Here is a 54,728-nt window from a genome sequence, read left to right as displayed (position 1 = left end):
CGTCGACGCCCCGATCGGGATCTTCGACTCCGGTTTCGGCGGTCTCACGGTGGCGCGGGCGGTCATCGACCAGCTCCCGCACGAGTCGGTGCACTACCTCGGCGACACCGCCCGCCAGCCGTACGGCGCCAAGCCGATCGCCGAGGTCCGCGAGTACGCCCTGGAGTGCCTCGACCACCTCTACGACCAGGGGGTCAAGGCGCTCGTCATCGCCTGCAACTCCGCGAGCGCGGCGATGCTGCGCGACGCCCGCGAGCGCTACGCCGTGCCCGTCGTAGAGGTGATCCTGCCCGCCACCCGCCGCGCGGTCGCGGCGAGCCGGAGCGGCCGGATCGGCGTCATCTGCACCCGCGCGACCAAGGAGTCGATGGCCTACGAGGACGCCTTCGCGGCCGCCCCGCACCTCGAGCTGACCACGCAGGCGTGCCCCCGCTTCGTCGACTTCGTCGAGTCGGGGGTGACCGGCGGCGACGAGCTGCTCGCGGTCGCGCACGAGTACCTCGACCCCCTGACCACCGCGGGCATCGACACGCTGATCCTCGGGTGCACGCACTACCCGCTGCTGACCGGCGTCATCTCCTACGTGATGGGCGACGACGTCACGCTGGTCAGCAGCGCCGAGGAGTGCGCCAAGGATGTCTACAAGATGCTCACCGGCACCGGGCTGATGCGTGAGTCGGGCGACCCGACGTACACCTTCGCCACGACGGGCGCCCCGGAGGAGTTCGAGACCATCGGGCGCCGGTTCCTCGGCGCCGAGATGATGGCGGCGAGCCAGTTCGCGGGCGGGCTCCAGTGACACCGGTGGCGCTCCGGTGAGGCTGACGGTCATCGGGTGTTCGGGCTCCTTCCCCGGCCCCGACTCGCCGGCATCGTGCTACCTGCTCGAGCAGGAGCACGAGGGCCGCGTGTGGCGGGTGCTGGTCGACCTCGGCAGCGGCGCCCTCGGCGCGCTCCAGCAGTACGTCGACCCGCTGACCGTCGACGCGGTGCTGCTCAGCCACCTGCACGCCGACCACTGCCTCGACCTGTGCGGGTTCTACGTCATGCGCAAGTACCACCCCGACGGCCCGCGCCCGATCCTGCCGGTCTGGGGGCCGAGCGGCACCGCCGGGCGGATGGCTCGCGCCTACGACCTCGACGAGGACCCGGGGATGACTGCCGAGTTCGACTTCCGGACCTGGACGCCGGGCGCCGAGGTGAGCATCGGGCCGTTCGCCGTGGAGGCCGTGCGGGTCGAGCACCCGGTCGAGGCCTACGGGCTGCGGGTGGCGGCGGGCGGCGCGCTGCTCGCCTACACCGGCGACTCCGCACGCTGCCCCGAGCTGGTCCGGGTGGCCACCGGCGCCGACCTGCTGCTCGCCGAGGCGTCGTTCCACCATGAGGCCGACAACCCGCCCGGCATCCACCTCACCGGCGCCGACTGCGGCGAGCTCGCCGGCGCCGCGGGAGTCGACCGGCTGGTGATCACGCACGTGCCGCCGTGGTTCGACCCCACCGACATGCTGACCGCGGCGCAGGGCGCTTGGGGCGGGCCGGCCGAGCTGGCGCGCGCGGGCGCGACCTACGAGCTCTAGGCAGTACGTCGGGTCAGACCAGCCCGGCGTCGTGGACGCAGATCGCGATCTGCACCCGGTTGGTCACCTGGAGCTTGTCGAAGAGCCGGGACACGTGCGCCTTCACCGTCGGCACCGAGAGGTGCAGGGTCCGGGCGATCTCGGCGTTGGTGAGACCGCGACCGACGGCGAGGGCGACCTCCTGCTCGCGCCCGGTGAGCACGGACAGCCGCAGCCGGGCGCTCTCGCCGCGGTCGTCCTCGGAGTCGTCACGGATGCGGGCGATGAGCGTCCGGGTCACCGACGGCGACAGCATCGGGTCGCCGTCGGCCACCGCCCGGATCGCCTCGAGGATCTGCGCCGGCGGGGTGTCCTTGAGGAGGAAGCCGTCGGCGCCCGCGGCCAGCGCGCCGACCACGTGCTCGTCGGCGTCGAAGGTGGTCAGCACGATCACGTGCGGCGGGTCGGGACGCTCGTGCAGGGCGCGGGTCGCCTCCAGGCCGCTCATCCGCGGCATCCGGATGTCCATGAGCACGACCGTCGGGTCCAGCTCGTCGACCAGCCGCAGCGCCGCGCGCCCGTCGGCCGCCTCGCCGACCACCTCGACGTCCGGCTGCCCGCCGAGCATCAGCGCGAGCGCGGAGCGCACGAGCGGGTCGTCGTCGACCACGAGCAGCCGGACCTTGGGGCTCATGCCGCCCACGGGATCCAGCCGTGCACGACGAACGTCGCGCCCTCGCGGCGCGCCTCGAGCCGGCCGCCGCGCAGCTCGGCCCGCTCGGCGAGGCCGACGAGTCCCAGCCCCGACCCCGGCGTCGCGCTGCCGAAGCCGAGCGGGTTGCGCATCACGACGTCGAGACCGGCGTCCGGCGAGCCGGTCAGCTCGACGGTGAGCAGCGACCCGGGTGCGTGCTTGCGGGCGTTGGTGATGCCCTCCTGGACGATCCGGTAGACGGTGCGCCCGACCGCCTCGGGCACCTGGTCGGGCGCCGCGACCCGGTCGTCGACCGTGACGCTGAGCCCGCCCTGGCGCGCCTCGGCGATCAGCAGGCCCAGGTCGGCGTACGTCGGCTGCGGGGCGAGGGCGGGCTCGCCGTCCGGCCCGCGCAGCACGCCGAGCACGCCGCGCAGGTCGGTGAGCGCCTCGTGCGCCTTCTCGCGGATCACGCTGGCGCTCGCGTGCACCTGCTCGGGCGTGAGGTCCTCGCGGAACGCGAGCGCCCCGGCGTGCATCGAGACCTGCGAGATCCGGTGGGCGAGCACGTCGTGCATCTCGCGGGCGATCCGGGCGCGCTCGTTGGCGCGGGCCTGGGCGACGCGCTGCTCCTGCTCCGACTCGGCGCGCTCGGCGCGGTTCTTGAGGGTCCAGATCAGCTCGCGTCGCGAGCCGATGTACATGCCCCAGCCGAGGATCGCCGCGGTGGCGATGACGGTGACGGACAGGTCGAGCCACCACGGGTCGTCGGTCTCCCCGGGCTGGGAGACGGCGAAGAACATCGCGCCAACGAACGCCGCCGAGCCGGACAGCGCGATCTCGCGCCAGCGCCGGCGGGTGGCGACCGAGGCGAGGGCCAGCACGGCCGGGCCGCTGGAGGTGCCGGAGACGGCGGCGCACAGGTTGGTGATGACGGCGATCGTGACCGGCCACCGGCGCCGGAAGAAGACCAGCACGTAGGAGAGCACGCCGAGGCTGACGTCGACCACCCAGAGCCACTCGGCCTGGTCGTCGACGATCGGGAGCCAGCCGGCACAGCTGATCAGCAGCATCGCCACGAGGCGCCAGCCGTGGCCCCACGTGCTGACCCGAGGCTGGTAGGCCTCGGCCGCAGGGCGCTCGCAGTCCTCTCGCACGGTCTCAGGCTAGGCCGACCACAGCCGACGGGCAGCGGCCCCGGGTCGTGGACAGCCCCTACTTTCGTCGGGTCGACGCCATGACATTTTGCCGATGCACGGCCCGGGGCGGTTACGGCAGGCTGCACGCATGATCAAAGTCGAAGGACTCACTCGGAAGTACGGCGCCTTCACCGCCGTCGACGACGTCAGCTTCGTCTGCCAGCCCGGTCGGGTGACCGGGTTCCTGGGCCCCAACGGTGCCGGCAAGACGACCACGATGCGCGTCATGGTCGGCCTCACCCCGCCCACGCAGGGCCGGGTCACGATCGGAGGCCACCTCTACAAGGACATCCCCAACCCGGGCCGGCACGTCGGCGTCCTGCTCGACGCCTCGGCCCAGCACGCCGGCCGCACCGGCCGCGAGATCCTCACCATCGGCGCCCAGACCATGGGCCTCCCGCTCTCCCGCGTCGACGAGATGCTCGACCTCGTCTCCCTCGACCGGACCGAGGCCACGCGCCGGCTGCGCAACTACTCCCTCGGCATGAAGCAGCGGCTCGGTATCGCCCACGCCCTGCTCGGCGACCCGTCGGTGCTCATCCTCGACGAGCCGGCCAACGGCCTCGACCCGGCCGGCATCCGCTGGATGCGCGGCCTGCTGAAGTCCTACGCCGACCGCGGCGGCACGGTGCTGCTCTCGAGCCACCTGCTCAACGAGGTCGAGCAGATCGCCGACGAGATGATCCTCATCGGCCGCGGCAGGATCGTCGCCGAGGGCACCAAGGACCAGCTGCTGGCGGGTGCCGAGCACAAGACCTCGCTCGTGACCGCCCTCGACAACGAGCTGCTCAGCAAGGCGCTGCAGGAGAAGGGCATCACCGCCACGCCGGCCGGCAGCGGCCTGCGGGTCGACGCGCCGCCGGTCGAGGTCGGGCGCACCTCGGTCGAGCACGGCATCGTGCTCACCGACCTACGCGCCGCCGACGGCGGCCTCGAGGAGCTGTTCCTGACCCTCACCGAAGACAGCCAGCGGGACGAGCTCCCCGGCCAGCCCACCACCGCTCCCGAAGGGACCGCCGCATGAGCGCCACCGCCGCCCCCACCGCCATCGACTTCTCCTCGACCCAGCACGTCCCGATGTCCCGGCTCGCCCGCGTCGAGATCCGCAAGGCCCTCGACACCCGGGCCGGCCGCTGGCTGATCATCGGGATCCTCGGTCTCGTCGTCCTCATCGAGGTGATCTACTCCTTCGCTGCCGACAACAGCGACAAGAACCTCCAGGACTACATCCAGATCCCGGGCTTCACGCTCGGCTACTTCCTCCCGATCGTGATCATCATGCTGGTCACCAGCGAGGCCAGCCAGCGCAACGGCCTGGTGACCTTCACGCTCGAACCGAGACGGTCGCGGATCGTGCTCGCGAAGTTCATCGCCGGGGTGACGCTGGCCCTCAGCGTGATGGTTCTGGCCGTGATCCTGGCCGTGCTCGGCACCCTGCTGGGCATCGCCACCGGCGGCGACGTGTCGTGGCACCTCGACGGCGGGCTCGTGTTCTACGCCCTGTTCCTGTCCAACATGATCGGCATCTTCATCGGCTTCGCGCTGTCGATGCTGATCATGAACACGGCAGGCGCGATCGTCGCCTACTTCGCCTACACGCTGATCCTGCCCAGCGCCGTCGGCATCCTGAGCGCGATCAGCGACACGTTCGAGAAGATCGGTCCCTGGATCGAGTTCAACACCGCCCAGTCGCCGCTGGTGTCGAGTCCCTACTCGCCGACGGGTGAGGAGTGGGCGCAGATCGTCGTCGCGGGCGCGATCTGGCTGGTCCTGCCCCTGGTGCTCGGCATCGGGAGGCTGCTGCGCATCGAGTTCAAGTAGGTCGGTCGCGGGCGCGCGGTACCTGACCTCTGAGGCTCGGGTTCAGCCGATGCCCTTCTCGGCGTCCGGGCCCACGTGCACGCCGGACAGGAACTGCAGCATGGTCTCGCGGGTCCACCCGGCGTCGGTGGGGTACTGGATGAGCACCATGCCGCGCGGCTCGTCGCGCCGCGTGCGGGTCATGATCGTGGCGACATTGTCCTCGCCGTTCGAGACCCAGAAGGTCCGGCCGTCGTGGTCGATCTTCTCGCCGAAGGGCGGGTTGCCGTCGAACATGATCACGAGCTTCCCGACGAACGACGCCGGCTCCTGGTCGGGGAAGCCGACGGGCGCGATCGTCACCCCCTGCGGGTAGGCGCCCTGCACCTCCCAGCCCACGGGGGTCTGGTCGAAGGTGTAGGGGCCGGCCTCGAACGGCTGGGCGAGGAACGAGATGCCGGTGACCTTCTGGAGGGTCGGACTGCTGTCCGCGGCAAGACTGCTGCCGGGCTCGAGGGCGCGCGTGACTCCGATCCCCATCGCGCCGGCGGCGGCGACGCCGACGAGGCCGACGGCACCGCGGCGTCGCCGCGTGCGTGACAGCGCCCGGTGGCCGCGGGCGAGGTCGGCCCGGGCGTCGACGGGCGCGGTGGCCGGACCGGCGGCCCGGTCGAGGAGGACGTTGAGGTCGTTCATGCGGGCTCCCTGTTCGAGGCGGTGACGGTGATGGCGGGTTCGAGGACGGCGCGGAGGTTGGCGAGCGCCTTGGCGTTCTGCGACTTCACGGTGCCGGTCGTGCAGCCGAGCATCCGGGCGGTCTCGGCGACGTCGAGGTCGAGGAAGTGGCGGAGCACGACGACCGCCCGCTGTCGGGGGGCGAGCGTGGCGAGCGCGGCCAGCACGGTGTGGGCGAGGTCGTGGTCACCGTCGAGGGTGGCGGAGTCGAAGACCTGCTCGGTCGGCGTCTCGCGGCGCGAGTAGGCGCGGCGCTGCTCGTCGACGAAGGCGTGGGTGAGGCTGGTCCGCGCGTAGCCCACCGGGTTGCCGGCGCGGCGGACGCGCGGCCAGTGGACGTAGAGGCGGGTCAGGGTGGTCTGCACGAGGTCCTCGGCCGAGGCGTCGTCGCCGGCGGTCAGCAGCCGCGCCATCCGCAGCAGCGCGGTGCGCTGCGCGGTGACGAAGTCGACGAACTCCGCGTCTCGCTCGCTCGATCGGTTGCTCGGCATCGGTCTCCTCTCACCCATCCTGACGGGTGCGAGCCGCTCCGGGGTTGCCTGTCACTACTGTCTCTCGCATGACGCGCGCAGACGGACGGGCCGACGACCAGCTCCGACAGGTCACGATCACCCGCAACTGGCTCGACCACGCCGCGGGGTCGGTGCTGGTGGAGTTCGGCCGCACCCGCGTGCTGTGCGCCGCCTCGGCCGCCGAGGGCGTGCCGCGCTGGCGCAAGGGCTCGGGGCTGGGCTGGGTGACCGCGGAGTACGCCATGCTGCCCGCGTCGACCAACACCCGCTCGGACCGCGAGTCGGTCAAGGGCCGGATCGGCGGCCGCACCCACGAGATCAGCCGGCTGATCGGCCGCTCGCTGCGCGCGGTCATCGACTACCAGGCGCTCGGCGAGAACACCATCCAGCTCGACTGCGACGTCCTGCAGGCCGACGGCGGCACCCGGACCGCGTCGATCACCGGGGCCTACGTCGCCCTGGCCGACGCCGTCGCCCACCTGCGCGGCGAGGGCCTGCTCGCGGGGGAGCCGCTGACCGGGTCGGTGGCGGCCGTCTCGGTCGGCATCATCGACGGCACCCCGCGGCTCGACCTCCCCTACGAGGAGGACGTGCGGGCGGAGACCGACATGAACATCGTGATGACCGGCAGCGGCTCGTTCGTCGAGGTGCAGGGCACCGCCGAGGGGGCGGCGTTCTCGCGCGCCGAGCTGGACGCGCTCCTGGCGCTGGGCGAGAAGGGCTGCGCCGACCTGACGAGGCTGCAGCAGGAGGCGCTGGCCTCGTGACGCCGCGCGTCTTCCTGGCCTCTCGCAACGCCAAGAAGTTGGCGGAGATGGAGCGGATCCTGCGCGAGCACCTGACGTCGGTGGACGTGCTTGGCCTCGACGACGTGCCGGCGTACGACGAGCCGGTCGAGGACCAGCCGACGTTCGAGGGCAACGCCCTGCTCAAGGCGCGCGCCGGGCTCGCAGCGACCGGGCTGCCCTCGATCGCCGACGACTCCGGGCTCTGCGTCGACGCGCTCAACGGCATGCCGGGCGTGCTGTCTGCGCGCTGGTCGGGTCCTCCCAAGTCTGACGACCGCAACAACGAGCTCCTGCTGGCCCAGCTGGCCGACGTGCCCGACGAGCGGCGCGGCGCGCACTTCACCTGCGCGGTCGCGTTCTGCGCGCCCGGGCTCGACGAGGTCGTGGTGGAGGGCCGGATGGACGGGCGGATCATCCACGAGACCCGCGGCAGCGGCGGGTTCGGCTACGACGTGGTGTTCGTCGCCGACGAGCACCCCGGCCCCACGACGGCCGAGCTGTCGGTCGAGGAGAAGGACGCGATCAGCCACCGTGGCAAGGCGCTGCGCGAGCTCGCGCCGCAGGTGGCGCGGCTGCTCCGGTCGGGCTGAGCGGCCTGCGCCGGTGCCGAAGGCGGGAGTCGAACCCGCACGCCCGAAGGCACACGGACCTAAACCGTGCGTGTCTGCCAGTTCCACCACTCCGGCGAGTGCGCCTCGCAGGCTAGACGATCGAGAGGCCACCCGGCTCGCGGCCGGTGAGCAGCCGGAGCAGGATCGCGCCCTCGCCGCGCCGCGCGGCGACCTCGGTGGCGATCGACAGCGCCTCGGAGAGCGCGGCGGCCGGGGGAGTCCACCGGACCGGCAGCGCGGCGGCGATGTCGAGGCAGTGGACGACCAGCTCGAAGCTGCGGGTGGGGAGGTAGTCGTGCAGCCGCATGCCGCCGGCGTACGTCGTGACCAGCTGGTCGGGGTCGGCGCCGGCGAGGTCGTCGATGGCCGCGTCGCGCAGGCGGCGGACGGTGCCCGCCGGGTCGTCGCCGAGGAGCGCCCCCGCCTCGACGCCCCGCTGCGTGACGCCGGGGTCGGCCGCGGCCTCGGCGAGGCCGGCGACGTAGTCGGCAGCGGTCTCGACGTCGACCGCGGAGGCGGGCTTGCGGAGGTACTCCGACACGGTCACCAGCGAGCGGGCGGTGTGACCGACCAGCGCGCGCAGGTCCCACTCCCCGAGGCCGGGGCCGGGCAGGTCGGCGGGGAGGCCGGCGACCAGGTCGACGAACGACGCGGCCGCCTCGCGATAGGTGGCCGTCCAGTCCTCAGGCGGCAAGTCCGAGGTCCCTGCGCAGCTTGGCGACGTGGCCGGTGGCCTTCACGGCGTACTGGGCGAGCTCGATCCTGCCCTCCTCGTCGACCACGAACGTCGACCGGATCACGCCCTCGACCTCCTTGCCGTAGAGCTTCTTCAGGCCGTAGGCGCCGTAGGACCTCATCACCGACTTGTCGGGGTCGGACAGCAGCGTGATCGTCAGCGAGTCGCGCTCGCGGAACTTCGCGAGCTTCTCCAGCTTGTCGGGAGAGATGCCGAGCACGGCGTAGCCGGCCGCCTTGAGCGAGTCGAGGGAGTCGGTGAAGTCGCACGCCTGCTTGGTGCAGCCCGGGGTCATCGCCGCCGGGTAGAAGTAGACGATCACCTTCTGGCCGCGCAGGTCCTTCAGCGACACCGAGGCACCGGTGTCGTCGGTGAGGGTGAAGTCGGGGGCAGCGTCGCCGGCGGTCAGTCGATCAGCGGTGGGGCGGTCGGTCACGAGATCAGGTCCTGTCCACGTCCGATGGGGCGCTGTTGCGAATCACTTGCAACAACGTAGGGTAAGCGTCACTCGGGATTGATGCTCCCAACCTAGACCAGCGCGAGGAGACAGCGGATGCACGTGCCGGACGGCTTCCTGGACGCGCCGACGTCGGTCGCGACGGGTGTCGTCGCCGCCGCCGCGGTGGGGGTGGCGCTCAGGGGGGCGCGGCGTGAGCTCGACGACCGCACGGCGCCGCTCGCGGGCCTGGTGGCGGCGTTCGTCTTCGCGACCCAGATGCTCAACTTCCCAGTCGCGTCCGGCACCAGCGGTCACCTCCTCGGCGGTGCGCTGGCGGCGGTGCTGGTCGGCCCGTTCACCGGGCTGCTCTGCATGGCGACGGTGTTCCTCGTGCAGTGCCTGCTCTTCGCCGACGGCGGCATCACGGCGCTCGGCACCAACATCGACCTGATGGGGGTGCTCACCGTGGCGGTCGGCTGGTCGGTCTTCAAGGCGCTCCAGCTGGTGCTGCCCAAGCGGCTCTCGATGGTCGCTCCCGCCGCGGGCGTCGCGGCCCTGGTCTCGGTGCCGGCCGCGGCCCTCGGCTTCGTCGGGCTCTACGCCGTCGGCGGCACGGCCGACCTCTCCCTCGACCACCTCGCCACCGCGATGGTGGGCGTGCACCTCCTGATCGGGATCGGGGAGGCGGCGATCACGACCCTGGCGGTCGGCAGCATCGTCGCCGTGCGACCCGACCTCGTGCACGGCGCGCGGCGGGTGCTGGAGACCCGTGAGCTCGTCGTGCGGGCGCCCGCGCAGGCCCAGGCATGAGGACCAGGACGCTCGCGGTCGTCGTCCTCCTCGTCGCGCTCGTGCTGGCCGGCGTCGTGAGCCGGTTCGCCAGCAGCGACCCCGACGGTCTGACCAAGGTCTCGGAAAACCACGGCTTCGCCGGCACCGGGACCACCCACCACAGCGTGCTCGGGGGCTACGACAGCCTGAGCGGTGTGATCGGGGTGCTGCTCGTGCTGGCCCTCGCAGGCGGACTCACCTACGCGCTGCGCCGGCGCCGGCGCGACGACGAGCGGGTCTGAGGTGGGCAGCCCGCACGGGCACAAGCTGCACTTCCACGGCCACTCACCGATCCACCGGGCGCCTGCCCACCTGAAGATCCTGGCGCTGCTCGCCTTCGTGCTCGTCGTGGTCGCGACGCCCAAGCACTGGTTCGCGGCGTACGCCGTGCACCTGGCCGTCGTCGTGGCGGTCGTCGCGATCTCCCGGGTGCCGCCGACCTACCTCCTCAAGCGGATGGTCGTCGAGGTGCCCTTCGTGGTCTTCGCCGTCCTGCTGCCGTTCGTGGCCCACGGCCCGCAGACCGAGGTGCTCGGCGTCAGCGTCAGCGAGTCGGGCCTGCTCAGCGCCTGGGCACTGCTCGCCAAGGGCACCCTCGGTGTCCTCGCGAGCCTGACCCTCGCCGCGACCACCGAGCCGCAGCAGCTGCTGCTCGGTCTCGAGCGGCTGCGGCTGCCGAACCTGCTCGTGCAGATCATGGGCTTCATGGTCCGCTACCTCGACGTGGTGACCACCGAGATGCACCGGATGAGGATCGCGCGTGAGTCGCGCGGGTTCACCGCCCGCAACCCGCGGCACTGGCCGGTGCTCGCCAAGAGCGCCGGCGCCCTCTTCATCCGGTCCTACGAGCGGGGCGAGCGCGTCCACCTCGCGATGCTCAGCCGCGGCTACACCGGCAGGATGCCGCGCTCGTGACCACGCCGGTTCTCGACGTCCGCGGGCTCGCGTTCGCCTACCCCGACGGCCACCAGGCGCTCTACGGCGTCGACCTGCACGTCCACCGGGGCGAGCGGGTCGCGCTGCTCGGCCCCAACGGCGCCGGCAAGACCACCCTGGTGCTGCACCTCAACGGCATCCTCACCGCCGGCGCCGGCAGCGTGGCCGTCAGCGGGCTGCCGGTGACCAAGGAGAACGTGCCGGAGATCCGGCGCCGGGTCGGCATCGTGTTCCAGGACCCCGACGACCAGCTCTTCATGGGCACCGTCCGTCAGGACGTCGGCTTCGGCCCGGCGAACCTCGGGCTCCGGGGCGACGAGCTGGAGGCCCGCGTGCAGTCGGCGTTGGAGCTGGTCGGCATGGCGGAGTACGCCGACCGCCCGCCACACCACCTCTCCTTCGGCCAGCGCCGCCGGGTCGCTGTCGCGACCGTGCTGGCCATGGAGCCGGAGATCCTCGTCCTCGACGAGCCGTCCAGCAACCTCGACCCCGCCTCGCGCCGCGAGCTCGCCGACATCCTGCGTTCCCTCGACGTGACCGTGCTGATGGTGACCCACGACCTGCCCTACGCCCTCGAGCTGTGCCCGCGGGCCGTGGTGCTCAGCGACGGGCAGGTGGTGGCCGACGGTGCGACGTACGACGTGCTCACCGACGACGCGCTGATGCGGGCCCACCGCCTCGAGCTGCCCTTCGGGTTCGACCCCCGCACCGTCGGCGTCCCGCCGGTCACCGGTTGATAGCCTCGCCGTCGTGGCCAAAGGCAAGGCGGAGCAAGGACCCTCGGGGCTCGAGCGCGAGATCGAGGAGACCCGGGAGCGCCTCGCCGGCACCATCGACGAGCTCCTCTACCGCTCGCACCCCCGGACGATCGTCAGCCGGGAGGTCTCCCAGGTGAAGGCGTTCTTCGTCGACCCGGTCACCGGCGAGCCGCGCACGGAGAACGTCCTCAAGGTGGCCGCAGGAGTCGTGGGCACGATCGTCGTGTTCGCCCTCATCCGAAGGGTCACCCGCTGAGCAGGAAGACGCCCGACAAGGCCCCGATCCGGATGCTCCACGACCGGATCCTTGTCGAGGTCGACCACGAGGCCGGCGAGCGGCGTTCGTCGGGCGGCATCGTGATCCCGGCGACCGCCGCGATGGGAGCGCGCCGGCTCGCCTGGTCGCGGGTCGTCGCCGTCGGCCCCCACGCACGCAGCGTCGAGACGGGTGACCGGGTGCTGTTCGACCCCGAGGACAAGGCCGAGGTCGAGGTGAACGCCGAGACCTACGTGCTGATGCGCGAGCGCGACGTGCACGCGATCGCCGCCGAGCGGCTCGAGGGCGACGGCGAGTCCACCGGGCTCTACCTGTAACCACGCCCCGGCGTGCGCCGGGTCAGGACGAGCGTCGTAGCCCGCAGACCGCAGGACCTTCGAGCACCTCACCGCCCTCGTCGAAGCGAGACCCGTGCAGCGGGCAGTCCCAGCTGCGCTCCGCGTCGTTCCAGCGGACGATCCCGCCCAGGTGGGTGCAGACCCGGCTGAGCCCGTCCTGGCGCACCGAGCCCGTCGCGGCCGCCTCGACCCATCCGCGCGTCATCTCCAGGCCGACCTCGCCGTTGAGGAGGGCGGCCGTGCCGAGGCCGGTCACCTCGTGGCGGCTCCAGGTGCGGAACGCCTCCGCCCAGGGCATGTGCCCGCCGAGCAGCTCACCGCTGAGCACCAGGCTCGCGGCGACGGCGTTGGTCATGCCCCACTTCGAGTAGCCGCCGGCGACCAGGACGTCGGACCGACCGGGCAGGACCGGGCCGGCGAAGGGCAGCTCGTGGTGCGGCTCGTAGTCCTGCGCGGACCAGGCGTGCGTCTCGACCGCCTCGGGCCAGTGCTCGAGCGTCCACTGCCGCAGCTCCTCGAGCCGCTGGGAGGTGTCGACCCGCGCCCCGACCTTGTGCCCGTTGCCGCCGACCAGCAGGAGCGACCCGTCGCCGTCGGGGGTGTCGCGCAGCGAGCGGGAGGGCTGGTCGACGGAGAGGTACATGGCGTCCACGGCCTGGGTCGGCGTGCGGTAGGCCAGGCCGTAGGACCGCTGCGGCTTCATCCGCGCGAAGAACCCGCCCCGGTCGACCATCGGCATGTTCGTGGCGACCACGACCTTGTCGGCCTGCACCACGCCGGCCGCCGTGGTCAGCCGCACGGGGTCGGAGCCGCGGACCTTGGTGACCCGGGTGTGCTCGACGAGGCGCACACCGTGCGCGGCGGCCTCGAGCGTCAGCGCGTCGAGGAGCTCCAGCGGGTCGACCTGCAGCTGGTCCGGCAGGCGTACGCCGCCACGCGTCGCGAAGGGGAGCGGGAGCTCCTCGTCCCAGACGGCCGGCAGACCGGCCTTCCGGGCGACCTCCAGCTCGCGGCGGACGGTCTGCTCGCCCTGCTCGCCGTGGGCGTAGCTGACGGCGTCGCGGCGCTGGATCGGGACCTCGTGCTCGACGCAGAAGCGACCGAGCCACGCCAGCCCCTCACGCTGCGCCTCGACGTAGTGCTCCACCACCGACGACGCGTGCTTGTGGGAGATCGTCGACAGCCTGCTGCCCTGGAGGCAGCTGATCTTGGCGGTGGACCGGCCGGTGGTGCCGAACCCGACGGTCCCGGCCTCCAGGACCACGACCGAGCGCCCGGCGCGCGCGAGCAGGAGGGCCGTGGTGAGCCCGGTCAGCCCGGCACCGACCACCGCCACGTCGTAGTGCCCGCCGAGGTCGGCGTCCGTCGTCGCCGGGCGGGTGCGGGGGTGCCGGTCCTGCCACAGAGAGGTGAGGGTCATGGCCCGCCGGTGCCCGACTAGCGGTCCGGCAAGCACACCCGCATCGACTGCGCCGCGAGCCTCCACCCGCGAGGGGGTCAGGGGACGGTCGGCTGGCCCAACGGCGTGGCGACCGCCACGACGGACCGCTGGTAGGTCGCGCCGTCCCAGGCCTCCGCGGAGAGCATCACCAGGCGGCCGGCTCCGCCGTCCTGCTTGAACAGCTGCACACCGACGCGCTCCAGCCTGGCCGGGTCGAAGGTGCGCACCGAGCTCACCTCGTAGCGCATCGTGCCCTCCTTGGTCAGGAGCTCGACGAAGTCGCCCTTGCCGAGGTCGGCGATCTGCGTCAGCCCGCCGCCGTCGGCACCCGCGTGCGCGACCAGGATCGTCTGGCCGTGCGGGGCGCCGGCCTTGGCGCTGCCGTCCCACCAGCCGACCAGGGGGGCGTCGTCCGGCGGCGTCTCGAGCAGCTGCCGCGGCTCCACGGCCGTGCTGACCAGCGGGGCGACGAGCTCGACCCCCGAGAGACCCGCGACCGCGAGGCGCACCGGCTCGGCCGGCGTGAGGTCGGTGTACGTCGACTGCCCGGCCGCGTCGCGACCGCGGTCGCCGAGCTCGAACCACGAGCCGGGCACGCTCAGCGCGACAGCCACCAGGAGCCCGAAGGCGCTGAGCACCGCCGAGAAGCGGCCGAAGCCGGTGGCGAACCGCTGGAACGGCGCCGGGCCGGCCGACGTGGCGATGCTGGACACGACGGCACAACGCCGGCGCGGCGCCGGGAGTTACGCCGCTGGGGTGCTCGCTAGCCCCTGGGCGGCACTGCTCCCGCGGCGGGGACCAGGCCGAGCTCGCCGTCCGCGGCGTCGGCGAGGTGCCCGCTCGTCGGCTGCTCGAAGGTCCTCGGGATCCGCAGCGCTGCGAGGGAGGCCAGCGCCATCACCGCGCCGAGGACCACGAACCCGATCTCGTAGCCGCGCTCGGCCGGGAAGCCGGAGGCGCCCACGTGCGCGGTGAGGATGCCGGCCATCACCGCGGAGCCGATCGAGCCGCCGATGGTGCGGATGTTGGCGTTCATCCCGCTGGCCACGCCGGTCTGCTCGGGCGGCACCGACGCCACCACCACGCCGGCGAGGCTGGAGAAGACCAGGCCGGACCCGATCCCCTGGACCGTCGTCGCGGCGTACAGCTGCCAGGTGTGGTCGTGGAAGAGCCCGACGGAGACGAACGCCGCGCCGGTGACGACCAGCCCGACGGTGATCACCAGCCGGGCGCCCACCGCGCGGATCAGGGTCGAGGTGGTGAACCCGACGAGGAAGCTGGCGACCGCCGAGGGCAGCAGCAGGTGCCCCGACTCCGAGATCGACGCGTCGAAGCCGTAGCCGGCCTCGCGAGGCGTCTGGAGCAGCTGCGGGAGGAAGCCGAACGACGCGAACATCCCGAAGCCCACGCAGCCGGCGACGACGTTGGACGTCCACACCCCGCGGCGCCTCATCATGTGCATGTCGATCAGCGGCACCGGCACCCGCACCTCCACCGCGACCCACGCCGCGGCCAGCACCGCTGCGACCGCGAACAGGCCGAGCACCGTGGCCGACGTCCAGCCCCAGTGGTTGCCCTCGCTCAGGCCGAGCAGCAGCGTCACCAGCCAGCCGGTCAGCAGCACCGCCGGCAGGACCGGCAGCCGGGCGGGCGTGCGCACCGGTGACTCGGGGACGAAGAGCAGGGCCGCCTCCGCGGCGACCAGCGTGACCGCCATCGGCAGCCAGAAGAGCCCGCGGTAGCCGAGCGAGTCCACGATCGGCCCGGCCACCACGATGCCGACACCGAAGCCGACCGCGGTGAGCGACGCGATGACGCTGAGCGCCATCGTCATCCGCTCGCGGAACTCGTCGCGGATGATCCCGAACGACAGCGGCAGCACGCCGCCGCCGACGCCCTGCAGGGCCCGCGCCGCGATCAGCCAGCCGATGCTGGGGGCCAGCGCGGCGGCCAGCGAGCCCAGCGAGAGGACGACGAGCGCGATCACCAGCATCCGGACCTTGCCGACCACGTCGCCGAGCCGTCCGAGGAGCGGGGTGCAGATGGAGGCCGAGAGCAGGTAGGCGGTGAGCACCCACGTCACCGTCGTCTGAGAGGTCTCGAACTCGACCTGGATCGTGGCCAGCACCGGCACGATCAGCGACTGCAGGAGCGCGAACGACGACGCGGCGACCGCGAGCACGGCGAAGGTGATCTCGCGGCGGCCACGCAGCCGGCTCAGCAGTGATGGTTGCATCGGGCAACCAGCATCGCAGACCACCGCCACCCGGTTCTCCGCGCGACGGAGGCCGAGACGAGACCTAGGTATTGCCTAGGTGTTTGTGCTTCGATGGGGCCATGCCCTCGCGTCGCCGAGCCGCCTCGTCGGGCGTCGCCCTGCTCCTCTCGCTGGCGTCGGTCGCCGCGTGCGGCGACTCCGGCGGCGACGGGGGTCGCACGGTCACGGTCTACGCCGCCGCCTCGCTGACCGCGACGTTCACCGATCTCGCGAGGGAGTTCGAGGAGCAGCACGAGGGCGTCGAGGTCGAGCTCAGCTTCGGCGGGTCGTCCGACCTCGTCGCGCAGCTGCAGGAGGGCGCGCCGGCCGACGTGTTCGCGTCCGCCGACCAGGCCACCATGGACAAGCTGACCGCTGCCGGGCTGCAGGCGGGCGACCCGCAGGTGTTCGCGACCAACACCCTCGAGATCGTCACGCCGCCGGACAATCCGGCCGCGATCACGTCGTTCGCCGACCTGGCGGGTGACGGCGTCAACGTCGTGGTCTGCGCGCCCGAGGTGCCGTGCGGAGCGGCGACGGTCAAGGCCGAGGAGGCGGCCGGGGTGACGCTGAGCCCGGTGAGCGAGGAGCAGTCGGTCACCGACGTGCTCGCGAAGGTGACCTCCGGCGAGGCGGACGCCGGTCTCGTCTACGTCACCGACGTGACCGCGGCGGGCGGCGCGGTGCACGGCGTGCCGTTCCCCGAGTCCGGTGAGGTGGTCAACACCTACCCGATCGTGGTGCTCGAGGAGGCGGAGGACGGGGAGCTCGCCCAGGAGTTCGTGGACCTCGTGCTGAGCGACACCGGCCAGGGCGCGCTGGGGAGGGCGGGCTTTGGCCGCCCGTGAGCGCACCCGCGCGGAGCGGCCCGTCGGCCTGCCCCGGTGGCTCTACGTCCCGGCGGTGGTCGGGGCGGCGTTCGTGCTGCTCCCGCTCGTGGCGATCGTGGCGAAGGTCGATTGGAGCCACTTCGGCGACCTGATCACGTCCGAGGGGTCTCGCGCGGCGTTCTGGCTGAGCCTGAAGACGTCGGCCGCGAGCACCAGCCTCTGCATCGCCTTCGGGGTCCCGATGGCGGTGGTGCTGGCCCGCCGGCAGTTCCGTGGCGCCGCCGTGCTGCGGTCGCTGGTGCTGCTGCCCCTCGTGCTGCCGCCGGTGGTCGGGGGGCTCGCGCTCCTATACACGTTCGGGCGTCGAGGTCTGCTCGGGTCGGAACTCGACGCGCTCGGGGTGCAGGTGGCCTTCTCGACGGTGGCGGTCGTCCTGGCGCAGACGTTCGTGGCGCTGCCGTTCCTGGTCGTGTCGATGGAGGGCGCGCTGCGTACCGCGGGCCAGCGCTACGAGGTCGTCGCCGCCTCGCTGGGGGCCGGCCCGACGACGGTCTTCCGCCGGATCACGCTGCCGCTCGTGCTGCCCGGGCTGCTGTCGGGCGCGGTGCTCGCCTTCGCGCGGTCGCTGGGCGAGTTCGGCGCGACGATCACGTTCGCGGGCAGCCTGCAGGGGCGGACCCGGACGCTGCCGCTGGAGATCTACCTGCAGCGCGAGACCGACCCCGACGCCGCGGTCGCGCTCGCGCTGGTGCTGGTCGTCGTCGCGGTGCTGGTCATCGGGCTGGCCCGGCAGAGCAGGGGAGTGCTGTGAGCCTCGAGCTGTCCTGCGTCGTGGGCGAGCGGGGAGTCGACCTCGCGCTCGAGGTGCACAGCGGCGAGACGCTGGCCGTGCTCGGCCCGAACGGCTCGGGCAAGTCGACCGCGCTGGGCGTCGTGGCCGGCCTCGTGACGCCGGACGCCGGCCGCGTCGTGCTCGACGGCAGGGTGCTCACCGACGTCGGCCCCGGGCGGTCCGGCGTCCGGGTCGCGCCGCACGCGCGGCGTACCGCCCTCCTCGGGCAGGAGCCGCTGCTCTTCCCCCACCTCGACGCGCTGGAGAACGTCGCGTTCGGCCCGCGCAGCGCTGGTGCGCCGCGCGCGACCGCTCGGCGCGACGCCCGGCGCTGGCTCGACGAGGTCGGGGTCAGCGAGCTCTCCGCGCGGCGGCCGGGGCAGCTCTCCGGCGGGCAGGCGCAGCGGGTCGCCGTGGCGCGGGCGCTGGCGGCGGAGCCCGCGCTGCTCATGCTCGACGAGCCGCTCGCTGCCCTCGACGTCGCCGTCCTGCCGGCCCTGCGGCAGACGCTGCGGCGGGTCCTCGCCGAGCGCACCGCGATCGTGGTGACGCACGACCCGCTCGACGCCCTCCTGCTCGCCGACCGCGTCGTGGTGCTCGCCGACGGGCGGGTGGTCGAGCAGGGCCCGAGTGCCGACGTGCTCTCGCGGCCCCGCAGCCCGTTCGCCGCGCGGCTCGCCGGGCTCAACCTCGTGGCGGGCACCTGGCGCGACGGCAGCGTCGAGACCGCCGAGGGGCTGCGGGTGCACGGCTTGGTGGTCGGGGACCCGCCGGCGGCGGGGGAGCGCGCCATCGCGACGTTCCGGCCCGCGGCCGTGGCGGTCTACCGGGAGGCCGTCGAGGGCAGCCCCCGCAACGCGTTCGAGGTGACGATCACCGAGATCGAGCCGCTGGCCGACCTGGTGCGCGTGCACGCCGGCCCGCTGCACGCCGACGTCACCGTCCAGGCCGCTGCCGAGCTCGACCTGGTGACCGGGCTGGTGGCGACGTTCTCCGTCAAGGCGACCGAGGTCGCCGTCTACCGGGCCGCTTAGGCTGCGGCACGTGGCGGAGTACCTGCGGATCGGCGAGGTGGCCCAGGCGGTCGGGGTCAGCGTCGACACCCTGCGCCGCTGGGAGGCCGAGGGGCGCGTCACCTTCCAACGCCAGCACAACCAGCGCGTGCTGCCCGCCGACGAGCTCGCCCCGCTGATCGCGTCGCTGGCCGGCTCGTCATCGACCTCGAGCGCCCGCAACCGGATGACCGGCATCGTGGTCGCGGTCAAGCGCGACGGTGTGATGGCCCAGGTCGAGCTCGCCTGTGGCGACTACCGCATCGTCTCGCTCATGAGCCGCGACGCCGCCGACGAGCTGGGGCTCGAGGTCGGCCGCCCCGCGACGGCGGTGGTCAAGGCGACCAACGTGATCGTCGAGGTCGGTCAGGCCACGACGAGGTAGCGCTCGTCGGTGATCGGCCCGCCCCACAGGACCGGGTCGTCGAGGCGGTACGTCGCGGGCGCGCGCCCCGCGGATCGGAGGAGCTCCTCCGTCTCCGCGGCGGTGAGCCCGGCGCCGGTGTGCCACGACCCCTCGACGAGGACGAGCCGACCGTCGTCGTGGAGCAGGTCGACCCAGCGCGCGAGCGCGGCCGCCTTGTCGGGCAGCGCCCACAGGACGTGCCGGCAGAGCACCGCGGCGTACCGCCCGGGCTCGAGCGGCGGCCTGCCGGCGTCGGCCACCGCGAACGTGACCCCGGACCGGTCGGCGCCCTTCTCGCGGGCCCGCGCGACCATCTCCGGCGAGAAGTCGACGCCGTCGACGACGTGCCCGGCGTCCGCCATCAGCACGCTCAGCGTGCCGGTGCCGCACCCGAGGTCGGCCACCCGCGCGGGCGCTGCCGGCAGGTGCGCGGTGAGCAGCTCCAGCCACGCCGCACGTGTCGCCGGGTCACGCAGGCCGTGGTCGGGCTCGTCGTCGAACCTCGCGGCCTCGGCGTCCCACAGCTCACTCACCCGTTCGACCCTACGGTGGGGCCCAGGCACCCGGCAGGATGACCGTCGTACCGCCCGCCCCGGCGCCGGGCCGTCCGAGCGCCGCGAGCCGGTCGCCCGCGTCGGCAAGCCCGATCCGGTCGCGGAGGAGCAGGCCCGGGTCGAGGGTCCCCGCCGCGACCTGCGAGAGCAGCTCGGGGTAGTCGGAGACCGGCATGCCGTGGCTGCCGAGCAGCTGGAGCTCCAGTGCGAGCACCCTGCCGAGGTCGACCGGCGGAGCGGCGTCGTCGCCACCGAGCAGCCCGACCTGCACGTGCCGGCCGCGCGGCCGCAGGCACGCGATGGACGCCGCGAGCGACGTACGGCTGCCGAACGCGTCGAGCGACGCATCGGCGCTGCCGTCCAGGTCGCCGACGGCCACCGGTGTCGCGCCCAGCCGCTCTGCCAGCGCCAGCGAGGCCGGGTCCGGGTCGACCGCGAGGACCCGGGCGCCGAGCGCGACCGCGACCATCACCGCAGACAGCCCGACGCCTCCGCAGCCGTGGACGACCAGCGTCTCGCCGGCCCGCACCCGGCCGACGTGCACGACCGCGCGGTAGGCCGTGGCGAAGCGGCAGCCGAGGCTCGCGGCGACGTCGGACGGCACCGACTCAGGGAGCCGGACGAGGTTGAGGTCGGCCCGGGGGAGTGCGACGAGCTCGGCGAAGGAGCCCCACTGGGTGAACCCGGGCTGGCGCTGGTCCTCGCAGACGTGGCCGTCGCCGCGCGCACACGAGCCGCAGCGACCGCAGGCGAGCACGAACGGCGTCGTCACCCGGTCGCCCACCGCCCACCGGCGCACGCCGGGACCGGTCTCGACGACGGTTCCGGCCAGCTCGTGGCCGGGCACGTGCGGCAGCGCGATGCCGGGGTCGTGGCCCATCCAGCCGTGCCAGTCGCTGCGGCACAGCCCCGTCGCCTCGACGGCGATGACCACCCCGTCGGGCGGGCAGGCCGGGTCGGGCGTCTCGGTCAGCTCCGGCGTCTCGCCGAAAGCCTCGAAGACCACTGCGCGCACGACGTCACCCTAGGGGGCCGCTCGGCGGGGGGCTTGCGTGCGTGACGTCCTCCGCCAAGAGCGGATCCTCAGCCGGACGGAACCTTTCGGTGGGTTCAGGGGATCCTCTGAGTGTGGCCACCACCGACGACGAGGACTTCTCGGCGTTCGTGGCCGCTCGATGGAGCTCGTTGGTGCGCACGGCCATCTACCTCGGCAGCCCGCAACCCGAGGCCGAGGACTTCGTGCAGACGGCCCTGCTCCGCTGCTACCGCTCCTGGTCGCGGGTGCAGGCGGCTGATCGCGCCGACGCCTACGTCTACCGAGTGCTGGTCAACACGAGGAACAAGGCGCTGGGGCGACGTTGGCACCGGGAGCAGTCCACCGACCAGCTGCCCGAGGAGGAGACCGACGACTTCACGCTGGCAGTCGGCGCCCGCGCCGATCTGAGCCGCGTCCTGCGCGGGCTCAGCCCGGACCACCGAGCAGTCCTCGTGCTGAGGTTCGTCGCCGACCTGACCGAGCAGCAGACGGCAGACGCCCTGGGGGTGGCGGTCGGCACGGTCAAGAGCCGGGTGTCACGAGCGCTGGCCAGCATCGATCCGGCGCACGTCCGAGAGGAGTCCAGATGAACGTCTTCGAGCTCCAAGTGCTGGCAGAACGCGCGCGGTCGGAGGACGACCTTTCGACGCGGCCGCCGACCGACCTGCTCGAGCGTGCGCGACGCGCACGTCGCGGCCGTCGCCGGGTAGTGGGTGCAGCGCTGGCTGGCTCTGTCGCGGTGGCCGTGATCGGCGTCGCGGCAACAGCCTTCACCGGCGGCGATCCCGACGCGACGCCACCATCGACGATTGGTCAGCGAGATGCACCTGCTGGCGACCCCGCGACATGGGTCGTCGAGGACCCGCGGGAGCTCGGCGCGACGACCACGTCGTTCAGCGTGCTCGTCTCCCGCTACTCGTGCGGCGAGAACGGCCCAATCGACCCGCCCGTGATCACCTACGAGGCATCCCGGATCGTGGTGAGGCTGTCGGTTGCTCGACTCGAACCCGGCGTCGTCTACGACTGCGTCGGGCACCCCGGGGCACCGTACGACGTGGTGCTCGAGCAGCCGATCAACGGCCGCAACCTCGTCGACGGCGCGTGCGAACCCGGGCAACCCGCCGCCACCTCAGGGGCCTGCACGTTCGTCGATCCGGTCCGCTGGAGCCCGACCGACAACGCGTCGACCAACCCCTGCTACGGGACGGCGGCGCTGCTCTTCCAGGACGGGCGCAACTACAGGGTCTTCCCCGAAGGGGGTCACGTCACCTTGTCCGCAACCGGCCCGGTCGCGTGGACGACACTCGGGCCGTGCGCCGACGAGCTCCGCTACCGACTCGACTCGGAGGACGTCGCGACCTCACCCATCCCTCGCGCGGGCCTGGTGCTGAGGCCCGGATCTCACCGCCTCACGGTCGAGATCCCGATGTGCGCCGGCCGGGGCGGCGACTGTCGAGGAGGACTCATCAGCGTCACGTCCCACATCGAGGTCCGCTGACGTCGCTCGGCGGAGGACCTAGCCGACCGGCTTGCTTCGCACCATCCGGCCGAGCTTCTTGAGCTGGCCACCGAGGTTGCTCCGGCTGGTCTCCTCGAGCCAGCCGTTGGGGAACGACAGGCGCAGCACGCGGTGCCAGGCGGAGCCCACCTGTCGCACCAGCGGCCGGGTGTTGTAACTGAGCCCGTAGCGCTGGAAGAGGTCCTCGACCTCGGGAGCGATCTCGCGGTAGCGGTTGCTCGGCAGGTCGGGGAAGCAGTGGTGCTCGATCTGGTGGGAGAGGTTGCCGGTCATCAGGTGCATGAACGGGCTGCCCGAGATGTCGGCGGAGCCGAGCATCTGGCGGACGTACCACTCGCCCCTGGTCTCGTTCTCGTCGAGCGACTCGAGCTCGAAGGTCTCCACACCCTCGGGGAAGTGCCCGCACATGATCACCGAGTGGCTCCACACGTTGCGGGTCAGGTTCGCGACGGCGTTGGCGGCGAGCGTACGGCGGAAACCGCGGCCGGAGAGGGCCGGGTGGACGACGTAGTCCTTCGCTGCCTGCTTGCCGGCCTTGCGCAGCGCCTGCCGCAGCCGGACCTTCGTCTCGTCGGGCATGCCGCGCTTGCCGCGGATCGCCTCGCCGAGGTCGGCGTCGTACATCGTGATGCCCCACTCGAAGATGCAGGCCGTCACGAAGTTCCAGAACGGCTGGGCGAGGTGGCGGGGCTGCCACTCCTGCTCCTCGGCGACCCGCATGATGCCGTAGCCGAGGTCGTTGTCCTTGCCGACGATGTTGGTGTACTTGTGATGGGTCTCGTTGTGGGCGCGCTTCCATTGCTCGGGCGGGGAGGAGTGGTCCCAGTCCCAGGTGGAGGAGTGGATCTTCGGGTCGCGCATCCAGTCCCACTGGCCGTGGAGCACGTTGTGCCCGATCTCCATGTTCTCGAGGATCTTGGCCAGCGAGAGGCTGACCGTGCCGACCCACCACGCCGAGCGGCGCTTGCCGGCCAGCAGGACCACGCGGCCGCCGAGCTCCAGGGCGCGCTGGGCGGCGATCACGCGCCGGATGTACGCCGCGTCGCGCTCGCCGCGGCTCGCGATGACCCGCTGGCGGATCGCGTCGAGCTCGGCGCCGATCGCCTCGAAGTCCTCGCGGCTCAGGTGGGCCGTCGGGCCCTCGGGCCGGGACTGGGCCTTGCTCGGGGCCTCGGCCTCGGTCTGGGTGTGGGTGTCTACGACGGTCACGCGTCCTCCGTGGTGGGGGGCGTTTGGGGATCGCCATCCTCGGGGGAGCGCGATGACTGGACCCGAGCATGGCAGAGACGGACAACGGGGGCCATTCAGCACGCTCGGTGGGCTGGTACCCGTTCGCACCCCGGTCTCACGCCGGTCCGACCCTGAAACAGAGGCCGAAGTACCCGAACCTCGGAGTCGAGGGCCCTGTCGCTCCATTTGCCCATGTGCGTACCATCGCGGAGATCGCGGTCAGGGAGTGGTACCGCGACGCTCAACCTCGTCATTCACCGAAAGGCATGTCCAAATGAACTTTGCCCGTATCGCATCGCGCGTGGCCGTGGGAGGCGTCAGCGCTGCGCTGGCGACCGCAGGCCTCGTCGGTGTCACGACCACGTCGGCCTCGGCGGCCACTGCCACGACCAACTACACCTGCTCGGTGCCCGGTGTCTTCACCGACACCTTCCCGGTCTCGGTCACCGTCCCGCTGATCCCGGCCACGGCACCCGCGGGCTACCCGGTCCCGGCCGGTCTGCTGTCGTTCACCTCGACGCTGACCGCACCGGCGACCATCGCTCCGACGCTCACCGGCCTCGGCATCAACGGCGCCAAGTCGACCGACTTCGGCACCGCCTTCGGCGACAAGGTCGCGCCGGCTCCGGTCACCTGGGGCACCGCCACGACCAACCCCGACACCTCGGTCACGCTGAGCGGCTCCGGCTCCAACGCGGCGTTCACCCTGCCCGAGGCCGGGACCTACGCGGTCAACATGCCCAAGCAGTTCACGCTGATCCCGACGGTCAACGGCAACCCCTTCCCGGCGAGCGCCACCTGCACCTCGGCCGCGCCGTCCACGATCGCCTCGATCACGCTGAGCAAGCAGCCGGTGCAGATCAAGGCCAAGGCCCCGAAGTCGGCCAAGGTCGGCAAGGTCGTCACCGTCAAGGGCAAGGTGTCCAACGACTACTCCAAGACCGGCGGCGAGGCCGTCACCGGCAAGGTCATCGTCAAGGACGGCAAGAAGAAGGTCGGCACGGCCAAGATCAAGAACGGCAAGTTCACCGTGAAGGTCAAGGGCCTCAAGGTGGGCACCCACTCGCTGACCGTCTCCTACAAGGGCGACGGCTTCACCGACAAGGGCGTGAGCAAGGCCATCAAGGTCAAGGTCACCAAGTGACGCTGTAGCACCCGACGCTGCAGCACCCGACGCTGCAGCACCCACGCAGCACCGCACGACGGCCACGGGCTGTCGGTCCCTCACCGGACCGGCAGCCCGTGGGCCGTTTGCGACGATGGCCGGGTGAAGCGACAGCTGCCGAAGGCCCAGGACCTGGCTCCGCTGCTCAGGTTCAAGAAGCCGGTGCTCTCACCGCGCGAGCGCCGGCTGGCGGCGGCGCTGACGATCGAGGACCTGCGGCGGATCGCGCGGCGGCGTACGCCGAGGGCCGCGTTCGACTACACCGACGGCGCGGCCGACGGCGAGGTCTCGCTGGCGCGCGCCCGGCAGGCGTTCGCCGACGTGGAGTTCCACCCCGCCATCCTCCGCGACGTCTCGGAGGTGGACACCGGCCGCGAGGTGCTGGGGCAGCGCTCGGCGCTGCCGTTCGGGATCGCGCCGACCGGCTTCACCCGGATGATGCAGACCGAGGGCGAGGTCGCGGGCGTGACGGCGGCCGAGGCGGCCGGCATCCCCTTCAGCCTCTCCACGATGGGCACGACGTCCATCGAGGACGTCGCGGCCGCCGCGCCAGGGGCGCGGAAGTGGTTCCAGCTCTACATGTGGAAGGACCGCGACCGCTCCATGGCGCTGGTCGAGCGGGCCGCGAGGGCGGGGTTCGACACGCTGCTCGTCACCGTCGACGTGCCAGTCGCCGGGGCGCGACTGCGCGACGTGCGCAACGGGATGACGATCCCGCCCACGCTCACCCCGCGCACCATCGCCAACGCGATCCCGAGGCCGGCGTGGTGGTTCAACTTCCTCACCACCGAGCCGCTGGCGTTCGCGTCGCTCGACGCGTGGTCGGGCACGGTGGCCGAGCTGCTGGACACGATGTTCGACCCGACGGTCACCTTCGAGGACCTCGCCTGGATCAAGGAGCAGTGGCCGGGCAAGGTCTCGGTCAAGGGCGTGCAGACCGTCGACGACGCCGTACGCCTCGCCGAGCTCGGCGTCGACGCGATCATCCTGAGCAACCACGGCGGCCGCCAGCTCGACCGCGCGCCGGTGCCCCTCCACCTGCTGCCGTCGGTGGTGAAGGAGGTTGGCGCGGACCTCGAGGTGCACCTCGACACGGGCATCATGTCGGGCCAGGACGTCGTCGCGGCGATCGCGCACGGCGCGCGGTTCACGCTGGTCGGCCGGGCCTACCTCTACGGCCTGATGGCCGGCGGCCGCCCCGGTGTCGACCGTGCCATCGAGATCCTGCGCGGCCAGGTCGAGCGCACGATGCGGCTGCTGGGCGTCCGCTCGCTCGACGAGCTGGAGCCCGGTCACGTCAGCGCCCTGCGCCGCCTCGGCTGACGTCGAGCTCGTACCACGAGCCCTGCTTCCTGCCGATCTCCGACGGGTCGGCCGGTCCGGTCTCGACGAAGCCCGCCCTGAGCAGCACCCGCTGCGACGCGACGTTGTCGTGCGACGTGGCCGCGCGCAGGGTCGTCAGCCCGTGCCGGCCGGCGGCGTACGCGCACACCTCGAGCACCGCCGCCGTCGCCAGCCCCCGGCCCGTGGCGCGCTCGGCGAGGCGGTAGCCCAGCTCCGCCACGCCCTGGTCGTGGATGATCAGGTTGAACCGCCCCACGACCGACCCGTCGTCCTCGACGAGCACGTAGTAGGCGCCGGTGCCCTCCACCTGCTCGGCCAGCCGCTCGCGGTGCCGCTCGTCGAAGTGCTCGAAGAACTCCTCGCCGCGGTCCGTGATCGACCGCGCGAAGAACGCCCGGTTCTCGCCCTCGAACGCCAGGATCGCCGTCGCGTGATCTGCGCGCAGGGGCTGCAGCTCGGGCATGGGGCCATTCTTGCCGCTGAGGAGCGACGCCGGCCGTTCGGGCGAGTACGCCGAACGAGGGAGACGGGCCGTGCCTCGATCAGGATCATGCCGCGTCTTTCGCGGCGGAAGGCCACAAATGTCCGGCTCGCCGGATCTCGGCGAAGTCCAGGCGGCTAGACCGCCAACCAGGACTGCGGCGCGTGGCGCGGAAGACCTGCTCGGGACCCGACCACGGCCATCCACAGCTGCTTCACGGCGGCGGGCAGCACTGTCGGCGGTCACTGCTTGACTGGTTTCGTGCTCGGGACACAGGGGTTGGAGTCGATGAGCGAGGCGGAGCTCCTCGCTGCGGCTGACCTGTGCGCCGAGACCGCGCGGCAGGCCGAGGTGGGGCTGCTGCGGATCGCCTACCAGTGGGCCGTCGTGCACGCGCCCGGGCGGCTCGACCCGACGGAGTCGGCCAAACCGGGCCGCGAGAAGGCTCGACAGCTGGGCGGCCCGGGCACGCCGGAGGTGTGCGAGTTCGCGGCCGCGGAACTGGGCTTGCGGATCGGGCGGACGACGTACGCCGCCGCGCAGCTGATGGCCGACGCGCTCGACCTGCGCCACCGGCATCCGGAGCTGTGGCGGCGCGTCGAGACGGGCGAGGTCCGTGCCTCCTACGCGCGACACGTCTGTGCCAAGACCCGCGAGCTGACCGTGGAGCAGGCCGCCTACGTCGACCGCGCCGTCGCGCAATCGGCGGACGGCCGGATCCCGTGGTCGCGGTTCGAGGTGCTGGTCGAGGCCAAGGTCGCGCAGGCCGACCCCGAGGCCGCCCGGTCGAGGGAGGAGGCCGCGAGCGAGGCGACGTTCGCGAGGAAGCTCCGCCAGCAGGGCAACGGCATGGGCACGTTCATGGTCCGTGCCGACCTGCCGACCATCGACCAGGTGGAGGCCGCGGTCAGCGCGCTCGCCGCCACCCTCGTCGAGGAGATCGACGACGAGGACCAACGGCGCGTCCAGGCCGTCCGGATGCTCGTCACCCCGACCGACGAGCCCGCGGCCTCCGTCGACGACCTGGCGCCCCAGGTCCACCTCTACCTCCACGCCTACGCCGGGCCCGACGCCACCGGTGTCGCGCGCCTGGAGGGCCACGGCCCGGTCACCGAAGCCTGGGTCACCCGCGTCCTCGGGCCGCGAGGGCGGTTCAAGGTCATGCCGGTGATCGACCTGGCGGGCCAGGCGCCGGTCGACTCCTACGAGATCCCCGACCGACATAGGCAGGCCGTGCATCTGATGACGCCGGCCGACACCTTCCCCTTCGCCTCCAGCCTGTCGCGCAAGCAGCAGGTCGACCACACCGTCCCGTTCGACGAGGGTGGTGAGTCGGGCGTGGGCAACTACGGGCCGATGACCCAGACCCACCACCGCATCAAGACCCATGGCCCCATGGAGGTCCGGCAGCCCTTCCCGGGCATCTACGTCTGGCGCGACCGGCACGGTGCCTTCTACCTCGTCGACCACACGGGCACCCGTCGGGTGCGCCGCCCCGATCTCTCGTGCGAGCTCTACCGCGGCCCGGTCATCGAGCTCGCGCTGGCGTCCTGACCGGGGCATTCGCTCCGGTGGAGGGTCTGCCGTACTGTCGAGCGCACGCCGTCGATCGGCGTGTCCTCGTCCTCCAGGCCGCTCGAGCGGGCCAGATCGGGTACCCACCTCCTCGTGCAGCCGCTGCCCACGCATGACGCCCTCCCGGCGACGCGACCGCGCCTGCGGACCGTGCTGCGCCGGCTCAGCGTCAGCCTGACGGTCGCCTGCGTGGTGCCGGCGGTGCTGTTCCTGGCCGCCTACGAGCTGGCCGGCGTGTGGCCGGCGATGCTGGTGGCGATGGCGTGGTCCTACGGCGCGATCGCCTGGCGCGCCGCGACCGGACGGCGTACGTCGGGGCTGCTCGTGCTGACCTCGGCGGTGCTCACCGGGCGGACCGTGATCGCGCTGGTCGCGCACAGCACGTTCTTCTACTTCCTCCAGCCGATCATCACCGACAGCGTGGTGGCCGCGGCGTTCCTGCTCTCCCTCGCGACCGCGCGCCCGCTGGTCGCCCGGCTGGCCGGCGACTTCTACCCGATGGACGCCGAGCTGTCGCTGCGGCCGCGGCTGCGCAGGCTGTTCTGGCACCTCACGGCGATGTGGGCTGTCGTCTGCCTGGCCAAGGCCGCCGCGATGTTCTGGGCGCTGAGCTCGCTCTCGCTCGACACGTTCGTGCTCGTCAAGAGCATCTCCATGCCCGCGGCCAACCTGCTGGCCGTCGCGGTCACGATCGGCGCGGCCGTCCTCGTCGCGCGCAAGGAGGGCCTGGTCGGCGCTCCCCAGCCGGCGCTCGCCGTCGCTGCCTGACCCGCGCGCGCTGCGGGTACCGCCCCGCCATGACCGACACCACCCAGCCCGACACCGACGACCGCGCCAAGCTCGTCGAGCTCATGCGCGACATGTACGTCGCCATGTTCACCACGACCTCCGAGGACGGCACGCTCGAGGCCGTGCCGATGGCCCGGCAGGAGGTGGAGCCGTCGGCGGAGCTGTGGTTCATCACCGCGCGCGACACCCGTCACGTCGCCAACCTCTCCGCGCGGCCGCACGTCGGTCTGACGTTCTCCAGCCGCGACGCGTGGGTGTCGATCCACGGGACAGCCACCGTCGTCGACGACCGCGCCAAGCTCGAGGAGCTCTGGAACACCTTCGCCGAGGCCTGGCTCCCCGGCGGCCCGGAGGACGACAACGCCACGCTGATCCGCGTCGACGCCGAGGGCGGGGAGTACTGGGACTCGCCCGGCGGCAAGGTGGCCTCCCTGCTGAGCTTCGCCAAGACCAAGCTCACCGGGGCGACGTACGACGCAGAGCACGGGACGGCCGACCTCTGAGGTGACCGGTCCCAGCGACTGGCTGCTCACGCAGTCCGAGCGCGGCAACCCGGCGACCCGGCTCGACGATCGGCACCCGGGCGATGAGGCCTGGTCGGAGGGCAACCTGGTCCGGCCGCTGATCCACGGCGCGACGTACTTCGCCGAGCTGTACCAGCGGATCGAGGCGACCCGCGAGGGCGACCTGATCTTCTTCACCGACTGGCAGGGCGACGCGGACGAGCGCCTCACCGGCGAGCCCGGCAGCGAGGTCGCCGAGGTGCTGTGCCGCGCCGACGAGCGGGGCGTCGACGTGCGCGGGCTGGTCTGGCGCTCGCACAGCAGCGCGATCGGGTTCACCTCCGACGAGAACCTGCGCCTGGGCCGGACCCTGCAGAAGCGCGGCGCCGAGGCGATCCTCGACATGCGCGTGCGCACCGGAGGCTCGCACCACCAGAAGCTCGTCGTCATCCGCCACCGCGACGACCCGTCGCGCGACATCGCGTACGTCGGGGGCATCGACCTGTGCCACTCGCGCCGCGACGACGCCGACCACGGCGGCGACCCTCAGGCGCAGGACGACCTCGCCGAGGAGTACGGCCCGACCCCGCCGTGGCACGACGTGCAGGCAGCCATCACGGGACCGGCCGTGCACGACGTCGAGACGGTGTTCCGCGAGCGCTGGGAGGACCCGACGACTCTGTCGCGCAGCCCGGTCATCCTGCTGCGCGACCGCCTCCGCGGCCTCGACACGAGCCCGGACCCGCTGCCCGAGCAGGCGCCGCCGCCCCCGCCCGTCGACTCGCCGGGCCACGTCGTGCAGCTGCTGCGCACCTACCCCAACCTCCGGCGCGGGCGCGACTACGCGTTCGCCCGCGGAGGCGAGCGCAGCGTCGCGCGCGGCTACACCAAGGCCGTCGCGCGGGCGCGCCACCTGATCTACGTCGAGGACCAGTACCTCTGGGGCGACCACGTGGGCGGCGTCTTCACCCAGGCGCTCCAGGACCACCCCGACCTGCACGTGATCGCCGTCGTGCCGATGCACCCCGACGTCGAGGGGTTCAACCGCACCGCCCAGCTCCTCGGGCGCCAGCGGGCGATGCTCGAGATGGCGAGGGTCGCCCCGGACCGGGTGGCGATCTACGGGGTCGAGAACCACGCCGGCACGCCGGTCTACGTCCACGCCAAGGCCTGCGTCATCGACGACACCTGGGCCACGATCGGGTCCGACAACTTCAACCGGCGCTCCTGGACCCACGACTCCGAGCTGTCCGCCGTCGTCTTCGACCCGGCGGGCGCCTACGCGCGCGACCTGCGCCTGGCCCTCGCCGCCGAGCACCTCGACCGCTCCCAGGACGACCTGGACGACTGCGCCGACGCGGCCGGCATGTTCGCGGCGTACGCCGACTGCGCCGCCGCGCTCGACCAGTGGCACGCCGACGGGCGGGTCGGCCCGCGCCCACCGGGCCGGCTGCGTCGCCTGAAGCCGCCCGAGCTGGGGCGGGTGAAGCGGGCGCTGGTGCTGGGCCACTACCTCCTCGTGCACGACCCCGACGGGCGCCCCAAGCCGCTGCGCAAGCGCGACGAGTTCTAGCCCCCGACGACGATCGCGACCTTGCCGCGCACCCGGCCGGCGACGAGGTCACGCATCGCCTGCGCGGCGTCGGCCAGCGGGTAGGTGTCGCCGACGCTCGGGGTGAGGTCGCCCGCGTCGATGAGGGCGGTCAGCCGCTCGAGGTCGGCGGCGCCCTCCTTCGGCAGCCGCAGGGTCAGCCGCTGCCGGGAGAACAGCGACACGACGAGCCCGCGCAGCTGGCGGCCCATCCCGAGGAGCTTGCCGGCGTCCTCGCCGCCCACCAGCACGGCCGTGCCGGTCGGCGTCAGCGCCCTGCGCAGCCGGGACAGCGTCGTGTTGCCTGCGATGTCGATGATCGCGTCGTAGTGGTCGGCGACGGCGGCCAGGTCGTCGACGGCGTAGTCGAGGACGTGCGTGGCGCCGAGTGACCGCACCAGGTCGGCCTTCGCCGCGCTGCACACGCCGGTGACCTCGGCGCCTGCGGCGACCGCGATCTGCACGGCGTAGCTGCCGACGCCGCCCGAGGCGCCGGTGACGAGCACGCGCTGGCCGGCTCGCACGCGGGCGAGGTCCGACACCGCCTGCACTGCGGTGATCGCCGAGATCGGCACCGTCGCCGCCTGCTGGTGGGTGAGTCCCGTCGGCTTGGCTGACAGCTTGCCCGCCTTCGCGACGGCGTACTCCGCGAACGTGCCCGAGCCGATGCCGTAGACCTCGTCGCCGGGCGCGAACGCCGTCACCGCGGCGCCGACCGCGACGACGGTGCCGGACACGTCGAGGCCGGGCACCGGCTGCCGGGGCCGGCGAAGGCCCATCGCCAGGCGCACGGCGTAGGGCGTCCCGGTCATCAGGTGCCAGGTGCCGCGGTCGAGGCCGGCGGCGTGCACGCGCACCAGGACCTCCTCGGCACGCAACGCGCGGGGGGCCGGTCGCTCGGCGGGCCGGAGGACCTCGGCGTCGCCGTAGCCGTCCTGCACGATCGCGCGCATCGTCGGGGGGATCGTCGCGGGGATCGTCGAAGCCGGGTGGGTGGAGGTCGGAAGGGCGGTGGTGGTCATGGCGTCTCCTGGAGGTTTTCGTACTTAGTACGAAAACGGTATCGTACAATGTACGACGTGTCCAGGGAGCCGCTCAGCCGCGATCGCGTCCTGCGGGCCGCCCTCGCCGTCGCGGACGAAGGCGGCCTCGACCGGCTGACCATCAGGTCGCTGGCGGAGCGGGTCGGCGCGAAGCCGATGTCGCTGTACCACTACGTCGCCAACAAGGACGACATCCTCGACGGGCTCGTCGACCTGGTGTTCGCCGAGATCGAGCTGCCCGAGCCCACGGGCGACTGGCGCGCGGAGATGACGAGACGAGCCCGCTCCGCCCGGGAGGTGCTGCGCCGGCACCCGTGGTCGATCGGCCTGCTGGAGTCGCGGACCAGCCCGGGGCCGGCCACCCTCCGCCACCACGACGCCACCATCGGTGCCCTGCGCGCGGGCGGGTTCACCGTCGCCCAGACCGCGCACGCCTACGCGGTCCTCGACGCGTTCGTCTACGGTTTCGCGATCCAGGAGGCGTCGCTGCCGTTCGAGGGCCCGGACGGCGCCGCCGAGGTGGCGGGACCGATCATCGAGCTCATGCAGGCGGGGGAGTACCCACACATGGTCGAGTTCGCGACGGAGCACGCCCTGCTGCCCGGCTACGACTTCGGCGCGGAGTTCGGCTTCGGGCTCGACCTGGTCCTCGACGGCCTCGGCCGGATGCTGGCGAACGTCGACGCCTCGTGACCCGCGGCTCGGGGAGTGGTGCGCCGCCCGAAGGGCTTGCGCCCTCAGGGCGGCGCCCCTACCCCCCAAGCACCCGCAGGCTAGCCGCGCCGGTCGGCCCGCGCGAGTCGGTCTAGGGCACCGCCGCGGCTCAGGCCAGTGCGGTGCAGAGCAGCTGGGGCTCCCCGATCGCCGGGTAGACGGAGACGGGCGGCGTGGACGTGTTCTGAGCCAGCACCGCGAGGCGGAAGGGCAGCGCCAGCGCGATCTGGAACGGCTGCGCCGTGCCCGGCGACAGCGACGGTGACGCGTAGACCTCCACGTCGTCGGCCAGCAGGCGCAGCTGCGCGCTCGAGCCGTCCGCCGACTCGTCCCTGACGCCGACGACGCCCCGCATCGCCTGGCAGCGCCGGCCCAGGGTGTAGCGCGACTCCCAGGTCTTCGGCGAGCCCGTGGTGAACCACCCGCGCACCGACTGACCGTTGAGGTTGAACGGCGAGATGCCGTTGTCGTTGACGCCGGTGGTGCGCACGTAGGGGTCGAACGACCCGAGCGTGAACCAGTGCCAGACGGTGCTGAGGACCGGGTCGGAGGTCACCGGCCTGCCCTTGGCCCGCACGAGCTTGGCGCGGTAGGTCAGCACGGCGTCGTCCTCGCCCGCGGTCAGCCGGAAGGAGTACGTCTTCTTGCGCTTGGCCTTCGCGGTGCCCACCGTGCGCCAGCTGTGGCCGCTGCCCGAGGCGACCTGCTGGAGCAGCTGCACCCGGGTGGCGTCGTTCGCGCGGCCCAGCTTGACCACGACCGTGAACTGCTCGCCCTCGACCACGTTCGGGGGCACCGTCAGGGTGACCTTGGGCTTCTTCGCCCGGGCGGCGTGGTCCGCGGTCGCCGACACTGTCGACACTGTCGACACCGTCGACACCGTCGACAGCGCCGGCACCGCGGCAAGGACGAGCGCGGTCGTCACGACCGCGCCGAAGGTGCGCGTCATCAAAGGTCTCCCTCTCCCGCCGGAGACCGTAGCGGCGCGCGCGTGCGTCGCGGGCCGGAATCGGGCTGGTCAGCCCGAGTGGTCCACAGCGGGGGACGGGAGGATCAACAGGCGATCTGGGTCCGCAGGTCGCCCAGGATCCGCTGCAGCAGCCGCGACACCTGCATCTGGGTCACCCCGAGCAGCTCGCCGATGTCCTTCTGGCTGCGCTCCTCGAAGAAGCGGAGGAACAGGATGTCGCGGTCGCGCTCCGACAGGCTCTGGAGCACCGGCCCGAGCGTGGCCCGGGCCTCGGCCGCGGACTGCTCGGCGTCCTCGGACTGGAGCAGCTCGCCCAGGGTGAGCCCGCTGCCGTCACCCACCGGCTTGTCGAGCGACGACGGCTGGAAGCACCCGTAGGCCTGCAGGGTCTGGTCGAGCTCCTTGCGTGAGCAGCCGACGTCCTTGCTGAGCTCGACGTCGGTGGGCTCACGGCCGAGGTCCTGCGAGAGCGACTCCACGCTGCGGTTCACCCGCCACTGGAGCTCCTGGACCCGCCGCGGCGGCCGGACCATCCAGCTCTGGTCGCGGAACCAGCGCTGCACCTCGCCGCGGATCGTCGGGACGGCGTAGGTGAGCAGGTCGGGGCGCACGCTCGGGTCGAACTTCTGCACTGCCTTGACCAGGCCCTCGAACGCCGCCTGGTGCAGGTCCTCGGTCGCGACGCCGCGTCCGCGGTAGCGGTTGGCGATCGCCTCGGCCACGCACCGGTTGATGAGGATGACCTCGTCGAGGAGGGCGGTACGTCGTTCGTCGTCGTCGGTCGCCTGCGCCTCGCGCAGGAGCTCGTCGGTGCGGATGCTGCGCTCGGCCCGCGAGAGCTGGGCAGGTCGGTGCGCAAGAGAGATGGTGGCTGTGTCGGCCATGTGGGTGGGTCTCGTTCCCGGAGATGCGGCCCACGCCGGCTGTTTCAGCGGAGGAAGAGAGGCACCAGAGAAATGCCTTCGGGGTGTCTGTACCCAGTAGGCGCGTGTCGTGAACCTCGCGGGCTCACCTCTAGGGGTGGCCGGACTCACAGCCGGTCCGCGGTCGCAGCTGCCGCGGCGGGGTACAGGCGAGGCGGTGCCCCTCCCGAATCTTGCGGGAGGGGCACCTTCCGGCGTCCGCATGCGAGTGATCCTTGGTCACCCGCATTGAGGTGTCGTCCGGTCGCCCGAGGGATGTCGGCGGTGACCACGCTACGAACTCGGTGCCCGAGCCGTCCATGACCCGAAAGGACGGCTGGCAGGTAGTCCTTGATCATCCCGGTCTCTTGGACTTCCATTGACCGTCACAGGACTGGACGGCTCGGGAGAAGGGATTCGGCCGATGACCAGCCAACCCCTCAGCGTCGGGGTCTACAGCCCGCAGGAGATCGTCCACGAAGGCGTGGTCGCCATCCTCTCCCGGCACCCCGACAAGGTGACCGTCGTCCGCCTGCCGTCCGTGCCGGGTGACCCCGACCCCGACGTCGTCCTCTACGACGTGATCGCGCTCCTCCGGGGCGACACCGCGACGCTCTCCTACCTGGTCGAGATGTCGACGTCGAAGGTGCTCGCCGTGGGGCGCGACCTCAGGCCGGACCTCGTGTGCCGGGCGCTGGCGAGCGGCGTCGACGGGTTCTTCGACCTCGGGGTGGACGAGAAGCAGCTGCTGACCGCGGTCGAGGCCGCCGCCTCCGGGTGGGAGGAGGGCGCGGAGGAGGCGAAGGCGTCCCGGCTGGGGGCCGACGTCGGGCTGAGCGAGCGCGAGGTCGAGGTGCTGACCCTCATCGCGCGCGGCCTGCCCAACCAGCAGGTCGCCGCGCGGTTGTTCTTGAGCATCAACTCGGTCAAGACCTACGTACGGACGGCGTACCGCAAGATCGGCGTCGAGAGCCGCTCGGAAGCGGTCGGCTGGGCGATCCGGCACGGCTTCGGCTCCGAGGAGCCGGGAACATCAGAGGTGGTACGCCATCAGGGACTCGAACCCCGAACCCGCTGATTAAGAGTCAGCTGCTCTGCCAATTGAGCTAATGGCGCTCGCGCTTCCGCGACCACCAACGTTACCAGCGCCGATGGCTCGGTCGAAATCGGTGACCGTCACCCGGGAGCGGCTCTCGCGTTAGCCTGCACACGCGTCTCGTCCCTGCCGTGAGGACCCCATGAAGCCCTTCGTACGCCGCTCGCTCGTCGCCCTCGTGGTGGCGCTCGCCCTCGTGCTGCCGACCTCGGCGCCCAGCCAGGCGGCGATCCCGCGGCCGCACGACGACCCGTTCTACGCGTTCGACAGCGCGGCGCTCACGAACGTGCCCCGCGGGACCGTGCTGCGCAGCCGCACCGTCAGCGTCGGCGTGCCCGGCACCGGCGCGGGCGTCGTGCCCGCCACGCAGCTGCTCTACCGCACCCAGGACGAGCAGGGCCGGCCGACCGCGACCGTCACGACGGTGGTCAACCCGACCGGGCCGGTCAACCTCGGGCTCGTCGCCTACCTCAGCTTCTACGACGCGCTGGGCGACATCTGCTCGCCGAGCTACACCCTCCAGGGCGGCGACCCGGGGGCGGCCAACGCGACGACGGCGTACGCCGAGACCGGCCTGGTGCTCGCGCTGGCGGCGCAGGGCTACGCCGTGACCGTGCCCGACTTCGAGGGCCCCGACCTGCACTGGGTCGCGGGCCACGAGTCGGGGTGGAACACCCTCGACGGCATCCGGGCGACCGAGTCGTTCCTGGGCATGCCCAGCAGTCAGAAGGTCGGCCTGTTCGGCTACTCGGGCGGCTCGATCGGCGGCGAGTGGGCCGCCGAGCTCGCGCCGTCGTACGCCCCGGAGCTGAACATCGTCGGCACCGCCATCGGCGGCATCCCCGTGCACCTCGCCCACAACACGCGCTACGTCAACGGCAGCGACACCTGGTCGGGCGTCATCCCGGCGGTGCTGGTCTCCCTGGGCCGTGCGTTCGGCATCAAGACCCACAAGTTCGCGTCGAAGTACGGCAAGCAGGTGATGGCCGAGGTCGAGGACCAGTGCATCGGGTCGTTCAACGGCAACTACCCCGGCCTGCGGGTCCAGCAGCTGCTGAAGAAGAAGTACCGCGCCTTCCTCAAGGTGCGGCCCTTCGCCCGGACCATCAACAAGCTGATCATGGGCAGCGTGCCCGGTCACCCGCAGATGCCGATGTTCATGGGCGTCGGAAACGCCGACGGCACCGGCGACCACGTCATGGTCGTCAAGGACGTGCAGGGCCTCGCGCACCAGTACTGCAGCGAGGGCGTGCCGGTCCAGCTCAAGGTCTACGACGGCGCCGAGCACACCCAGGCCGGACTGCAGTTCTTCCCCGAGGCCCTGACGTTCCTCGCCGGCCGGTTCGCCGGGCTGCCGTTCGCCGGCAACTGCGCCGAGATCCCGGTCGGCAACTCCCTGGCGCCGTTGAAGATCCGCAAGAAGCGCAAACACCACCACGGCCACCACCACGGCCACCACCACGGCCACCACCACGGCCACCACCACGGCCACCACGGCCACCACTAGCGCGAGGCCAGCACCGCCTGCGCGGCGTTGTGCCCGGCGACGCCGGACACGGCGCCCCCGCGGCGCGCACCAGCGCCGGCGAGGAACACCCGCGGCAGCCCGGTCGGCACGCCCCACTGCTGGTCAGGCGTGTCGAGCCGGGCCCGGTTGTTGGCCCACGGCCAGTCCAGCGGCCCGTGGTGTCCCTGCCCGCCGGGCATGGCGAGCTCCTGCTCGACGTCCTGCGGGCTGCGCGCCTCGAGGCACGGGTCGCCGTGCGCGTCGCGCGCCACGACCGAGTCGACGGGGTCGACGAGGTGCTCGTCGAGCGCCGCGATCGCCCGCCGCACCGCCTCCTCACGACGCCCGAGCGGGTCGTCGGCGAAGGCCGGCTCCGGCGTCAGCAGCGTGGTGATCGAGAGCGTCTGCGTGCCGGGAGCCACCTCGCCGAGCAGGGTCGGGTCGGCCAGCGACGGCGAGCTCACCTCGGACGGGACGACCGTCGGCAGCCGTCCCTGCAGCGCCTCGTCGTACGCCGCCTGTAGCTGGGCGTACGCCGACCCGACGTGCAGGGTGCCCGCGAATGCCACCTCCGGGTCGATGCCCGACTTCAACCGGGGGAGGCGGTCGAGCAGGAGGTTGATCTTGAGCGTGGTGCCGACCGGCTTGGACTCGGGGTCGTCGGGCTCGCCGAGCAGGATGTGCAGCACCCACGGCGCGACGTTGGCGAGCACGAACCTCGCCTCGACGGTGGCCGGACCGCCGGCGGTGTCGAAGTCGATCTCGCTGAGCTCGTCGCCGGCCCGGATCGCCGAGACGCCGGCACCGACGCGGATCTCGGCGCCGGCCCCGGCGGCGGCTCGCGCCAGGGCGTCGGAGAGGGCGCCCATCCCGCCCACCGTCACCAGCTGCTCGCCGGTGCCGTGCCCGATCAGCCGGTAGAGGAAGGTGCGGTTCTGCTCCAGTGACGGATCGTGCAGCCCGGCGAGCGACCCGACCAGCGCGTCGGTCGCGACGATGCCGCGCACGGTGTCGGTGGCGAACCGCTTCTCGATCACCTCGCCGAGCGGCGTGGTGACGAAGTCGCGCCAGGTCGCCGGGTCCACGTGTGCGGCGAGGTCCTTCTCCCACGGCAGTGGCTGCAACAGGGTCGGCTCCACGGCGCGGGCCATCGCGGCCACCTCGGAGTAGAAGCTGCACCACGCGTCGTACTCACGGCTGCTGTCGGTCAGCTCGAGGAACGACGTGCGGGTGCGCTTGCCCTCGGGGTTCTCGACCAGCAGCCCGCGGTGCCGTCCGTCGGCCAGGTAGGGGGTGTACGACGCGACCGGCCGGGAGGCGAGCCCGACGTCGAGCTCGAGTTCGGCCATCAGCCGCACGGGCATCAGCGAGACCAGCTCGGCGTAGCGGGAGACGCGTGTCGGCCGGCCCGCGAAGGGCTGGGCGGTGGTGGTGGCGCCGCCGACGCGGTCGAGGCGCTCGAGGACGAGCACCGAGAGGCCTGCGCGGGCGAGGTAGGCCGCGGCCACGAGCCCGTTGTGGCCGGCTCCGACGATCGCGACGTCGTACCGCCCGAAGGCGGTGTGGGGGGTCGTCACGACCTCAACCTAGTCGGCCGGGGTGCGGCCGGCGCACGGGCGGAATATGCAAGGTTCAACTACCGTTGACCGGGTCACACGACCACCGAGGAGATGGGTGCCATGCCCGCGATCACCGTCGACGACCTCACCGTCCTGCCCCGCCTGCGCGAGCCCGGGCTCGGCGACCAGGTGCGGTCCGTGTGGCAGGTCGCGACCGCGCCCACGGGCTACGAGGGCGAGGGCTTCCCGGTGCGCCGGGCGTTCGCCGGCATCGACCTCCAGCAGCTGGACCCGTTCATCATGATGGACCAGATGGGCGAGGTGGAGTACGCACCCGGCGAGCCCAAGGGCACCCCGTGGCACCCGCACCGCGGCTTCGAGACCGTCACCTACATCATCGACGGCGTCTTCGACCACCAGGACAGCCAGGGCGGCGGCGGCACGATCACCAACGGCGACACCCAGTGGATGACCGCCGGCTCCGGCCTGCTGCACATCGAGGCGCCGCCGGAGTGGCTGGTCGAGAAGGGCGGTCTCTTCCACGGCATCCAGCTCTGGGTCAACCTGCCGCGCGACGCCAAGATGAACGCCCCGAGGTACCAGGACATCCGCTCCGGCGAGGTCCAGCTGCTCACCTCGGCCGACGCGGGCGCGCTCGTGCGCGTCATCGCCGGCTCGGTCGACGGGCACGCCGGCCCCGGCTCGACGTACACCCCCATGACGCTGGTGCACGCGAGCGTCGAGCCCGGCGCGCGGCTCGACCTGCCGTGGAACGCCGAGTTCAACGCGCTGGTCTACGTGCTCAATGGCAGCGGCACGGTCGGCACCGAGGCGCGCCCGATCCACACCGGCCAGTCGGCCGTGCTCGGCGCGGGCGACTTCGTCACGCTCACCGCCGACCGGGCGCAGGAGACCCGTTCGCCGAAGCTCGACGTGATCGTCGTCGGCGGCCGGCCGATCCGCGAGCCCCTCGCCTGGGCCGGCCCGTTCGTCATGAACACCAAGGACGAGGTGCTCAAGGCGTACGAGGACTTTCAGAAGGGTCGGTTCGGCGCTCCGACCGAGGTACGAGGTCGGTAGCGCCGGGACGGCCCTTCATCGGTGGTTGAGCAGCGACCACGAGCGAGCTTGCGAGGTCGTGACGGAGCGTGTCGAAACCTCCGCAGGGAAGGCTGGAACTGAACTACGGGGCGAGGGCGTCAGGTTGCGGAGATCTCGACAAGCTCGATCGGCGGTGGCTCCGTCTAGTGTCTCCGCGTGGCCCGGATCTTCCGCGACGCGTACGGCGTCCCGCACGTGCGGGCCGACGACGAGCTCGACCTGGCCCGCGGCCAGGGGTGGGTCACCGCGCGTGACCGGGCCTGGCAGCTCGAGTACCAGCGACGCCGGGCGACCGGCACGGCCGCGGAGGTGCTCGGCCCGGCCCAGCTGCCGTGGGACACGTGGGCACGGCAGACCCGCATCGTCGACACCGCCAGGCGCGCCCTCGTGGCGCTGTCCGACGAGTCGCGCGCGTTCGTGTCGGCGTACGTCGAGGGGGTCAACGCCGGCCTCCACGCCGACGCCCCGGAGCTGACCCGGCTCGGTATCGCGCCGCAGCCGTGGGAGCCGTGGACGCCGCTGGCGGTCTTCCACGCCCAGCACCTGCTCTTCGCGAACGTCGGCGGCACGCTCTGGCACCACCGCGCCCGGGCCGTGCTCGGCCCGGACGAGGCGCTGCTCTCGCGCGACCCGGCGTACTCCTCCGGCAGCAACGCGTGGGCGGTCGGCGGCGCCCGCACGGCGTCGGGCCGGCCACTGATCGGCGGCGACCCGCACCGCGTCTTCGAGTCGCCCGGTGTCTACGCCCAGGTGCGGCTCGCGACGCCCGACCTCGACGTCCTCGGCTTCACGTTCCCGGGCGTGCCGGGGGTGCAGCACTTCGCGCACGCCGGCGAGGTGGCGTGGGCGATCACCAACGCGTGCGCCGACTACCAGGACGTCTACGACGAGTCGCTCGACGACGTGCTCGACGGGCGCGAGGAGACCATCGCGGTGCGAGGCGCCGATCCGGTGACCGTGGAGGTGCTCGCGACGGAGCGGGGTCTCCTCTTCCAGGTCGACCGCGCGCGCGGCCGCGGGCTGGCGCTCCGCGACGCACCGACCGTGCTGGGCGACCTGGGCTTCGACGCGCTCCTGCCGCTGCTGCGGGCGCGCTCGGTCGACGACGTCGACCGCGCCCTCGATGCGTGGGTGGCGCCGGTCAACAACGTCGTGATCGTCGACCGCAGCGGCGCCGTGCGGTTCAGGAACGCCGGCCGCGTGCCGGTGCGCGCCGAGGCCAACCGGCGCGGCATCGTGCCCGGCCGCGAGGCGGGCACCTGGTCGGGCTGGGTCGACCTGCCGCGGCACGACGTGCCGCCCGACGGCCAGGTCGTTACCGCCAACGAGCGACGGGGGAGCGAGAGCGAGGCGATCGGCACCGAGTTCGCCGCGCCGCACCGTGCGGCGCGGATCCACGCGCTGCTCCGCGACCGCGCCGACCTGACCGTGGCGGACTTCGAGGCGATCCTCGGCGACGCGTTCACGATCACCGCCCTGCCGATGTGCGCGCTGGTCCGGGGCCTGACGCCCGATCCGGCCGGCGAGCCGGTCCGCGAGGCGATCCTCGGGTGGGACGGCGTCATGGCGGCCGGCTCGCACGGCGCCGCGGCGTTCGCGGCGTGGCGCGACGCGCTCACCCGCAGGCTGTGCGCCGAGCCCGTGTTCGACGAACTGCGCGACGCCTCGGTGTTCGGGCCGCTGTTCGCGGCGTACCTCTCGCTCGACGCCAGCGTCGGGTGGGCGCTCGAGCCGCTCGCGAACGCACCGGCGCCGTTCGGCATCGACGTGCACCGCCTCGCCACCGAGGCGCTGAGCGACGCCGCCGGTCACGCGGCGGTCTGGGGCGAGACCCACACGTTCGCCCCCACCCATGCCTTCGACCTCGCCGACCCCGACCTGGAGCCGCCGCCCGTGCCGGAGACACCGGTGTCGGGCGACATCGACACCGTGCGCTGCACGGGCTGGCTGCCGGGAGTCACCGACGAGGCCTACCGGGGCTCCGTGGCCCGCTACATCTGGGACCTCGACGACCGCACCCGCAGCGGCTGGGTGGTGCCGCTGGGTGCCTCGGGCGACCCCAGGTCGCCCCACCACCACGACCAGCTCGAGGCGTGGGCCGACGCGCGCCTGCTGCCCGTCGAGGTCGACTGGACGCGCCTCATCCTCGAGGGTGAATCACCTCACCCGACCACATGACCAGCGCCGTGGTGGGTAGAGGACAGACATGAGCAGCAGACATCGGAGCACCCGGACCACGACGCTCAACGACGTCTCGGACACCGCATTCGCCATGGCCCTCCTGTGGGCGATGCCGGCGATCGGGTTCCTGCTCATCTTCGCGCGTCTGTGAGGTCCTTCTCGAACCACGCCTGCGCGTAGGGGTTGCCGTTGTAGCGCTCGATGTGGCGGTAGCCCGCACGCTCGTACATCGCGATCGCCTCGACCAGCGTGCCGTTGGTGTCGAGCCGGACCACGCGGTGGCCGAGGTCGGCGCTCACGTGCTCGAGGTGGCGCAGCAGCCGTGACCCCAGGCCCGCGCCGCGCCAGCCCGGGTGCACCCACATCCGCTTGATCTCGCCCATCGCGGGGGCGAGCGCCTGCACACCACCGCACGCCACCGGCTCTCCGTCGCTGGAGGCGACCACGAACGCACCGGTACCCGGTGCCATGTGCTCGTCGTCATGGTGGTCGCCGGGGTCGAAGCCGGTCGGGAAGCGCTCGTCGAGCTCGTCGAAGTAGCTCTGCACAGCCCGTTTGGCCTCCACGGACGCGGGGTGCACGGAGCGGATGTCGACGGTCGCCGCCCGGACCAGCAGGTCGGCGGTGGCCAGCGCCTCGGTCAGCCGCTCCTGCTGCCGGGTGGTCAAGGGGGCGACCAGACGCTCGGCGAGCTGCTCCGAGCGGTCGTCGAGCCGGCGCCGGAAGGCGCGGCCCTCCGCGGTGAGCCTGACCGTGCGCCGCCGCCGGTCGGCGGCATCGGGCTCCATCGCCACCAGGCCGTCGTCCTCCAGGCGGCGCAGCTGCCTGGCGAGCTGGCCGGAGTCGAGCCCGAGCCGGGCCCGCAGGTCGCGCACGGTCGCGCCGGCCTCGCCGATCTCGAACACCAGGCGCGAGGCTCCCAGCGGCAGGCCCAGGCCGAGGAAGGACTCGTCGAGGGCGCCGATCCGCTGGGTGTAGGTGCGGTTGAACCGGCGCAGCACGTCGGTGGTGGTCATTCTCTGACTTTAGTCAGAGGTTCTCGCCGGCGGAACCCTCCGTACGACGTCGAACGCCCCGGACTCGCGGAGCCCGGGGCGGTCGTGGTGCCGGAGGAGAGTCTCGTGGGACGAAGACCTGGACCGACAGACCTCTCAACGACGCCCGTCCCGTCGCGTCACCCGGCCCGCCCGCGTGGTCTAGAAAGGGCGCGCGCCGTTTGCGACCGGCGATCGGGGGCACTGGCAGGGCATGACGACCCCTGTCGCCCCCGCAGAGCACGGACTGTCGGCGGTGCTCGACGGTCCGCCGCCGATGCCGTCGATCGCGGTGTCGGCCCTGCTCGAGTCGCAGCTGCTCCTCGAGCGGGCGCGGCGCACGGTCGCCGCCTGGCTGACCGCGGGAACCCGGACCGGCTGAGCACCCCCCGCCCGGACGCGCCGGCCTCACCCCGAGAGGCGAGGCGCCCGGCGTTCGTCTGCGGGCTTCCGCGTGCGGCGCATCCTGTCGCGGTGTCGAACGCGACCTGGCGGCTGGAGCACCGCCCCGCGCTGGACGGCTTGAGGGGCATCGCCATCCTGCTGGTCGTCGGTGGACACGCCCATTGGCTGCCCGGCCCCTCGAGCTGTGCCGGCGTCAACCTGTTCTTCGCCCTCTCCGGCTTCCTCATCACCGCACTCCTCCTCGACGAGGCCGAGCGCCGCGGCCGCGTCAGCCTGCCCGCGTTCTACGGTCGCCGCGCGCGCCGACTCCTGCCCGCGCTCGCCGTCTACCTCTGCGCCGCAGCAGCCTTCGTCGGGGTCGTCGCGACGCTCCCCGCCCTCCTCTACGCCGAGAACTGGGCGATGGTCGTCAACGGCGGCGCGCCCGGGCCCACGTCGATCGCTTGGTCGCTGTCGGTCGAGGAGCAGTTCTACCTGGCGTGGCCGCTCGTCGTCGTCGCGGGCGCACGGTGGGGGCGGCTCCCGTGGCTGGTCGCTGTCGTCGGCATCGTCGCCGCGCCGGTCCTGCGGCTGCTCCTGTGGCACGGCGGCGCCGGGTGGTGGCGGGTCTACTACGGCACCGGCACCCGGGCCGACGTCCTCCTGTGGGGCTGCCTGCTGGCGCTGGCCGTGAAGCGGTACGGCCCGAGCCCGTGGCTGCGGTGGGCGCTCGTCCCGGGCGCGGCGGCCGTGGCCGCCTGCTGCTTCGCACCGCAGTGGTGGTCGGTGCTGCTCGACCCCGCGCTCATCGGTGTCGGCGAGGGCGCGGTCATCGCCGCCACCCTCGCCGGGGCCGGGCGCTGGTTGGCGGCCCCGGTGCTGCGCTGGTTCGGGCAACGGTCCTACGCGCTCTACCTGTGGCACTACGTGCTCGTCGTCGAGGCGCACGCGGGGAGGCTGCCGATGTGGGCAGCCGTCGGTGTGGCGCTGCTGCTGGCCGAGGGCTCCTGGCGGCTGGTGGAGTCGCCGTTCCTGCGCCGCCGGGACGGCGGTCCGAAGCAGACCATCGCGTCGCCCGCCGGCCGCACCGGCGACCGGCCTGTCCTGGGGTGAGTGACGGGACTTGAACCCGCGACATCCGCGACCACAACGCGGCGCTCTACCAGCTGAGCTACACCCACCATGCGGCCCCGGGAGGTCCCGAGGCCGGGATCGAGTGTAGGGGAGTCAGACGGGTTCCGCGGAATCGGTATCGGGGTCGGGGACCGGCGCCAGGGGCAGGCCGGTGAGCGAGCCGCCGTGCTTCTCGGCGATCGCGCGCGCGGTGTCGCTGTCGGGACCGGGAGGCGCGACGAAGACCGCGTCGCGGTAGTACCTCAGCTCCTCGATGCTCTCCTGGATGTCGGCCAGCGCGCGGTGGTTGCCGCGCTTGGTCGGCGCCTGGAAGTAGGCCCGCGGGAACCAGCGCCGGGCCAGCTCCTTGATGGAGGAGACGTCGACGATGCGGTAGTGCAGGAAGCCCTCGAGGCCCGGCATGTCGCGGGCGAGGAACGAGCGGTCGGTGGCCACGGTGTTGCCGGCCAGCGGCGGCCGCGATCCGTCGGGGCAGTGCTCCTTGACGTAGGCCAGCACCTGCTGCTCGGCCTCGGCGAGGGTCAGGCCGCCGTCGAGCTGGGTGAGCAGCCCGGACTTCTCGTGCATCGTCCGGACGAAGTCGCCCATCTGCTCCAGCGCCTCGGCCGGCGGCTTGACGATGAGGTCGACGCCCTCGCCGAGCACGTTCAGGTCGAAGTCGGTGACGAGCGCCGCGACCTCGATCAGCGCGTCCGCCGCGAGGTCGAGGCCCGTCATCTCGCAGTCGATCCAGACCAGGCGTTCCTTCACGGAGCCCACCCTAGTGTCGGTCTCTCAGCAGCGGCTCAGGGCGGTTTCCTAGAGTGACCGCGTGAAGGAGTGGCTGGGCACGGTCGCGCGCCTGGTCGTCGGCGGGGTCTGGATCTGGGCCGCCGCGCTGAAGCTGCCCGACCCCGAGCAGAGCGTGCTCTCGGTCCGCGCCTACCAGCTGCTGCCGGGCGACTCCGCGACCACCGTCGGGCACCTCCTGCCCGTGCTCGAGCTGGCGGTCGGCGTGTGCCTCGTGGTCGGGCTGCTGACCCGAGGCTCGGCGGTGCTCTCGGGACTGCTGCTCGTCGCCTTCATCATCGGCATCGCGAGCGTCTGGGCCAGGGGGATCACCATCGACTGCGGGTGCTTCGGCGACGGGGGCTACGACCCGGACGCCGCGTCGAAGTACCCCTGGGAGATCGCGCGCGACGCGGGACTGCTCCTGCTCTCGGCGTACCTCCTCTGGCTGCGCCGCACGCGGGTCGCGCTCGACAACCTGCTGTTCCGTCCGCGCACCGACCCCGACCTCGACCACCACCTCGACGACCACGACGACGACCACGACGACGACCTCGACGACGACCTCGACCTGGAGAGCAGATCATGGTGACCAACAAGGAGAAGCGCGAGCTGCGTGCGGAGCGTGCGGCCGCGGCTCTTCGGGAGAAGCAGAGGCGCGAACGACGCCGCCAGATCCTGACGGCGACCGCGGTCGTGGTCGCGATCGCGCTGGTGGTCGGCGCGGGCTTCCTCATCAACTCGATGCGCGACGACACCGAGGAGAAGGCGAGCAAGGTGCCGGCGACCGGCAGCCAGTACGGCCTCACGCTCGGGCCCGACAGCGCGCCGCACGAGGTGGTGATCTACGAGGACTTCCTGTGCCCGGTCTGCGGCGTGTTCGAGGCGACCGGCCACGAGCAGCTGGAGCAGCTGGCCGACGAGGGCAAGGTGCGCGTCGAGTACCGCCCCTTCGTGCTCCTCAACAGGTTCGGTCCCTACTCGACGCGGTCCACGTGGATCTGGTCGCTGGTGCTCCAGCAGGACGGCCCGGACGTCGCGCTGAAGTTCCACGACCTGCTGTTCGCCAACCAGCCGAGCGAGGAGGGACCGTTCCCCAGCCAGGACGACCTCGTGGCGCTCGCCGGACAGGCCGGCGCCGACACGGAGGAGCTCCAGAGCTCGATCGACGCCGGCGCCGGGGTCGAGTGGCCGGTCAACGCCTCGGAGTCCGCCGAGGCGCTGGGCATCAACAGCACCCCGACCGTGATCCTCGACGGTGCGCCGTTCAGCAACGGCGCGACGCCCGCCGATGTGGCGACGAACCTCGTCAAGGCGCTTCAGTAACCCCATGACGACTGCCGCGCACACCTCCCTGGCCCCCTTCATCAAGGGGCTGCCCAAGGCGGAGCTCCACGTCCACCACGTCGGCTCCGCCTCCGCCCGGATCGTGAGCGAGCTCGCCAGCAGACACCCCGGCACCGTGCCCAGCGACCTCGAGGAGCTGCGCGCGTTCTACGAGTTCCGCGACTTCGCGCACTTCATCGAGGTCTACCTCGCCGTGGTCGCGCTGATCCGCACGCCCGAGGACATCCACTACCTGACCTATGAGGTGGCCCGCGAGATGGCGACCGAGCAGTCGCTCCGGTACGCCGAGCTGACCTGCACGCCGTACACGTCGGTCCGGCCCGACGACCCCGACCTCGGGATGCCGATCGAGGCGTTCACCGAGGCCATCGAGTCCGCCCGGCGCGAGGCCGAGCGCGACTTCGGGCTCGTCCTCCGGTGGATCTACGACATCCCGGGGGAGTTCGGCGTCCCGTCCGCCGACGCCACGCTCGGCTACGCGCTCGACCACGGCCCCGAGGGACTGGTCGCGTTCGGCCTCGGCGGCCCCGAGATCGGCGTGCCGCGGCCGCAGTTCCAGTCGCACTTCGAGCGAGCCCGCGCGGCCGGGCTGCACAGCGTCCCGCACGCCGGCGAGACGACCGGGCCGCAGACGGTCTGGGACTCGCTGACCCTGTTGCGGGCCGAACGGATCGGCCACGGCACCTCCTCGGCCCAGGACCCGAGGCTGCTCGAGCACCTGGCCGAGACGGGGGTGCCCCTCGAGGTCTGCCCGTCGTCCAACATCGCGACGCGCGCCGTGGCCACGCTGGAGGAGCACCCCATCCGGGCGTTCCGCGACGCCGGCGTCACGGTGACGGTGAACTCCGACGACCCGCCGATGTTCGGCACCACGCTCAACCGCGAGTACGAGATCGCCGCCGCCCTGCTCGGGCTCGACGAGGCCGGCGTCGCCGAGCTCGCCCGCGCGGCGGTGCGGGCGTCGTTCGCCCCGGACGACGTGCGACGGCGGGTGCTCGGCGAGATCGACGCCTACGTCGAGGGCCACGCCGGGCGAGCGGCGCCGGGACCGTCGTCAGGGCAGTAATAGGCCCCGCAACCTCATACGCAGCGGGGCCACCACCTTTGTAGCGGGTGCGGCGCCCGGATCCGGGGATTGAGGGCGCGTGTCGGCCGGGCGGCGTGAGATGGGGCGCGCGGGACTAGGGTTGGGTCATGAGTCCGGCTGGGCGACCCGTGCGGGTCGCGCTCGTCAACGACTACGAGCTCGTGGTGGTCGGGGTCGCCGCGCTGCTCGAGAAGTTCCGCGACCGGGTCGAGGTCGTGGAGATCGACAGCAACCTCCCGGTCGTCCGCGACGTCGACGTGATCCTCTACGACACCTTCGGCCAGGTGCAGGGCCGAGGAGTCGACGTGGACTCGCTCGTCGACGGCGGCTCGGCCAAGGTCGTGATCTACAGCTGGAACCTCCACGGCCGGCTGGTCCAGGAGTCCTTCGAGGCCGGTGTCGCCGGCTACCTGTCCAAGGGGATCGACGCCGAGGAGCTCGTGGCGGCTATCGAGCGGATCCACGCCGGCGAGACGATCAAGCCCGAGAGCGGCGGCACGGCCACCCCCAGGCCCGAGAGCGCGTGGCCCGGCAAGGAGCACGGCCTCACCGCGCGCGAGGCCGAGATCATCGCGCTGATCACCCAGGGCCTCTCCAACCAGGAGATCGCCGAACGCAGCTACCTGAGCATCAACTCGGTGAAGACCTACATCCGCACGGCCTACCGCAAGATCGGCGTCGAGCGCCGCTCGCAGGCGGTGCTCTGGGGGATCAAGCACGGGTTCGAGCCCGACGTGCTGCGCGTCGTCCAGGGCTGAGACCCCCACGCCCCGGCTGGGTACCACCGGGGCGTGACCAGCTCGCTCCGTCACCTCGCGATGGTGTGGTGCTTGGCGACGACAGCCGTCCTGTCGGCCGGGTGCGCCCCCGGGACGCCGGACGGCGACTCGTGGCGGATCGACGCCCAGCGGGCGGTGTCCGACGCGTCGTCGGCGGTGCAGACCGCGGAGCTGGCGCTGCGCCAGCACGACCGCGGCCGGGTCTTCGACCGCTACCTCCAGACGGTGCTCGTCGACTCCGAGGAGGCGGTCGGCAAGGCCGGTGACACGATCGGGTCCAAGCAGCCGCCTCGCGCCGAGCGCGAGCGCTACGACGCTGTGACCGGGCAGCTCGACGAGGCCGCCGGCCTGGTGTCGATCGCGCGCATCGCCGTCGTCGACCGGGAGACCGACCGCTACGACTCCCTCGCCGACCGGCTCGAGTCCGCGGCACAGGCGCTCCAGAGGCTGGACGACGACCTCCAGCACCCGCCCCGGACGTCGGGGTGAGCGCGTGAAGAAGGTCTTCTCGGTCGCGCTGGGCGTCCTCACCGCCATCGGCGGCTTCGTCGACATCGGCGACCTCGTCACCAACGCCCAGGTGGGCGCCCGGTTCGGGCTGTCGCTCGGGTGGGTCGTGGTCGCCGGCATCCTCGGCATCTGCGTGTTCGCCGAGATGTCGGGCCGCGTTGCGGCGGTCAGCCAGCGCGCGACGTTCGACCTCATCCGCGAGCGCCTGGGTCCGCGGATGGGGATGGCGAACCTCGTCGCCTCGATGTCGGTGACCCTGCTGACGTTCATCGCCGAGATCGGGGGCGTCGCGCTCGCGCTGCAGCTGGTGTCGTCGGTCAACTACGTGCTGCTGGTGCCGTTCATCGCGTTCGCGGTCTGGCTGATCCTGTGGCGGGCGAAGTTCTCGGTGATGGAGAACGTGCTGGGGCTGGTCGGGCTGGCTCTCGTCGTGTTCGGCGTCGCGCTGTGGCAGCTCGGCCCGGACTGGGGCGACCTGACGCACCGGATGCTGGCCGTGGACAAGCCCGGTGACGAGCAGTGGCGGACGTGGGCCTACTACGCCGTCGCGCTCTTCGGGGCGGCCCTGACGCCGTACGAGGTGTTCTTCTTCTCCTCCGGCGGTGTCGAGGAGCGCTGGACCGTGGAGGACCTCGGCACCATGCGGACCAACGTGTTCATCGGGTTCCCGCTCGGCGGGATGCTGTCGCTTGCCATCGCCGGCAGCGCCGCCGTGGTGTTCGGGCCCATGGACGCCAGCGTCGACACGCTGGGCCAGGTCGGCCTGCCGGTCGCGGTCGCACTGGGCAAGATCGGGCTGGCGGTCGCGCTGATCGGCTTCGTGGCTGCGACGCTGGGCGCGGCGTGCGAGTGCGGCCTTTCGGTGGGCTACAGCATCGCGCAGTTCAGCGGCTGGCAATGGGGCAAGTACGTCCGCGCCGACGTCGCCGCGCGCTTCCACGTGATCCTCGTCCTGTCAGCGGTCGTCGCGACCGGGGTGCTGATGACCACGGTCGACCCGATCCTCGTGACCGAGGCGTCCGTGGTCTTCTCGGCGGTCGCCCTGCCGCTGACCTACTTCCCGATCCTGGTCGTGGCCAACGACCCCGACTACATGGGCGATCACACCAACGGGCGGCTCGCCAACGCCCTCGGCTCGGTCTACCTCGTCGTCATCGGGGTCGCGGCGCTCGCTGCGATCCCGCTGATGGTCGTGACCCGGATGGGAGCCTGACGTGGACGACCGCCTCGCGGGCAGCCTCGACGCCGTGCTGCACCTGCTGGACCGGCAGGTGGTCGACGCGGACGACCTGCTGGTCTGCAAGGTCGACGACCTCGAGCTCACGGAGTTCGACGAGGGGGTGCTCGGCGTGACCGCGCTGCTGTCCGGCCCGGCGGCGCTGGTGCCGAGGTACGCCGACCGGCGGCTGGGCCGCGCGCTCCACGAGTTCTGGCGCCGGCTCGGACGCACCGACGCGGACCGGGACGACCCCTACCGGATCGACATCGACCTGGTCGAGCGCCTCGGAAGCGGCGTCGAGCTGAGCGTCGGGCACGACGGGGTCCGGGTGCGCCAGGGGGAGCGGGGCCACCGGCTCAACGACCTGCTCCAGCTGCCGGTCGAGGACCTGTCCGGTCGCCGGCTGGGCCGCGTGCTCGACGTGCGGCTCGAGCGCGAGCCGGGACCGGCCGGGCGCCTGCGCGTCGTCGGGTTTGTCGTCGGCCACGGGCGTCCCGGCTCCTACCTCGGCTACGACCGGCGTCCCGACATGGGTCCGTGGCTCGTCAACCGGGCGGTCCGCTGGCTGCACCGCCACTCGGCGTACGTCGATCTCGACGACGTGGCCGGACTCGACTGGGTACCCGGGGCGATGCGGGTCGACCCCGCCGCGCTACGAGAACTGGAGGCTGCGTGACCGAGTCCACCACTGCCCTGATCGTCATCGACCTGCAGCACGACTACTTCGTCGACGACGAGCTGGAGCGCTGCCGCGACGACGTGCTCGCCGCGTGCAACCGGCTGATCGACGCCGCCCACGAGGCGGGCGCTCCCGTGGTCGAGGTGCGCACCGTGCACGCGCACGACAAGAGCACGTGGGCGCTGAACATGCTCGAGGACGACCAGGGCATGGCGCTCGACGGCACGCACGGCGCCGAGCGGCTGGACGGGCTGCACGAGCCGGACCACGTGGTGGTCAAGACGCGCGACAGCGCGTTCCACGACACCGACCTCGCCGGGTGGCTCCGGGAGCGCGGCATCTCGCGGCTGGTGCTCACCGGTGTCTCGACCGAGTCGTGCATCGCCGCCACCGCGACCGACGCCTACGCGCACGACCTCGAGGTGGTGCTCGTGGAGGACGCCACGGCGTCGGTCGAGGCGCCGCTGCACGACCAGACCCTGGAGCGGCTGCACGCGCAGTACCGCCAGGACGTGGTGCCGACGGACCGGGTCACCTTCGGGGGCTGACCAGTTCCGGCAAACCGCGAACACGGCCCGATGCCGACTCCTACCGTGAATGCATGAGGGAGAAGACTCGGGTGTTGACCGTGCTCGCGGCCGTGGCCGCAGGCACCGTCGTGGCCCTGTCGCCACCGGCGACCGCAGACCCGACCACCGCGACGACGACCACGCTCGTCTCCAGCGCCAACCCGTCCGTGGTCGGCCAGGCCGTGACGCTCACGGCGACGGTCGCCGGCGACGCGCCGGGTGGCTCGGTCGTGTTCGCCGACTCCGGGGTCACCCTCGCCACCGCGGACCTCTTCGCCGGGGCGGCGTCGGTGGTGGTGCCCTCGCTGCCGACGGGCGCGCACGCGCTCACCGCGACGTACGCCGGTGACCTGGTCAACCTCGGCTCGGTGGGCACGCTCACCCAGTCGGTGACCGCGGTCCCCGTGGCTCCCGTGGCACCGGTCAAGCCGCCCAAGATCAAGCTCGTCGCCTCCTCGACCAAGGTGTCGGTCGGCGACAAGGTGCGGCTGCGCTGGCGCAGCAAGCGCGCTGACGTCGTGATGGCCTCGGGGGAGTGGGCCGGGACCCAGAAGAGCAAGGGCTCGGCCGCCGTCCGGATCGCCGAGCGCGGCAAGCACGTGTTCAAGCTGACGGTGCAGAACGCCGGCGGCACCAAGACCGCGACCGTGACCGTCCTCGCCTCCCGCAAGGCCAAGACCCTCGAGCTCGTGGTGACCGACGAGCTGACCATGGTCGGCACCTCGGTGGACGTCAGCGCCGACGGGCTCGCCAAGGGCGAGGAGTACACCGTCCGCCTCGACGGCAAGCCGGTCATGACCGGCAAGGCCGACAAGAGGGGCGACGTCCACCGCAGCTTCAAGCTCGCGAAGACCGCGCCCGAGGGCGCCCTGCCGCTGACCATCACCGGCAGCAACCCCAACCGCCTCGGCACCGCCGAGCTCACGGTGATCAAGCCCAAGAAGCTCACGGTCGAGGTCAGCGAGTCAGAGGTCTTCAAGAAGGCCGAGGTGACGATCACGGTCACCGGCCTGGTCGCCGCCGAGCCGCTCACGGTGATGTACCTCGGCAAGAAGCTCACGGAGGCGACCGCTGACGCCCAGGGCAAGTTCACCTACACCTTCGAGGTCGGCAAGGAGTCGGGCGAGCACACGATCAAGGTGATCGGTGCCGACCCGAGCCGCACCGGTGAGACGACGGTCACGGTGGCCGGCGGTGGTGGTGGCCACGGCGGCGGCGGTGGCGGCGGCAGCGGTGGTGGCGGCGGCGACCTGTAGGCGCCGGGCGGTGTCGCGGGTACGGCGTGACAGCTGACCAGACCAGTCGTTAGCACGGCGTGAAGCTGCGTGCGCGTGCCGTCGCCCCGATCCTGTCCCTCTCGCTCCTCCCCGGCCTGACGCTGCTGGCCGGAGGTGCCGAAGCAGAGCAGGCGCCGTCCGCGGCGCGGTCGGCGTCCGCGGTGTCCGGCGTGGTGTCAGGTGCGGTGTCGGCGGCGGCGCCGTCGGCGCCGCGACCGGGGGCTCCGAAGCGGCACTGGACGCCGCGGCCCGAGCAGTACGCCGGGACGTCCACCACGACCGACCTCGCGATCCCGATGGACGACGGGGTGGTGCTGCGCGGCGACCTGGTCCGGCCCACGCGCGCCGACGGCTCGGTCGTGACCCGGCCGCTGCCGGTGATCATCACGATCACCGCCTACAACAAGAGCGTGTTGTCGACCGGCGGGCTCGGCGGCCCGAGCGCGGGCTACCTGGTCAAGCGCGGCTACGCCCAGCTCACCGTGGACGCCCGCGGCACCGGCGCGTCGGAGGGCGTGTGGGAGGCGTTCGGCCCGCGCGAGACCAAGGACTACGGCCAGGTGGTGGCCTGGGCGCACCGGCAGCCGTGGAGCAACGGCAAGTCCGGGATGACCGGCCCGTCGTACATGGGGATCAGCCAGCTCTTCGCCGCGGCCGCGCGCCCGCCCGGCCTCAAGGCCATCTTCCCGCAGGTCCCGGGCGCCGACGTCTACCGCGACATCGTCGCGTCCGGCGGCCAGATCGACGTCAGCTTCATCCCGCTCTGGATGGGGCTGGTCACCGGCACCGGCCTGGTCCCCCCGGCCTACGGCGGCTCCGACCCCGCGTCGGCGGTCCGGGCGCTGCTCGACCGGCTGACGACCGCGACGACGTTCACCGGGCCGCTGCTGGCCTCGGCGGTCCTCGGCGGCGATCCGGCGTACGACGGGCAGTTCTACCAGGACCGCTCGCCGATCGACGTCATCAAGCGGGTGAAGGTGCCGACGTTCCTGGTGAGCGGCGAGTACGACCTGTTCCAGCGCGGGACGCCGCTGCTGTTCGAGAGGCTCCAGAAGCGCGGCGTGCCGGTGCGGATGATCACCGGACCGTGGGACCACCTCCAGGGCTCGTCCGGCGCGGACGTCGGCAAGGCGGGCTACGGCTCGCTGCAGGAGCTGTGGCTGCGGTGGTTCGACCACTACGTGAAGGGCCGGAACGACGCGCGGCTGCTGAAGGACATCAAGCCCTTCACCTACTACGAGCAGGGCACCGGGAAGTGGGTCGCCACCAGGAAGTACGTCGACCGCGACCTGCACGCCGCGTCGTTCCGCCTGTCGGGTCAGGCCGCGGCCGGCGGCCACCACGGCGGCCTGGTCCGGTCGGGCGCCCAGCCGGGCACCTCGACGGTCCCGGCGCTTCCCGTCACCGGGCTGTGCACGCGCTCGGCCAACCAGTGGACCGCCGGCATCCTCAACCTCGCCTTCCCCGACAGCCCCTGCCTGCGCGACAACGCGCTCAACGACCTCGGCGGGCTGAGCTTCCAGACCGCGCCGCTGAAGAATGCCCTGCGGATCCAGGGCCCGATCAACGCCCGCCTCTACACCGCGTCGCCGACCGGCGACGGCATGCTCTCGGTCGCCGTCGAGGACGTCGCCCCCGACGGCACCGTCAGCCGGCTCACCGGCGGCTGGCAGGTGCTCTCGCAGCGCGCACTCGTCCGGCAGAAGTCGCGCTACCTCGACGGGCAGCTGATCCAGCCCTTCCACCCGTTCACCCGCGCCTCGCAGCAGCCGGTGCCTGCCGGCGCCGTGGTCCCGGTCGACGTCGAGGTCTTCCCGACCGGCGCAGCGCTGCTCCCCGGCCACCGCCTGCGCATCAGCATCCAGGCCTTCGACGTCCCCCACCTGCTGCCGCCGCTCCCCAACGCCGCCCAGCTCTCCCCGCTGATGATCTACACCTCCGCGGTCCACCCGTCCGTGCTGACCGTGCCGGTGCGCGGCCGACCCGAGCCGTAGCAGTGGCGGGATCTCGCGCATCGATGACCGTGCTCGGCCTCGACGCCCGACGGGCCGTC

Annotated in this window: 62 protein-coding genes and 3 tRNA genes (1 of these 65 running past the window's edge); 42 read left to right on the top strand and 23 right to left on the bottom strand. The window is 72.4% G+C overall.

Annotated elements, in window-relative coordinates; all coding sequences use genetic code 11:
- Both murI and G514_RS0116180 read left to right on the top strand, forming a co-directional pair.
- Positions 1-799: the 3' portion of a glutamate racemase gene (gene murI, locus G514_RS0116185; protein ID WP_211222161.1), read on the top strand. Its footprint begins 8 nt before the window's first position; 799 of the gene's 807 nt are visible here — the last part of the coding sequence; its start codon lies off the left edge, out of view; the stop codon is at positions 797-799.
- Positions 800-815: 16 nt separating this feature from the next.
- Positions 816-1,577 carry an MBL fold metallo-hydrolase gene (locus G514_RS0116180; RefSeq protein ID WP_028652599.1) on the top strand — a complete coding sequence of 254 codons (762 nt, stop codon included), beginning with the start codon at positions 816-818 and terminating at the stop codon, positions 1,575-1,577.
- A gap of 13 nt (positions 1,578-1,590) precedes the next feature.
- Here the strand turns inward: G514_RS0116180 and G514_RS0116175 are convergent, their stop codons facing one another.
- Positions 1,591-2,250 (bottom strand): response regulator, encoded by a 660-nt coding sequence (locus tag G514_RS0116175; RefSeq protein ID WP_028652598.1) that lies wholly within the window; start codon positions 2,248-2,250, stop codon positions 1,591-1,593.
- On the bottom strand, positions 2,247-3,407 hold the full coding sequence (locus tag G514_RS0116170; protein WP_028652597.1) for a sensor histidine kinase: 1,161 nt from the start codon (positions 3,405-3,407) through the stop codon (positions 2,247-2,249). Before G514_RS0116170 ends, G514_RS0116175 begins: the two co-directional genes overlap by 4 nt.
- Before the next feature lie 130 nt (positions 3,408-3,537).
- Here G514_RS0116170 and G514_RS0116165 point away from each other — a divergent pair, with 130 nt between their 5' ends.
- Complete coding sequence (locus G514_RS0116165) at positions 3,538-4,473, top strand: ABC transporter ATP-binding protein (RefSeq protein ID WP_028652596.1); 936 nt, start codon at positions 3,538-3,540, stop codon at positions 4,471-4,473.
- Positions 4,470-5,270, top strand: a complete 801-nt coding sequence (locus G514_RS0116160; RefSeq protein WP_028652595.1) for an ABC transporter permease — start codon at positions 4,470-4,472, stop codon at positions 5,268-5,270. Before G514_RS0116165 ends, G514_RS0116160 begins: the two co-directional genes overlap by 4 nt.
- A gap of 42 nt (positions 5,271-5,312) precedes the next feature.
- Here the strand turns inward: G514_RS0116160 and G514_RS0116155 are convergent, their stop codons facing one another.
- Together G514_RS0116155 and G514_RS0116150 are read right to left on the bottom strand one after the other, a co-directional pair.
- Entirely contained in the window at positions 5,313-5,945 is a 633-nt protein-coding gene (locus G514_RS0116155) for a hypothetical protein (protein ID WP_028652594.1), read from the bottom strand.
- Positions 5,942-6,475, bottom strand: a complete 534-nt coding sequence (locus G514_RS0116150) for a SigE family RNA polymerase sigma factor (protein WP_028652593.1) — start codon at positions 6,473-6,475, stop codon at positions 5,942-5,944. Before G514_RS0116150 ends, G514_RS0116155 begins: the two co-directional genes overlap by 4 nt.
- Before the next feature lie 68 nt (positions 6,476-6,543).
- On the opposite strand from G514_RS0116150, the gene rph reads away from it, so the two are divergent.
- Positions 6,544-7,263 carry a ribonuclease PH gene (gene rph, locus G514_RS0116145; protein ID WP_028652592.1) on the top strand — a complete coding sequence of 240 codons (720 nt, stop codon included), beginning with the start codon at positions 6,544-6,546 and terminating at the stop codon, positions 7,261-7,263.
- Positions 7,260-7,874, top strand: a complete 615-nt coding sequence (rdgB, locus tag G514_RS0116140; RefSeq protein WP_028652591.1) for an RdgB/HAM1 family non-canonical purine NTP pyrophosphatase — start codon at positions 7,260-7,262, stop codon at positions 7,872-7,874. Before rph ends, rdgB begins: the two co-directional genes overlap by 4 nt.
- Positions 7,875-7,888: 14 nt before the next feature.
- On the opposite strand, the gene G514_RS0116135 is transcribed toward rdgB, so the two are convergent.
- From G514_RS0116135 to bcp, 3 genes are all read right to left on the bottom strand, one after another.
- Positions 7,889-7,970 (bottom strand) — tRNA-Leu (locus G514_RS0116135).
- A gap of 16 nt (positions 7,971-7,986) precedes the next feature.
- Positions 7,987-8,589, bottom strand: coding sequence for a maleylpyruvate isomerase N-terminal domain-containing protein (locus tag G514_RS0116130; protein WP_028652590.1), 603 nt, complete (start codon positions 8,587-8,589; stop codon positions 7,987-7,989).
- Positions 8,579-9,067, bottom strand: coding sequence for a thioredoxin-dependent thiol peroxidase (gene bcp / locus G514_RS0116125; RefSeq protein WP_028652589.1), 489 nt, complete (start codon positions 9,065-9,067; stop codon positions 8,579-8,581). Before bcp ends, G514_RS0116130 begins: the two co-directional genes overlap by 11 nt.
- A 117-nt stretch (positions 9,068-9,184) precedes the next feature.
- Here bcp and G514_RS0116120 point away from each other — a divergent pair, with 117 nt between their 5' ends.
- Genes G514_RS0116120 through G514_RS0116095 form a run of 6 tightly spaced genes read left to right on the top strand, consistent with a single transcriptional unit; the run spans position 9,185 to position 12,189 of the window.
- A complete protein-coding gene (locus tag G514_RS0116120; RefSeq protein ID WP_028652588.1) occupies positions 9,185-9,880 on the top strand; it encodes an energy-coupling factor ABC transporter permease in 696 nt (231 codons plus the stop codon).
- Positions 9,877-10,143 carry a PDGLE domain-containing protein gene (locus G514_RS30740; protein WP_028652587.1) on the top strand — a complete coding sequence of 89 codons (267 nt, stop codon included), beginning with the start codon at positions 9,877-9,879 and terminating at the stop codon, positions 10,141-10,143. Before G514_RS0116120 ends, G514_RS30740 begins: the two co-directional genes overlap by 4 nt.
- A gap of 1 nt (position 10,144) precedes the next feature.
- Positions 10,145-10,816, top strand: a complete 672-nt coding sequence (gene cbiQ, locus G514_RS27215) for a cobalt ECF transporter T component CbiQ (protein WP_036565048.1) — start codon at positions 10,145-10,147, stop codon at positions 10,814-10,816.
- Entirely contained in the window at positions 10,813-11,574 is a 762-nt protein-coding gene (locus tag G514_RS0116105) for an energy-coupling factor ABC transporter ATP-binding protein (protein WP_028652586.1), read from the top strand. The genes cbiQ and G514_RS0116105 overlap by 4 nt, the downstream gene beginning before the upstream one ends.
- A gap of 13 nt (positions 11,575-11,587) precedes the next feature.
- Positions 11,588-11,851: a DUF3618 domain-containing protein gene (locus tag G514_RS0116100; protein ID WP_028652585.1), complete on the top strand. Its 264-nt coding sequence runs from the start codon at positions 11,588-11,590 to the stop codon at positions 11,849-11,851.
- Between the two features lie 32 nt (positions 11,852-11,883).
- Positions 11,884-12,189, top strand: a complete 306-nt coding sequence (locus G514_RS0116095) for a GroES family chaperonin (RefSeq protein WP_051247547.1) — start codon at positions 11,884-11,886, stop codon at positions 12,187-12,189.
- Positions 12,190-12,211: 22 nt separating this feature from the next.
- On the opposite strand, the gene G514_RS0116090 is transcribed toward G514_RS0116095, so the two are convergent.
- The 3 genes from G514_RS0116090 to G514_RS0116080 all read right to left on the bottom strand — a co-directional run bounded on the left by G514_RS0116090 (position 12,212) and on the right by G514_RS0116080 (position 15,887).
- Positions 12,212-13,630, bottom strand: a complete 1,419-nt coding sequence (locus G514_RS0116090; RefSeq protein WP_036565045.1) for an FAD-dependent oxidoreductase — start codon at positions 13,628-13,630, stop codon at positions 12,212-12,214.
- A 77-nt stretch (positions 13,631-13,707) separates the two neighbouring features.
- Positions 13,708-14,364, bottom strand: coding sequence for a class F sortase (locus tag G514_RS29380; RefSeq protein WP_051247546.1), 657 nt, complete (start codon positions 14,362-14,364; stop codon positions 13,708-13,710).
- A 50-nt stretch (positions 14,365-14,414) separates the two neighbouring features.
- Complete coding sequence (locus tag G514_RS0116080) at positions 14,415-15,887, bottom strand: MFS transporter (RefSeq protein ID WP_051247545.1); 1,473 nt, start codon at positions 15,885-15,887, stop codon at positions 14,415-14,417.
- A 101-nt stretch (positions 15,888-15,988) separates the two neighbouring features.
- On the opposite strand from G514_RS0116080, the gene modA reads away from it, so the two are divergent.
- The 4 genes from modA to G514_RS0116060 are packed head-to-tail and all read left to right on the top strand — an operon-like array spanning position 15,989 to position 19,007.
- Positions 15,989-16,756, top strand: coding sequence for a molybdate ABC transporter substrate-binding protein (gene modA / locus G514_RS0116075; protein ID WP_028652581.1), 768 nt, complete (start codon positions 15,989-15,991; stop codon positions 16,754-16,756).
- Entirely contained in the window at positions 16,743-17,549 is an 807-nt protein-coding gene (locus G514_RS0116070; protein ID WP_028652580.1) for an ABC transporter permease, read from the top strand. Before modA ends, G514_RS0116070 begins: the two co-directional genes overlap by 14 nt.
- Positions 17,546-18,604, top strand: coding sequence for a sulfate/molybdate ABC transporter ATP-binding protein (locus G514_RS0116065; protein WP_028652579.1), 1,059 nt, complete (start codon positions 17,546-17,548; stop codon positions 18,602-18,604). Before G514_RS0116070 ends, G514_RS0116065 begins: the two co-directional genes overlap by 4 nt.
- A 10-nt stretch (positions 18,605-18,614) precedes the next feature.
- Positions 18,615-19,007 (top strand): TOBE domain-containing protein, encoded by a 393-nt coding sequence (locus G514_RS0116060; protein WP_028652578.1) that lies wholly within the window; start codon positions 18,615-18,617, stop codon positions 19,005-19,007.
- Here the strand turns inward: G514_RS0116060 and G514_RS0116055 are convergent.
- A complete protein-coding gene (locus tag G514_RS0116055; protein ID WP_028652577.1) occupies positions 18,989-19,561 on the bottom strand; it encodes a class I SAM-dependent methyltransferase in 573 nt (190 codons plus the stop codon). The two genes, G514_RS0116060 and G514_RS0116055, sit on opposite strands and share 19 nt — an antisense overlap.
- 10 nt (positions 19,562-19,571) lie before the next feature.
- A complete protein-coding gene (locus G514_RS0116050; RefSeq protein ID WP_028652576.1) occupies positions 19,572-20,597 on the bottom strand; it encodes a zinc-dependent alcohol dehydrogenase family protein in 1,026 nt (341 codons plus the stop codon).
- Between the two features lie 113 nt (positions 20,598-20,710).
- Here G514_RS0116050 and G514_RS0116045 point away from each other — a divergent pair, with 113 nt between their 5' ends.
- Together G514_RS0116045 and G514_RS0116040 are read left to right on the top strand one after the other, a co-directional pair.
- Complete coding sequence (locus tag G514_RS0116045) at positions 20,711-21,208, top strand: SigE family RNA polymerase sigma factor (RefSeq protein WP_036565041.1); 498 nt, start codon at positions 20,711-20,713, stop codon at positions 21,206-21,208.
- 149 nt (positions 21,209-21,357) lie between these two features.
- Positions 21,358-22,116, top strand: a complete 759-nt coding sequence (locus G514_RS0116040; protein ID WP_157544872.1) for a hypothetical protein — start codon at positions 21,358-21,360, stop codon at positions 22,114-22,116.
- Between the two features lie 18 nt (positions 22,117-22,134).
- On the opposite strand, the gene G514_RS27205 is transcribed toward G514_RS0116040, so the two are convergent.
- Positions 22,135-23,346: a fatty acid desaturase family protein gene (locus G514_RS27205; protein WP_245582242.1), complete on the bottom strand. Its 1,212-nt coding sequence runs from the start codon at positions 23,344-23,346 to the stop codon at positions 22,135-22,137.
- 322 nt (positions 23,347-23,668) lie between these two features.
- Between G514_RS27205 and G514_RS30735 the strand changes: the two genes are divergently transcribed.
- Both G514_RS30735 and G514_RS0116025 read left to right on the top strand, forming a co-directional pair.
- Positions 23,669-24,511, top strand: coding sequence for an Ig-like domain repeat protein (locus G514_RS30735; RefSeq protein ID WP_028652573.1), 843 nt, complete (start codon positions 23,669-23,671; stop codon positions 24,509-24,511).
- A gap of 123 nt (positions 24,512-24,634) precedes the next feature.
- The gene (locus G514_RS0116025) at positions 24,635-25,855 is read left to right on the top strand and encodes an alpha-hydroxy acid oxidase (RefSeq protein WP_028652572.1); all 1,221 of its coding nucleotides are present in this window, start codon (positions 24,635-24,637) and stop codon (positions 25,853-25,855) included.
- Here G514_RS0116025 and G514_RS0116020 read toward each other — a convergent pair.
- Positions 25,830-26,339 (bottom strand): GNAT family N-acetyltransferase, encoded by a 510-nt coding sequence (locus G514_RS0116020; protein ID WP_028652571.1) that lies wholly within the window; start codon positions 26,337-26,339, stop codon positions 25,830-25,832. The two genes, G514_RS0116025 and G514_RS0116020, sit on opposite strands and share 26 nt — an antisense overlap.
- 306 nt (positions 26,340-26,645) lie before the next feature.
- Between G514_RS0116020 and G514_RS0116015 the strand changes: the two genes are divergently transcribed.
- The 4 genes from G514_RS0116015 (at position 26,646) to G514_RS31350 (ending at position 30,797) form a co-directional block, all read left to right on the top strand.
- On the top strand, positions 26,646-27,911 hold the full coding sequence (locus G514_RS0116015; protein WP_028652570.1) for a DUF222 domain-containing protein: 1,266 nt from the start codon (positions 26,646-26,648) through the stop codon (positions 27,909-27,911).
- A 114-nt stretch (positions 27,912-28,025) separates the two neighbouring features.
- Complete coding sequence (locus G514_RS0116010) at positions 28,026-28,700, top strand: VC0807 family protein (RefSeq protein WP_051247544.1); 675 nt, start codon at positions 28,026-28,028, stop codon at positions 28,698-28,700.
- A 29-nt stretch (positions 28,701-28,729) separates the two neighbouring features.
- The gene (locus G514_RS0116005) at positions 28,730-29,224 is read left to right on the top strand and encodes a pyridoxamine 5'-phosphate oxidase family protein (RefSeq protein ID WP_028652568.1); all 495 of its coding nucleotides are present in this window, start codon (positions 28,730-28,732) and stop codon (positions 29,222-29,224) included.
- Position 29,225: 1 nt separating this feature from the next.
- Complete coding sequence (locus G514_RS31350; protein ID WP_028652567.1) at positions 29,226-30,797, top strand: phospholipase D-like domain-containing protein; 1,572 nt, start codon at positions 29,226-29,228, stop codon at positions 30,795-30,797.
- On the opposite strand, the gene G514_RS0115995 is transcribed toward G514_RS31350, so the two are convergent.
- Positions 30,794-31,837: an NAD(P)-dependent alcohol dehydrogenase gene (locus G514_RS0115995; protein WP_245582241.1), complete on the bottom strand. Its 1,044-nt coding sequence runs from the start codon at positions 31,835-31,837 to the stop codon at positions 30,794-30,796. The two genes, G514_RS31350 and G514_RS0115995, sit on opposite strands and share 4 nt — an antisense overlap.
- A gap of 48 nt (positions 31,838-31,885) precedes the next feature.
- On the opposite strand from G514_RS0115995, the gene G514_RS0115990 reads away from it, so the two are divergent.
- Complete coding sequence (locus G514_RS0115990) at positions 31,886-32,551, top strand: TetR/AcrR family transcriptional regulator (protein WP_028652565.1); 666 nt, start codon at positions 31,886-31,888, stop codon at positions 32,549-32,551.
- A 130-nt stretch (positions 32,552-32,681) separates the two neighbouring features.
- Here the strand turns inward: G514_RS0115990 and G514_RS0115985 are convergent, their stop codons facing one another.
- The 3 genes from G514_RS0115985 to G514_RS31175 form a co-directional block, all read right to left on the bottom strand.
- Positions 32,682-33,521: an NPCBM/NEW2 domain-containing protein gene (locus G514_RS0115985; protein ID WP_028652564.1), complete on the bottom strand. Its 840-nt coding sequence runs from the start codon at positions 33,519-33,521 to the stop codon at positions 32,682-32,684.
- A 104-nt stretch (positions 33,522-33,625) separates the two neighbouring features.
- Complete coding sequence (locus G514_RS0115980; protein WP_036565039.1) at positions 33,626-34,426, bottom strand: sigma-70 family RNA polymerase sigma factor; 801 nt, start codon at positions 34,424-34,426, stop codon at positions 33,626-33,628.
- Positions 34,427-35,062: 636 nt separating this feature from the next.
- Complete coding sequence (locus G514_RS31175) at positions 35,063-35,311, bottom strand: hypothetical protein (protein ID WP_245582239.1); 249 nt, start codon at positions 35,309-35,311, stop codon at positions 35,063-35,065.
- On the opposite strand from G514_RS31175, the gene G514_RS31170 reads away from it, so the two are divergent.
- A complete protein-coding gene (locus tag G514_RS31170) occupies positions 35,298-35,522 on the top strand; it encodes a response regulator transcription factor (protein WP_245582263.1) in 225 nt (74 codons plus the stop codon). The genes G514_RS31175 and G514_RS31170 overlap by 14 nt on opposite strands.
- On the opposite strand, the gene G514_RS0115970 is transcribed toward G514_RS31170, so the two are convergent.
- Positions 35,485-35,560: transfer RNA gene (locus G514_RS0115970), tRNA-Lys, on the bottom strand. The two genes, G514_RS31170 and G514_RS0115970, sit on opposite strands and share 38 nt — an antisense overlap.
- A gap of 122 nt (positions 35,561-35,682) precedes the next feature.
- Between G514_RS0115970 and G514_RS27200 the strand changes: the two genes are divergently transcribed.
- Entirely contained in the window at positions 35,683-37,047 is a 1,365-nt protein-coding gene (locus tag G514_RS27200; RefSeq protein WP_051247543.1) for a lipase family protein, read from the top strand.
- Here the strand turns inward: G514_RS27200 and G514_RS0115960 are convergent.
- Positions 37,044-38,624 (bottom strand): phytoene desaturase family protein, encoded by a 1,581-nt coding sequence (locus tag G514_RS0115960; protein WP_028652561.1) that lies wholly within the window; start codon positions 38,622-38,624, stop codon positions 37,044-37,046. The genes G514_RS27200 and G514_RS0115960 overlap by 4 nt on opposite strands.
- A gap of 102 nt (positions 38,625-38,726) precedes the next feature.
- Here G514_RS0115960 and G514_RS0115955 point away from each other — a divergent pair, with 102 nt between their 5' ends.
- From G514_RS0115955 to G514_RS31310, 3 genes are all read left to right on the top strand, one after another.
- Positions 38,727-39,686, top strand: coding sequence for a pirin family protein (locus G514_RS0115955; RefSeq protein ID WP_028652560.1), 960 nt, complete (start codon positions 38,727-38,729; stop codon positions 39,684-39,686).
- 177 nt (positions 39,687-39,863) lie between these two features.
- Positions 39,864-41,885 carry a penicillin acylase family protein gene (locus tag G514_RS0115950; RefSeq protein ID WP_028652559.1) on the top strand — a complete coding sequence of 674 codons (2,022 nt, stop codon included), beginning with the start codon at positions 39,864-39,866 and terminating at the stop codon, positions 41,883-41,885.
- 28 nt (positions 41,886-41,913) lie between these two features.
- Positions 41,914-42,039, top strand: coding sequence for a hypothetical protein (locus tag G514_RS31310; protein WP_281167626.1), 126 nt, complete (start codon positions 41,914-41,916; stop codon positions 42,037-42,039).
- On the opposite strand, the gene G514_RS0115940 is transcribed toward G514_RS31310, so the two are convergent.
- Entirely contained in the window at positions 42,020-42,904 is an 885-nt protein-coding gene (locus G514_RS0115940; protein ID WP_028652558.1) for a bifunctional helix-turn-helix transcriptional regulator/GNAT family N-acetyltransferase, read from the bottom strand. The genes G514_RS31310 and G514_RS0115940 overlap by 20 nt on opposite strands.
- A 232-nt stretch (positions 42,905-43,136) precedes the next feature.
- Here G514_RS0115940 and G514_RS30730 point away from each other — a divergent pair, with 232 nt between their 5' ends.
- Together G514_RS30730 and G514_RS29920 are read left to right on the top strand one after the other, a co-directional pair.
- Positions 43,137-43,304: a hypothetical protein gene (locus G514_RS30730; protein ID WP_169576458.1), complete on the top strand. Its 168-nt coding sequence runs from the start codon at positions 43,137-43,139 to the stop codon at positions 43,302-43,304.
- Positions 43,305-43,396: 92 nt separating this feature from the next.
- A complete protein-coding gene (locus tag G514_RS29920; protein WP_028652557.1) occupies positions 43,397-44,419 on the top strand; it encodes an acyltransferase family protein in 1,023 nt (340 codons plus the stop codon).
- Here the strand turns inward: G514_RS29920 and G514_RS0115925 are convergent.
- Both G514_RS0115925 and orn read right to left on the bottom strand, forming a co-directional pair.
- Positions 44,412-44,487 (bottom strand) — tRNA-His (locus tag G514_RS0115925). The two genes, G514_RS29920 and G514_RS0115925, sit on opposite strands and share 8 nt — an antisense overlap.
- Positions 44,488-44,533: 46 nt before the next feature.
- Positions 44,534-45,190, bottom strand: a complete 657-nt coding sequence (orn, locus tag G514_RS0115920; protein ID WP_028652556.1) for an oligoribonuclease — start codon at positions 45,188-45,190, stop codon at positions 44,534-44,536.
- 61 nt (positions 45,191-45,251) lie between these two features.
- Between orn and G514_RS27190 the strand changes: the two genes are divergently transcribed.
- The 10 genes from G514_RS27190 to G514_RS27165 all read left to right on the top strand — a co-directional run bounded on the left by G514_RS27190 (position 45,252) and on the right by G514_RS27165 (position 54,669).
- Positions 45,252-45,800: a MauE/DoxX family redox-associated membrane protein gene (locus tag G514_RS27190; RefSeq protein ID WP_084152155.1), complete on the top strand. Its 549-nt coding sequence runs from the start codon at positions 45,252-45,254 to the stop codon at positions 45,798-45,800.
- A complete protein-coding gene (locus tag G514_RS27185) occupies positions 45,797-46,534 on the top strand; it encodes a DsbA family protein (protein ID WP_036565293.1) in 738 nt (245 codons plus the stop codon). The genes G514_RS27190 and G514_RS27185 overlap by 4 nt, the downstream gene beginning before the upstream one ends.
- Positions 46,535-46,538: 4 nt before the next feature.
- Entirely contained in the window at positions 46,539-47,621 is a 1,083-nt protein-coding gene (locus tag G514_RS27180) for an adenosine deaminase (protein WP_051247542.1), read from the top strand.
- A 128-nt stretch (positions 47,622-47,749) separates the two neighbouring features.
- Complete coding sequence (locus G514_RS0115900; RefSeq protein WP_028652555.1) at positions 47,750-48,400, top strand: response regulator transcription factor; 651 nt, start codon at positions 47,750-47,752, stop codon at positions 48,398-48,400.
- Positions 48,401-48,433: 33 nt separating this feature from the next.
- Positions 48,434-48,910, top strand: coding sequence for a hypothetical protein (locus G514_RS0115895; protein WP_028652554.1), 477 nt, complete (start codon positions 48,434-48,436; stop codon positions 48,908-48,910).
- Positions 48,911-48,914: 4 nt separating this feature from the next.
- Positions 48,915-50,144 (top strand): NRAMP family divalent metal transporter, encoded by a 1,230-nt coding sequence (locus tag G514_RS0115890; RefSeq protein ID WP_028652553.1) that lies wholly within the window; start codon positions 48,915-48,917, stop codon positions 50,142-50,144.
- 1 nt (position 50,145) lies between these two features.
- Positions 50,146-50,826, top strand: coding sequence for a PRC-barrel domain-containing protein (locus tag G514_RS30725; protein ID WP_051247541.1), 681 nt, complete (start codon positions 50,146-50,148; stop codon positions 50,824-50,826).
- Complete coding sequence (locus tag G514_RS30720; protein WP_028652552.1) at positions 50,823-51,377, top strand: cysteine hydrolase family protein; 555 nt, start codon at positions 50,823-50,825, stop codon at positions 51,375-51,377. The genes G514_RS30725 and G514_RS30720 overlap by 4 nt, the downstream gene beginning before the upstream one ends.
- Before the next feature lie 53 nt (positions 51,378-51,430).
- Positions 51,431-52,654 (top strand): Ig-like domain-containing protein, encoded by a 1,224-nt coding sequence (locus G514_RS0115870; RefSeq protein ID WP_084152154.1) that lies wholly within the window; start codon positions 51,431-51,433, stop codon positions 52,652-52,654.
- Positions 52,655-52,713: 59 nt separating this feature from the next.
- On the top strand, positions 52,714-54,669 hold the full coding sequence (locus G514_RS27165) for a CocE/NonD family hydrolase (protein WP_051247540.1): 1,956 nt from the start codon (positions 52,714-52,716) through the stop codon (positions 54,667-54,669).
- The last annotated feature ends 59 nt before the right edge of the window (positions 54,670-54,728 follow it).

The organism is Nocardioides halotolerans DSM 19273, from assembly GCF_000422805.1.
In the GTDB taxonomy this organism is placed as follows: domain Bacteria; phylum Actinomycetota; class Actinomycetes; order Propionibacteriales; family Nocardioidaceae; genus Nocardioides; species Nocardioides halotolerans.
The sequence above is the reverse complement of the archived record's forward strand: the minus strand, read 5'-3'. Positions and strand labels throughout refer to the sequence as shown.

Coding starts and splice junctions, on each gene's coding strand:
- G514_RS0116175 (WP_028652598.1), bottom strand. CDS start 2,250: ATGAGCCCCAAGGTCCGGCTGCTCGTGGTCGACGACGACCCGCTCGTG.
- G514_RS0116165 (WP_028652596.1), top strand. CDS start 3,538: ATGATCAAAGTCGAAGGACTCACTCGGAAGTACGGCGCCTTCACCGCC.
- G514_RS0116160 (WP_028652595.1), top strand. CDS start 4,470: ATGAGCGCCACCGCCGCCCCCACCGCCATCGACTTCTCCTCGACCCAG.
- G514_RS0116155 (WP_028652594.1), bottom strand. CDS start 5,945: ATGAACGACCTCAACGTCCTCCTCGACCGGGCCGCCGGTCCGGCCACC.
- G514_RS0116150 (WP_028652593.1), bottom strand. CDS start 6,475: ATGCCGAGCAACCGATCGAGCGAGCGAGACGCGGAGTTCGTCGACTTC.
- rph (WP_028652592.1), top strand. CDS start 6,544: ATGACGCGCGCAGACGGACGGGCCGACGACCAGCTCCGACAGGTCACG.
- G514_RS0116120 (WP_028652588.1), top strand. CDS start 9,185: ATGCACGTGCCGGACGGCTTCCTGGACGCGCCGACGTCGGTCGCGACG.
- G514_RS30740 (WP_028652587.1), top strand. CDS start 9,877: ATGAGGACCAGGACGCTCGCGGTCGTCGTCCTCCTCGTCGCGCTCGTG.
- G514_RS0116095 (WP_051247547.1), top strand. CDS start 11,884: ATGCTCCACGACCGGATCCTTGTCGAGGTCGACCACGAGGCCGGCGAG.
- G514_RS0116090 (WP_036565045.1), bottom strand. CDS start 13,630: ATGACCCTCACCTCTCTGTGGCAGGACCGGCACCCCCGCACCCGCCCG.
- G514_RS0116080 (WP_051247545.1), bottom strand. CDS start 15,887: ATGCAACCATCACTGCTGAGCCGGCTGCGTGGCCGCCGCGAGATCACC.
- modA (WP_028652581.1), top strand. CDS start 15,989: ATGCCCTCGCGTCGCCGAGCCGCCTCGTCGGGCGTCGCCCTGCTCCTC.
- G514_RS0116020 (WP_028652571.1), bottom strand. CDS start 26,339: ATGCCCGAGCTGCAGCCCCTGCGCGCAGATCACGCGACGGCGATCCTG.
- G514_RS0116015 (WP_028652570.1), top strand. CDS start 26,646: ATGAGCGAGGCGGAGCTCCTCGCTGCGGCTGACCTGTGCGCCGAGACC.
- G514_RS0116005 (WP_028652568.1), top strand. CDS start 28,730: ATGACCGACACCACCCAGCCCGACACCGACGACCGCGCCAAGCTCGTC.
- G514_RS0115995 (WP_245582241.1), bottom strand. CDS start 31,837: ATGACCACCACCGCCCTTCCGACCTCCACCCACCCGGCTTCGACGATC.
- G514_RS0115990 (WP_028652565.1), top strand. CDS start 31,886: ATGTACGACGTGTCCAGGGAGCCGCTCAGCCGCGATCGCGTCCTGCGG.
- G514_RS0115985 (WP_028652564.1), bottom strand. CDS start 33,521: ATGACGCGCACCTTCGGCGCGGTCGTGACGACCGCGCTCGTCCTTGCC.
- G514_RS0115980 (WP_036565039.1), bottom strand. CDS start 34,426: ATGGCCGACACAGCCACCATCTCTCTTGCGCACCGACCTGCCCAGCTC.
- G514_RS31175 (WP_245582239.1), bottom strand. CDS start 35,311: ATGAGGGTCAGCACCTCGACCTCGCGCTCGCTCAGCCCGACGTCGGCC.
- G514_RS27200 (WP_051247543.1), top strand. CDS start 35,683: ATGAAGCCCTTCGTACGCCGCTCGCTCGTCGCCCTCGTGGTGGCGCTC.
- G514_RS0115955 (WP_028652560.1), top strand. CDS start 38,727: ATGCCCGCGATCACCGTCGACGACCTCACCGTCCTGCCCCGCCTGCGC.
- G514_RS31310 (WP_281167626.1), top strand. CDS start 41,914: ATGAGCAGCAGACATCGGAGCACCCGGACCACGACGCTCAACGACGTC.
- G514_RS0115940 (WP_028652558.1), bottom strand. CDS start 42,904: ATGACCACCACCGACGTGCTGCGCCGGTTCAACCGCACCTACACCCAG.
- G514_RS30730 (WP_169576458.1), top strand. CDS start 43,137: ATGACGACCCCTGTCGCCCCCGCAGAGCACGGACTGTCGGCGGTGCTC.
- G514_RS27180 (WP_051247542.1), top strand. CDS start 46,539: ATGACGACTGCCGCGCACACCTCCCTGGCCCCCTTCATCAAGGGGCTG.
- G514_RS0115900 (WP_028652555.1), top strand. CDS start 47,750: ATGAGTCCGGCTGGGCGACCCGTGCGGGTCGCGCTCGTCAACGACTAC.
- G514_RS0115870 (WP_084152154.1), top strand. CDS start 51,431: ATGAGGGAGAAGACTCGGGTGTTGACCGTGCTCGCGGCCGTGGCCGCA.